The 57384-nt window shown below is 61.1% G+C and carries 48 protein-coding genes and 1 pseudogene (2 of these 49 running past the window's edge); 16 read left to right on the top strand and 33 right to left on the bottom strand.

Annotated elements, in window-relative coordinates; all coding sequences use genetic code 11:
• Window positions 1-706, bottom strand: partial view of a class I SAM-dependent methyltransferase gene (locus tag EU803_RS00610; RefSeq protein WP_165352740.1) — the 5' portion only. The gene continues 14 nt to the left of window position 1, outside the view; 706 of the gene's 720 nt are visible here — the first part of the coding sequence; its start codon is at window positions 704-706; its stop codon lies beyond the left edge, outside the window.
• Between the two features lie 878 nt (window positions 707-1584).
• Here EU803_RS00610 and EU803_RS00615 point away from each other — a divergent pair.
• Window positions 1585-1986, top strand: a complete 402-nt coding sequence (locus EU803_RS00615) for a hypothetical protein (RefSeq protein WP_129678917.1) — start codon at window positions 1585-1587, stop codon at window positions 1984-1986.
• A gap of 60 nt (window positions 1987-2046) precedes the next feature.
• On the opposite strand, the gene EU803_RS00620 is transcribed toward EU803_RS00615, so the two are convergent.
• Window positions 2047-3438, bottom strand: coding sequence for a hypothetical protein (locus EU803_RS00620; RefSeq protein ID WP_129678918.1), 1392 nt, complete (start codon window positions 3436-3438; stop codon window positions 2047-2049).
• A 223-nt stretch (window positions 3439-3661) separates the two neighbouring features.
• Here EU803_RS00620 and EU803_RS00625 point away from each other — a divergent pair, with 223 nt between their 5' ends.
• Together EU803_RS00625 and EU803_RS00630 are read left to right on the top strand one after the other, a co-directional pair.
• Window positions 3662-6217, top strand: a complete 2556-nt coding sequence (locus EU803_RS00625) for a hypothetical protein (protein WP_129678919.1) — start codon at window positions 3662-3664, stop codon at window positions 6215-6217.
• A 770-nt stretch (window positions 6218-6987) separates the two neighbouring features.
• Window positions 6988-8451: a M10 family metallopeptidase C-terminal domain-containing protein gene (locus EU803_RS00630; RefSeq protein WP_129678920.1), complete on the top strand. Its 1464-nt coding sequence runs from the start codon at window positions 6988-6990 to the stop codon at window positions 8449-8451.
• Window positions 8452-8525: 74 nt separating this feature from the next.
• On the opposite strand, the gene EU803_RS00635 is transcribed toward EU803_RS00630, so the two are convergent.
• Window positions 8526-9554 carry a calcium-binding protein gene (locus EU803_RS00635; RefSeq protein ID WP_129678921.1) on the bottom strand — a complete coding sequence of 343 codons (1029 nt, stop codon included), beginning with the start codon at window positions 9552-9554 and terminating at the stop codon, window positions 8526-8528.
• Between the two features lie 138 nt (window positions 9555-9692).
• Here EU803_RS00635 and EU803_RS00640 point away from each other — a divergent pair.
• Window positions 9693-9908 (top strand): annotated as a pseudogene (locus tag EU803_RS00640) (IS3 family transposase); the annotation flags it as partial.
• Window positions 9908-10306: a hypothetical protein gene (locus tag EU803_RS00645; RefSeq protein WP_129678923.1), complete on the top strand. Its 399-nt coding sequence runs from the start codon at window positions 9908-9910 to the stop codon at window positions 10304-10306. The pseudogene EU803_RS00640 and the gene EU803_RS00645, both read left to right, overlap by 1 nt.
• Before the next feature lie 89 nt (window positions 10307-10395).
• On the opposite strand, the gene EU803_RS00650 is transcribed toward EU803_RS00645, so the two are convergent.
• Window positions 10396-13053 (bottom strand): sialate O-acetylesterase, encoded by a 2658-nt coding sequence (locus EU803_RS00650; RefSeq protein WP_129678924.1) that lies wholly within the window; start codon window positions 13051-13053, stop codon window positions 10396-10398.
• Window positions 13054-13504: 451 nt separating this feature from the next.
• Here EU803_RS00650 and EU803_RS00655 point away from each other — a divergent pair, with 451 nt between their 5' ends.
• Window positions 13505-16540 (top strand): hypothetical protein, encoded by a 3036-nt coding sequence (locus EU803_RS00655; protein WP_129678925.1) that lies wholly within the window; start codon window positions 13505-13507, stop codon window positions 16538-16540.
• A gap of 76 nt (window positions 16541-16616) precedes the next feature.
• Here EU803_RS00655 and EU803_RS00660 read toward each other — a convergent pair whose 3' ends face one another.
• The 6 genes from EU803_RS00660 to EU803_RS00685 form a co-directional block, all read right to left on the bottom strand.
• Window positions 16617-17417, bottom strand: coding sequence for an EAL domain-containing protein (locus EU803_RS00660; protein ID WP_129678926.1), 801 nt, complete (start codon window positions 17415-17417; stop codon window positions 16617-16619).
• 388 nt (window positions 17418-17805) lie between these two features.
• On the bottom strand, window positions 17806-18063 hold the full coding sequence (locus EU803_RS00665) for a hypothetical protein (protein WP_129678927.1): 258 nt from the start codon (window positions 18061-18063) through the stop codon (window positions 17806-17808).
• Window positions 18050-18232, bottom strand: a complete 183-nt coding sequence (locus EU803_RS00670) for a hypothetical protein (protein ID WP_129678928.1) — start codon at window positions 18230-18232, stop codon at window positions 18050-18052. Before EU803_RS00670 ends, EU803_RS00665 begins: the two co-directional genes overlap by 14 nt.
• A 466-nt stretch (window positions 18233-18698) precedes the next feature.
• Window positions 18699-19292, bottom strand: coding sequence for a recombination mediator RecR (gene recR / locus EU803_RS00675; protein ID WP_129678929.1), 594 nt, complete (start codon window positions 19290-19292; stop codon window positions 18699-18701).
• Window positions 19293-19383: 91 nt separating this feature from the next.
• Window positions 19384-19728, bottom strand: a complete 345-nt coding sequence (locus tag EU803_RS00680) for a YbaB/EbfC family nucleoid-associated protein (protein ID WP_129678930.1) — start codon at window positions 19726-19728, stop codon at window positions 19384-19386.
• A gap of 63 nt (window positions 19729-19791) precedes the next feature.
• Window positions 19792-21573 (bottom strand): DNA polymerase III subunit gamma/tau, encoded by a 1782-nt coding sequence (locus EU803_RS00685; protein WP_129678931.1) that lies wholly within the window; start codon window positions 21571-21573, stop codon window positions 19792-19794.
• Window positions 21574-21691: 118 nt separating this feature from the next.
• Between EU803_RS00685 and EU803_RS00690 the strand changes: the two genes are divergently transcribed.
• On the top strand, window positions 21692-22177 hold the full coding sequence (locus tag EU803_RS00690) for a dual specificity protein phosphatase family protein (RefSeq protein ID WP_129678932.1): 486 nt from the start codon (window positions 21692-21694) through the stop codon (window positions 22175-22177).
• 56 nt (window positions 22178-22233) lie between these two features.
• On the opposite strand, the gene EU803_RS00695 is transcribed toward EU803_RS00690, so the two are convergent.
• The 4 genes from EU803_RS00695 to puuE all read right to left on the bottom strand — a co-directional run bounded on the left by EU803_RS00695 (window position 22234) and on the right by puuE (window position 26367).
• Window positions 22234-23592 carry a nucleobase:cation symporter-2 family protein gene (locus EU803_RS00695; RefSeq protein ID WP_129678933.1) on the bottom strand — a complete coding sequence of 453 codons (1359 nt, stop codon included), beginning with the start codon at window positions 23590-23592 and terminating at the stop codon, window positions 22234-22236.
• Between the two features lie 62 nt (window positions 23593-23654).
• Complete coding sequence (locus EU803_RS00700; protein ID WP_129678934.1) at window positions 23655-24140, bottom strand: ureidoglycolate lyase; 486 nt, start codon at window positions 24138-24140, stop codon at window positions 23655-23657.
• Window positions 24137-24958, bottom strand: coding sequence for a bifunctional allantoicase/(S)-ureidoglycine aminohydrolase (locus EU803_RS00705; RefSeq protein ID WP_129678935.1), 822 nt, complete (start codon window positions 24956-24958; stop codon window positions 24137-24139). The genes EU803_RS00700 and EU803_RS00705 overlap by 4 nt, the downstream gene beginning before the upstream one ends.
• Window positions 24955-26367, bottom strand: a complete 1413-nt coding sequence (puuE, locus tag EU803_RS00710; RefSeq protein ID WP_129678936.1) for an allantoinase PuuE — start codon at window positions 26365-26367, stop codon at window positions 24955-24957. The genes EU803_RS00705 and puuE overlap by 4 nt, the downstream gene beginning before the upstream one ends.
• A gap of 156 nt (window positions 26368-26523) precedes the next feature.
• Between puuE and uraH the strand changes: the two genes are divergently transcribed.
• The gene (uraH, locus tag EU803_RS00715) at window positions 26524-26883 is read left to right on the top strand and encodes a hydroxyisourate hydrolase (RefSeq protein ID WP_129678937.1); all 360 of its coding nucleotides are present in this window, start codon (window positions 26524-26526) and stop codon (window positions 26881-26883) included.
• Here the strand turns inward: uraH and EU803_RS00720 are convergent.
• Window positions 26880-27806: a LysR family transcriptional regulator gene (locus EU803_RS00720; RefSeq protein ID WP_129678938.1), complete on the bottom strand. Its 927-nt coding sequence runs from the start codon at window positions 27804-27806 to the stop codon at window positions 26880-26882. The genes uraH and EU803_RS00720 overlap by 4 nt on opposite strands.
• 99 nt (window positions 27807-27905) lie before the next feature.
• Here EU803_RS00720 and EU803_RS00725 point away from each other — a divergent pair, with 99 nt between their 5' ends.
• Window positions 27906-29126 (top strand): urate hydroxylase PuuD, encoded by a 1221-nt coding sequence (locus EU803_RS00725; protein ID WP_129678939.1) that lies wholly within the window; start codon window positions 27906-27908, stop codon window positions 29124-29126.
• Between the two features lie 125 nt (window positions 29127-29251).
• On the opposite strand, the gene EU803_RS00730 is transcribed toward EU803_RS00725, so the two are convergent.
• The 8 genes from EU803_RS00730 to EU803_RS00765 form a co-directional block, all read right to left on the bottom strand.
• Complete coding sequence (locus tag EU803_RS00730) at window positions 29252-30217, bottom strand: aldose epimerase family protein (protein WP_129678940.1); 966 nt, start codon at window positions 30215-30217, stop codon at window positions 29252-29254.
• Window positions 30214-32121, bottom strand: a complete 1908-nt coding sequence (locus tag EU803_RS00735) for a beta-galactosidase (RefSeq protein WP_129678941.1) — start codon at window positions 32119-32121, stop codon at window positions 30214-30216. The genes EU803_RS00730 and EU803_RS00735 overlap by 4 nt, the downstream gene beginning before the upstream one ends.
• Window positions 32122-32135: 14 nt before the next feature.
• A complete protein-coding gene (locus EU803_RS00740; protein ID WP_129678942.1) occupies window positions 32136-32960 on the bottom strand; it encodes an SMP-30/gluconolactonase/LRE family protein in 825 nt (274 codons plus the stop codon).
• Window positions 32957-33562, bottom strand: coding sequence for a 2-dehydro-3-deoxy-6-phosphogalactonate aldolase (locus EU803_RS00745; protein ID WP_129678943.1), 606 nt, complete (start codon window positions 33560-33562; stop codon window positions 32957-32959). Before EU803_RS00745 ends, EU803_RS00740 begins: the two co-directional genes overlap by 4 nt.
• Window positions 33559-34461, bottom strand: a complete 903-nt coding sequence (locus tag EU803_RS00750) for a 2-dehydro-3-deoxygalactonokinase (protein WP_129678944.1) — start codon at window positions 34459-34461, stop codon at window positions 33559-33561. Before EU803_RS00750 ends, EU803_RS00745 begins: the two co-directional genes overlap by 4 nt.
• Window positions 34462-34525: 64 nt before the next feature.
• A complete protein-coding gene (locus EU803_RS00755; protein ID WP_129678945.1) occupies window positions 34526-35371 on the bottom strand; it encodes a carbohydrate ABC transporter permease in 846 nt (281 codons plus the stop codon).
• The gene (locus tag EU803_RS00760; RefSeq protein ID WP_129678946.1) at window positions 35371-36294 is read right to left on the bottom strand and encodes a sugar ABC transporter permease; all 924 of its coding nucleotides are present in this window, start codon (window positions 36292-36294) and stop codon (window positions 35371-35373) included. Before EU803_RS00760 ends, EU803_RS00755 begins: the two co-directional genes overlap by 1 nt.
• Before the next feature lie 116 nt (window positions 36295-36410).
• Window positions 36411-37646: an ABC transporter substrate-binding protein gene (locus EU803_RS00765; protein ID WP_129678947.1), complete on the bottom strand. Its 1236-nt coding sequence runs from the start codon at window positions 37644-37646 to the stop codon at window positions 36411-36413.
• A gap of 152 nt (window positions 37647-37798) precedes the next feature.
• On the opposite strand from EU803_RS00765, the gene EU803_RS00770 reads away from it, so the two are divergent.
• Window positions 37799-38584, top strand: a complete 786-nt coding sequence (locus EU803_RS00770; RefSeq protein WP_129678948.1) for an IclR family transcriptional regulator — start codon at window positions 37799-37801, stop codon at window positions 38582-38584.
• A gap of 11 nt (window positions 38585-38595) precedes the next feature.
• Entirely contained in the window at window positions 38596-39654 is a 1059-nt protein-coding gene (ugpC, locus tag EU803_RS00775) for a sn-glycerol-3-phosphate ABC transporter ATP-binding protein UgpC (RefSeq protein WP_129678949.1), read from the top strand.
• A gap of 51 nt (window positions 39655-39705) precedes the next feature.
• On the opposite strand, the gene EU803_RS00780 is transcribed toward ugpC, so the two are convergent.
• The 3 genes from EU803_RS00780 to EU803_RS00790 are packed head-to-tail and all read right to left on the bottom strand — an operon-like array spanning window position 39706 to window position 44164.
• Window positions 39706-40578, bottom strand: coding sequence for a DmsC/YnfH family molybdoenzyme membrane anchor subunit (locus tag EU803_RS00780; protein WP_129678950.1), 873 nt, complete (start codon window positions 40576-40578; stop codon window positions 39706-39708).
• Window positions 40578-41339, bottom strand: coding sequence for a 4Fe-4S dicluster domain-containing protein (locus EU803_RS00785; RefSeq protein ID WP_129678951.1), 762 nt, complete (start codon window positions 41337-41339; stop codon window positions 40578-40580). The genes EU803_RS00780 and EU803_RS00785 overlap by 1 nt, the downstream gene beginning before the upstream one ends.
• Window positions 41336-44164, bottom strand: a complete 2829-nt coding sequence (locus EU803_RS00790) for a molybdopterin oxidoreductase family protein (RefSeq protein ID WP_129678952.1) — start codon at window positions 44162-44164, stop codon at window positions 41336-41338. The genes EU803_RS00785 and EU803_RS00790 overlap by 4 nt, the downstream gene beginning before the upstream one ends.
• A 144-nt stretch (window positions 44165-44308) precedes the next feature.
• Between EU803_RS00790 and EU803_RS00795 the strand changes: the two genes are divergently transcribed.
• Window positions 44309-45160: a phosphate acyltransferase gene (locus EU803_RS00795; protein WP_129678953.1), complete on the top strand. Its 852-nt coding sequence runs from the start codon at window positions 44309-44311 to the stop codon at window positions 45158-45160.
• A gap of 1 nt (window position 45161) precedes the next feature.
• Here EU803_RS00795 and EU803_RS00800 read toward each other — a convergent pair whose 3' ends face one another.
• The 6 genes from EU803_RS00800 to EU803_RS00825 all read right to left on the bottom strand — a co-directional run bounded on the left by EU803_RS00800 (window position 45162) and on the right by EU803_RS00825 (window position 52616).
• Window positions 45162-46229 carry an acetate kinase gene (locus EU803_RS00800; RefSeq protein WP_129678954.1) on the bottom strand — a complete coding sequence of 356 codons (1068 nt, stop codon included), beginning with the start codon at window positions 46227-46229 and terminating at the stop codon, window positions 45162-45164.
• Window positions 46226-46966: a sulfite exporter TauE/SafE family protein gene (locus EU803_RS00805; RefSeq protein ID WP_207209146.1), complete on the bottom strand. Its 741-nt coding sequence runs from the start codon at window positions 46964-46966 to the stop codon at window positions 46226-46228. The genes EU803_RS00800 and EU803_RS00805 overlap by 4 nt, the downstream gene beginning before the upstream one ends.
• Before the next feature lie 90 nt (window positions 46967-47056).
• On the bottom strand, window positions 47057-48832 hold the full coding sequence (gene xsc / locus EU803_RS00810) for a sulfoacetaldehyde acetyltransferase (RefSeq protein WP_129678956.1): 1776 nt from the start codon (window positions 48830-48832) through the stop codon (window positions 47057-47059).
• A 126-nt stretch (window positions 48833-48958) separates the two neighbouring features.
• The gene (locus EU803_RS00815) at window positions 48959-50422 is read right to left on the bottom strand and encodes a PLP-dependent aminotransferase family protein (RefSeq protein WP_129678957.1); all 1464 of its coding nucleotides are present in this window, start codon (window positions 50420-50422) and stop codon (window positions 48959-48961) included.
• Window positions 50423-50464: 42 nt separating this feature from the next.
• Entirely contained in the window at window positions 50465-51166 is a 702-nt protein-coding gene (locus EU803_RS00820; protein WP_129678958.1) for a GNAT family protein, read from the bottom strand.
• 67 nt (window positions 51167-51233) lie between these two features.
• Window positions 51234-52616: an aminotransferase class III-fold pyridoxal phosphate-dependent enzyme gene (locus EU803_RS00825; RefSeq protein WP_207209147.1), complete on the bottom strand. Its 1383-nt coding sequence runs from the start codon at window positions 52614-52616 to the stop codon at window positions 51234-51236.
• Window positions 52617-52838: 222 nt separating this feature from the next.
• Between EU803_RS00825 and EU803_RS00830 the strand changes: the two genes are divergently transcribed.
• Genes EU803_RS00830 through EU803_RS00840 form a run of 3 tightly spaced genes read left to right on the top strand, consistent with a single transcriptional unit; the run spans window position 52839 to window position 56077 of the window.
• A complete protein-coding gene (locus EU803_RS00830) occupies window positions 52839-55304 on the top strand; it encodes a heavy metal translocating P-type ATPase (protein WP_129678959.1) in 2466 nt (821 codons plus the stop codon).
• Complete coding sequence (cueR, locus tag EU803_RS00835; protein ID WP_129678960.1) at window positions 55301-55696, top strand: Cu(I)-responsive transcriptional regulator; 396 nt, start codon at window positions 55301-55303, stop codon at window positions 55694-55696. Before EU803_RS00830 ends, cueR begins: the two co-directional genes overlap by 4 nt.
• 60 nt (window positions 55697-55756) lie before the next feature.
• Window positions 55757-56077: a TraR/DksA C4-type zinc finger protein gene (locus EU803_RS00840; RefSeq protein ID WP_129678961.1), complete on the top strand. Its 321-nt coding sequence runs from the start codon at window positions 55757-55759 to the stop codon at window positions 56075-56077.
• Window position 56078: 1 nt separating this feature from the next.
• Here the strand turns inward: EU803_RS00840 and argE are convergent, their stop codons facing one another.
• Window positions 56079-57239, bottom strand: a complete 1161-nt coding sequence (gene argE, locus EU803_RS00845; protein ID WP_129678962.1) for an acetylornithine deacetylase — start codon at window positions 57237-57239, stop codon at window positions 56079-56081.
• Between the two features lie 94 nt (window positions 57240-57333).
• On the opposite strand from argE, the gene EU803_RS00850 reads away from it, so the two are divergent.
• Window positions 57334-57384, top strand: the beginning of a protein-coding gene (locus EU803_RS00850; protein WP_129680111.1) for an Lrp/AsnC family transcriptional regulator. It continues 426 nt past the right edge of the window; the window shows 51 of its 477 coding nt (coding positions 1-51); the start codon lies at window positions 57334-57336; the stop codon falls past the right edge of the window.

Consider the following 57384-nt stretch of genomic DNA (forward strand, 5'->3'; position numbering starts at 1 on the left):
CAGAAGGCTGCAAGAAACATGTTCGCCGTCGCTTCTTTTCGGTGCGAAAGTAGTCATCAAGGTACTGTCGGTCTCCAATAGGAAGTAGGTCCCAGTCGGCCCAGGTGCAGGCATAACCAACAACCGCGGCCATGGCCTCCGTTGCGGCGGGTGAGGGAATGCCGACCATCGCAACTTCCTGCCCTGGAACTTGCTCGACAGTATTGAGCTCGTTGTCCGTCCGCTCGCGTGTCAGGATGATTACAGAATAGTCTCTCAGAGCAAACTCACCGTCGATGACGATCAGTTTTGGTTTGAGTTGGCTCGCAAGATTGAGCAGGCGCTGGTGCTCCATTGTGTGATAGAAGATTCCAAGCAAGCTCACGATGTCGAATGTTTCACCTTCCTGCACCATCTCTTCCATCGTCGTGAGCATTTCCCCGACACGAAGGTCGATCGTAGACGTGTATGGTTCCTGCGGAAACTCCTGAAATCGCTGAACCAACTCAGGCCGCGCTTCAATACCTATGACCTCACGGGCACCTGCCGCGGCGTAGGCTGTGCACCAACGGCCATCATGTGCAGCGATATCAAGTATTCGGGAACCAGCGATCTCAGTCTTGATTGGTTCTATGATCATGCGATGACGCTTGTTAAGGCGTTGAATATCGCCCTTCCTGAAGTGGTAGGAAGGGGCGTTTCTCAAGAAGCGAAAGAAGCCTGCCATTGTCGTGTCCTGATCCCACGCGAACGGCGCGGTGCATTGGTATTGAGCGCTGTCGAAGATGAGGGAAACCAAAACAAACCCGGTGCCACGCCCCCGGGAACACACCAACCAACTTTTGTGTGCCAAGTCCGTATACTCAAACATACTGCGGCATGCAACGCGCGGTTGTTTTACTTCTCATTAACCTAGCCTAAGTAGCGTAGCCCTGATCAAGAAGGAGCCAGAGAAAATGGACCACAGTTGGATCCGAGAGGTCTTGGCAGATCTCGCCGCGTTTGCGGAGCAAGCCGGACTTCCGCGAACTGCGGCTGAGCTAAAGAGTACAGAGCTGATGTACCACTTGGAGTCCGTGCAACGGCTCCCCGATGTCGTCGCGGTCGTGGAACTTCCTTCGAGAGATGACGGCAAGATTGTTGGTTTTCCCTACCACCGTTGAGCCGGACGGGGAGCCTTGACATCAAAGGGTGGGGGCCATTTCTAATACTTTGCACATGTCAGAAAAGCTGGTGCTATCGAGCGACGTGTGTGCTCAAGTCAAGCTCGAAGTTGGTCTCGCGATGAAGCCTTGTGCAAAGCTAGAACCAATGGGATTCACATTCTCTTCCGAGAGGGTCTATGAAGCCAAGTATCATTTGCAACATTAGGAGGTTGGGTTGAGGATTGACAGGTTTATCCCGCATTGGAGCATCTACGTGCTGCCAGCTGTTTTCACGTCCCTAACCGGTTGCGGTGGGAGTTCCACAGGCAGCACGCCAGTCGAGAGCCTCTATGATAGCCGGGTAAGCGAGCTGGCTTCGGATCGGTTGAGTGCATTGGCTCTGGGCCGAGAGTCGACGGACGCGCTGCCCGTTACGGGAAGCGCGACCTTCGAGGGAGACATGAAACTTGATGTATCTCCTGTTGTTGGAACAGACAGAGCGCTGATTGGGGAATTCTATATTGATGTTTCATTCGGCTCCGGCGACGGAAGTTCCTTTGAGGGCGCCGCTTCGAACTTCATCGATAGCAATGATCAGGACTATACTGGAACCTTGATCATATCCGGAGGGCGGATCTTCCGCCTGGTCAATCCGGCCGAAGGGGATACCCTGGATAGCTTCATCGATGGCAATCTGACCAGTCCAACTGGAGAAGTTATTTCGATCGATGGCCTGACCATTGGCGATTTCTACGGTCTCGGGTACACATTCGTTCTCGGAGATATTCTTGGTGATGCGACGGTTGACGGCGTGGCGGCCGATCTCACCGGCGAGTTTCTGGGGGCTCAGGCGGCGCCCTAGATCGTCATGCGATTCAATCTCAGCGTGGCGGGGTTCTGATGAGAGCCTTCTGCCCCGTGGTCAGAAGGTGGACCGAATTCCGATCTGAAGGCTGGTTTCCGCGGTGTCAAAGCGGCTGACGTTGCTGCGGGTGATCTGCCGCGTCAGGGTCAGCACCGGCGCAAACCCGGCGTAGGACCAGTCTGCCGGGGTCACCTCGACCGAGGCGAAGCCCATCGTATCCTGCCGCCCGCCGGGAACCACAAACACCACCGCGTAATCGGGATAATCCGACATGGCCCCGCCAAGGGTGAACCGCATGCTGGCCGGGCCAATGGCCTGCGCCGGGGCAAAGGACAGCTGCGCGGTTGCCACATCCGACCGGTCGTTTGGGGTCGGACTTTCGGTGTGTCGCAGGCTGAGGCTGGCCGCGTATTGACCCGGCATCGCCCCGTCCGCGACCCATGTCAGCCCGCCGCCAATGGTCCCGATCCGCGCATCCCGTGCCCCGTCGCCATCCCAACGCATTTCCATGCTGGAAAAGACCTGAGCGGCGGCGCGGTCAGACAGGGTATAGGTGCCGTCAGCCGAGAGCTTTGCAAAGCTGTAGCTGACCTCTGCCTCAGCCCCGCCCCAGACCCGGCCGAAATTGACACCCCAGCCATAGCCAAGCGCGTCGGTGACCCGACGGTCCCCATATCCCAGATCGGCGACAAGATAGGCAAAGTCGCCGTTTTCAGCCTCGGGCGCGGTTTCGCGGGCAGCGTCCGACAACCGGACTGCCCGCCCGATCACCCGCGCCGTCAGGTTCTGTTGCCGGGTTTCACTGCTGCTCAGCCGGTGGCGCAGCGAGATGTCCCCCCGCGCCTCGATCCCGGACAGGGCCTGTGCGTCGCCGCTAAGGACCCCGATAAAGGGCAGTCCGTCGATGATGTTGTAGGCGCTTTCGCTGCCCCCGTTAAGGTTGGACGAGGGCGTGGCGGCGAAGGCAAGGTCAATCCGCAACGGGTTCCGGTCCGCAACCAGCCGATAGTCCCGCGCGGTCTGCCGGGCCTGCGCATCGTTCGGCGCGTGGATCGCGGCGCGGCGCAGCCAAATCTGCGACTGGGTGAACCGTTCGGCCCGCATCGCGGCCAGCGCGGTCAGCCGCGAGGCTTCGTACTTCTCGGTCTCGGTGGTCGAGAGCGCGAAGGCGCGTGCCCCGGCCTTTTGCCCGCCCGCGGCGTCGCCCAGTTGCGGCAGTGCCGCGGCCAAAAGAACCCATGCGGCCCGGTCATCGGGATTGGCCTGCAACAGCCCAAGCGCCAGTTCCCGTGTCAGTTCCGGGTTGCCCGACAACAGCGCCTCTTGCGCAAGTCGCCGCCCACTGTCGAGGTTCAGCGCGATCCGGTCCTGCGCCGCAGCGGAAAAGGCCAGCCCCGCGAAAACCACAAGGCTGGCCAGAGTGCTCGGGAGAATTGATTTCGAGTTCATGTGGCGGTTTGCCTCTCAAGAGAAGCTCTGATCAGCCGTTAGGTCGAGAAAGAGGTTCTGCGTCATGATAAGTTTGAAGAACTTGCACCGAAGTTGGTTCGAGGTTCAATGCATCTGTTCTTGAAGCTTTGTTCGTTCCTTGGAATCCATCGAGACCGGTTCTGTTGGATTGGTAGATTTTAGCCTTTCTCTTGCTCCGATGCACGACTTGCAAGTGAAGCGCATGAAATCCGCGGGGGTCGGAGTGCTTCTTCGGGGAACTTGTCTGGGATCGCTGATCGCCATGGGGCTGGTCGGAACTCAGGCTGCTGTTGCGGCCGATCTTATCTGGGATCCGGGAAATACGGATGCCAGTGCGGATATCAATCCGGGCGATGACAACTGGGACATTGGGACCACCGCCGTCTGGAACGACGGATCGACCGGTGGGCTGACATTCTCGAGCGGGGACAACGTCACCTTCGAAGAAGAGGCCATGCCCAACCCCGACATTGCCACCGTTACCATCACCGAGGACGTCGATCCCGGGCAGATCACCTTTCTCGCGGATACGACTGCTCCGTTTCACACGGTTGATTTTATCATCGCGGGCGGCGGCGGTGAGATTCTGTCGACCTCCGGAACTTTTGCGCCTGGCGTGCTAGAGATCATCATGGGGGATGCCGCTGAAGTCAGTGCAGGCCTGAACGGCGATTTCCTGATCACCGGCAGCGAACAGCTGACCCTGAGCGGTGCCAGCCCGAACCTGAACCAGCTTACCGTGAACGCCGATGCGAACGTCTTTGTGTCCACGACGGGCGATCTGGCCGGGGCCATCAGCAGCGACGGAACCTTTGCGAGCGAAGGTAACATTGGAACCCTAGATGTCTGGAACGGCTCCGCTACGCTTGAAGGCACGGCGACCTATGTAAACATCCACACCGGCGCCACGGTCGACATTTCGGCCAACAACTCTGCCGGGCTGGACGTCGGCACGTTTATCCTTGGCAGCACGGTCGACCTTACGCTGAGCGACACGACTGGCACGCTGACCGCCGATACCTTCACCAACAATGGCGCCGTGACAATCGAGGACGGCGGCACACTGACCATGGACGGGGGCAACCCGTTCAACAACCTGAACGGAACACTTGACGTTCAGGCCGGTGGTGTCCTTGACGGGGATGTTGAACACAATAGCACCAGCATGACAGTCCACGGGACCGTCACCGGGGATGTTGTGGCCAACTCGAACGGTCTGGTCATCGAAGGTGACGACCCGGGGGAGGACAATGCCGGTGTCATTCAGGGAACCCTGACCGTGGCAAACGGGGCGACTGCCGAAGCGGAAGACGGTGTCGAAATCGGAAGCATTTCCATCGAAACCGGGGGGAATCTTAGTCTCACGGAGTCGGGTACGGTCACGGTCACGCATGCCGGTGTTACATCCGTGACCATCGCCAATGGTGGGACGTTGGAACATGATGCCAATGGCTCAGGAACACTTGCCCTGGCGCCTGACGCCACAATGGACGTAGCGGGGACGATCCTCGACGATGATCTTGGCTTTGGCCCCAACGACACCTTCACCATCGAAGCGGGCACCGTAAATCTGCTGTCCACGGCCGTTCTTGACGGCGACATTCGGCTGAATGCCGATGTGAACAGCAACATTGCAATAACCGCCTCTGGCTATGGGTTCGACCTTGATGGGAACTGGACCAATCTCGCCGGGGGGTCGTTCCTGGTAGACCAGGCGCTGGACACCAATGGCAATGCGCTGATCAACAATGCGGACGATGCGTTGATTACGGTCAATGCGACCCTCACCGGCAATGTGAACAACACCAACGGCACGGTGAACATTTCTGCGACGGGCGAGGTTACGGGCGAGGTCAACAACAGCGACGCGCTCAACATCACCACGGCCACCGTGGGGTCGATCGTGAACACCGCGACCGGCACCGTGGAAGTCACCAGCGGCGGGTGGGTCGATACCACCATCGACAACGCCGGTATCTTCAACGTCAACTCGGGCACGCTGACGGTTGATGGGCTGACGACAAACCAGAACGGCGGGACACTGACCATTGATTCCGGTGCTTTCTTTGCGGGTGATGTCACCAACGAAGCGGGCGGCACGCTGGATGTGGATGGCCAGATCAATGGAGCGGCTCAACCGTTCACCGTGAACAACTCCGGCACCATGACACTTGCCGGAACAATCGTCGGCGCCTTGACCAACAGCGACACCGTCGATGGCACCTATGGCCTGACGGTTGACGGCGCCGCCAACATCACCGGGACCCTCACCAACTCGGGCGAGGCGCTGGTTTCCAGCACCCTGCAAGTGACCGGTGGCGTCACCAACGAAAGCGGCGGCGTCCTGACGCTGAACAGCACGCTGACCGGCAACGTGACCAACGAGTCCGGCGGCGAGGTCAACACCGATGGCACAGGCCAGATCACCGGTTCGCTGGAATCCGCTGGCGTGGTCGAGGTCGAGGCCGGTGAACAGCTGACCGTTACGGTCAATCCGCTGACCATCCAGAATGGCGGCGAATTGCTGCTGGGCGGCACGATTGGTAACCCCATCGGCCTTATCAACACGAACGTAGACATCGAAGAAGGCGGGGTGCTGAACACCACCAGCAACTCTGCCTTGATCTATGGAACACTCGCTCTGGATGGAACTGCCACCATCGAGGACACCGAGCGACTGGACGTGACTGGACTGACCACCATTGAAGATGGCGGCGTTTTGGATGTCGGCGGCACTTTTTTGAGACCTGACTATTGAACTTGGAGAATGCTACATTCCAACGGGAGTTCCGCCCGGCACCGAAAGGGAAACTCATTCACCGGAACCTTGATTGTTCTCCTACCAAGGACACAAAAGGAAACGCACCCGCCGGTGGGTGAGCTTGGGTGTGAACGATATTCGCCTGGATTAGGAGAATCTTAACTCGCTTTGTGGACCTTCGGGTTCAGCCATTAGCATTGTCTATGGAAGGGGGCGGAAACGCGAGGAGTTTGTGGACGATGGTCGAGACGAAGCGTCAAGAAGAAGTGTCAAGAAAGCCCTCGCTAAGGTCCGGTGGGCCGTTGAATGGAGCGACCGACAGTGATGATCTCTATGATGGATCAATGCACATTGGAATATGGTTTTCTTTGAGGGCGCTGCAGATCCGTGAATCGGCTAGAACCGCCCCTAAGGCTGCAAACCTGGCTGTGCTGCGCGGCGAGAACAGTCTTCTTTGTCAGGAAGCCCGGGACTAGAAGATCCCGGTCGTCTTGAAGGTGCCCAGGGTAGCGAAATGGGGTGTCAAAGGTTTATTGAACTGTGGGCCAACAATCGATTTTGGGCGTCCGCCCAACTTTCCAGAGACGATTCAAGTCTCTCCATTTCCTACCTGGTCAATGAGCATTCTTTGAACACATCTTGAGTATTGACCAGGTCGACATAAGGGCTCGGACTTTGTATCAGAGCTTAGCCCCCTCACGTTCTGTTTGATAGAGGGTAAGCTTCATTCAGATAGGCAAGCTGAAACGGCAATAAGGAGCGGGCGGATGGCGTCTACGATATCGTCGGATGGAACCCCGACCAACGGCGCAGATCCGTGGATCGACAGCCTCGTCTGGGGAGGCCAGTGGACCGACGCGGGCGGCATTGTCACGATCACCTATTCCATTGAAACCGGCACCGCACCGGCCGCGGTCTTCTCGGGATCGGGTGCGGACTGGCACTCCTATGAGATTGTCGCCCTCGAAGCCGCATATGCGGCTTGGGAAGCGGTCGCTAATATCGAATTCGTCGAAGTGCTCAACAATGCGAATATCGAGAACTGGCTCGGTTCGGACGCCCAAGTCGGGGCGCTCGGCTGGCACAATATTCCGATCAACAATGCGATCATGCCGCTCTACGGCGTCTTCTCTTATCAGGGGACCGGCTGGACCTCCACTGGGTTGCTGGAAGGCGGATATGGGTTTGTGACGCTGATCCACGAAATCGGCCACGGGCTCGGCCTTGCGCACCCTCATGACGGTGGGAGCGCAGGCGACGCGACGAATTTCCCCGGCGTGACCTCGGCCTTTGGTGACTACGGCGACTACAACCTGAACCAGGGCATCTGGACAACAATGTCCTATAATGACGGCTGGCCGGCGGAAATTACGTCCGGCGACTATACCTACGGCTGGCAGGCGACCCCGATGGCGCTCGATATCGCGGCGATTCAAGCGATCTATGGCGCCAACACGACCTATGCGTCGGGCAGCGATACCTATGTCCTGCCGGATGCCAACGGATCGGGGACCTTCTGGTCCTGTATCTGGGACACCGCCGGGATCGACACGATCAGCCATGCAGGCGGCACCAATGCCGCCGTCATCAACCTCAACGACGCCCCGCTTGCGGCCGATCCGGCGAATGCGGGGGGCTTTGTGTCCTACGCGGACGGTATCGTCGGCGGTTTCACGATTGCCAACGGCGTGATGATCGAGAACGCGATTGGCGGCAACGGCAACGACCATATCACCGGCAACGAAGGAGACAACTCGATCTCTGGTGGTATGGGCGATGATCGGGCGCTTGGCGGTTTTGGCGATGATGCCGTTCTTGGTGAAGTCGGGAATGATCGTCTCTCTGGCGGAAGTGGAGATGATCTAATCTATGCTGGTGATGGAAATGACCACATTAGCGGCGGGAGCGGCAATGACGTCCTCGACGGTGGGAGCGGCGATGACTGGATATTGGGGGGGGACGGAGACGACGCCTTGTATGGTGGGTCTGGAAGCGATGTCTTCGTCTTTCTTGATATGACGGCCTCCACACAAGACGTGATCCACGATTTTGAGGATGGCGTCGATCTCATTCAGATGTCGCTGAATGCGTATCTCGGTCAATCGGCAGAAGCAGGAGACATCCTCATACAACAAGACGGGACCGACACTGTGGTCACCTGCGGAAATTCGACGATCATCCTGCTGAACATTGCCTCGTCGGTCATTGACGGAGATGATTTCCTGATTTGAAGGTCAGCTATCCCTTCGGTCCGCTTTTCACTGACGACGGTTAGGATCTCGTAGAGCTTTCTCTGGGCGACCCGTCATACAAAGATTGCGGCCTTGCAGCTAACAACAATACTTGAAACCAGGTCTTCGAGACTCTTGCTATCATCAAATCCCTCTATGATCGCAACTACTTGGCCCAATGCCTCGACCCTGACGGTCTGGTTCAATTTCACGAGCGTAACATTTGCCTGAACACCGTCGGCGTCCCAAGGGTTGGCTTCTGGAAAGAAGGCTAGAAAAGTTGGCTCAGCCATCCAAAGCTGAATCTCGATCAACTCGGATGTCTCCGCTCCCAGCATTTCCCAATCTTTAATCGTTGTCGGCGCGGCAATGCCATAGTGTTGTTCGATCTTGAAGGAATCAACGCCAGTCCCGCCGACCAGTGTGTCCCAGAAATCGCCGATTAGAGTATCATTCCCGGCGTCGCCCAATAGCTCATCTGCCTTGAACGGGTCGCTGATCGATGCTGATAGCGTCGCGTATGGCCCTTCAGACGAGTCACTGGATGTGTCTTCCCACACATCACTGTCGAGGCCTGACAGGATGTCATTGCCGTCTCCTCCATAGGCGGTGTTGCGCCCGCCAAAATCGATGAAGCGGTCATCGCCATCGCCTCCGTAGAATTGGTCATCGCCCCCCCTTGGATTCGAAATGTCTGATGGAACAAACGTATCGGTGACCACATCATTCCCGCTGCCGCCAAATATCGTATCATTTCCATCATCCTCAACTTCATTCGGGGATTGGTCTAGGAAGCGATCATCGCCATCATCGCCAAAAATTACGTCATGGCCCGCGCCGCCTAGAACAACATCATCACCCTGAAGTGCTCGCAATGTTTCGTCGTCATCTGTGCCCAGTAGAATGTCTGAGCTAGCACTTCCGACCAGATGTATCACATCCGGATTGTCCGTTGAGGATGTGGCGCCCAGCATGTCTGTACTGTGCTCATCCATCGAGACATCGTCGTCACCTTCGGGTTCGTCGTTTTCGTCGTTCCCCATCGAGCCGTATGCTGCTGCGAGACCGATAGTGCCTATGAGCACTAGGAGAATTACTTCCATGAAACGCTCCTGATTTTTAGAAACAATCGTCGAGGACAGGTTTCATATTGGTGAAGTCACTGAGCCAAGATTTGCCAGTTTGATTTAGATGTTATGCGAATTTTCTTTTCTTGCTCGCTACTTGGGCTTGGCGTGTTCGAGCGTTGCGCCTGCCGCGCACTGGGTCGGCACCGATCCACGCAACGCAAAGTCCAACAAGGTCGAGCCGACGGAGAGCAGCTGACGGCTGAGATCATTGATTTGGTCGACCAATATGGGCGCCACGGCCACCGCATGATCACCGCTCTGGTGAATGACGCGAGCTGGCATCTGAACCGCAAACGGGTCGAGCGTATCTGGCGACAGGAGGGGCTATGCGACAGATGAAGGGCAAGGGCCGGATCACCTGGATTCAATTTGCCTGCGCGCGGCACGAGGTGCTCATCGCCAATGGCTGCCTGCAGGGATCGCTCCTGCTTGGGCCGATAGCCGCGAACGCACCGTCATCCGCGGAGTGTCAGGCCGTGACCAATATTTTCGGGGCTGTCTCAACACCCGGCGAGGAGTTTAACGGCCTGCACTCGCGCTTATGCCTGACGGTGGGCGCGGTCAAACGGCGGCTTGCCAAGCACCCCAAGGACAAGGGCCTGAACTTGGACAGGGAAATCCGGAAATGGGATCGCGACCCTGCGACGGAGAAATACGAAACTGAGCACTTCAGTGAAGCGGAACCAATGGCCAAACCCCAAGAGAAGGCCCGCCGGGTCGCGTAGGCACGTTTTGGCTCGACAGTGCGGACAGACCCAACGGTCACGCAGCAAGGCGGAAGGTGTCAAGTCAGGCGGTCAATGCACAACATTTCTCAAGCAAAGACAAAGAAGTCGGACGAAAGTTCGTCGACGGTCAGACCGTTGATCATCAACCGATCGTCGCCGATGTCCAAAATAACCCCATCCGAGTAGAGTCGGATTGTTGTCAAAGTGAGCATGTCTTCATAGCTCGTGATGCCTTCGAAACCTGTTAGACGTATGACATCCATTTCGAATACACCGTCAAAATCTCGGATGGAAAGAAACTCGTCACCTGCCTCGAACACGAAGGTGTCTGCCCCCGCTCCACCGTACGCAACGTCACGTCCGTCTTGCCCATCAATCAAGTCGTTGCCATCATCGCCGTACAATTTGTCATTTCCCGATCCGCCAAAAATCAGATCCTGACCGTCGCCGCCATAGATGCGGTCATCCCCCTCCTCTCCGAGAAGCCGATTGCTGCCCTGATTGCCTGCAATATAGTCACCCAAACCAGCGCCGGTGACATTAAAGTTTGCTTCGCCTTCGAGGTAGATTCGGTAAACGTCAGGGGCAAATTCGAAATCACCCGAAACGCTTTCCCCTCCTTCAATCCAAAGCGAATTCACGGTAATAACTGTCGGAGCATCTTGTTCGAGTGCAGATCCGTCGAGGATCGTGACAGCCCGATTTTCGCTCGCGACTTGCTGCAATATTGTGAAGTCTTTGAAGTATCCAAGGGAGCGCGACCAGGAGTTATTCGCAAACATCTCAAGACCGGGCTCAACCTCCTGAACGCTCAAAGCAATCGAGACAGTTTCTCCGTCCAAAGCGAAGTCACTGGCATAGATGTTCAGCAAATAGTCTCCGGCGGCATCGAAGTCTGGCCGCAACCATACTCCTCCGATTTCCGGATCGGACCTGACCCACCATTCGCTGCGATCATCCAGGTAGCCGTAGGAGTAGAGGAGATCGCCTTCGAGGTCAGTGAACCAACCAGCGGTGTCAAGCCAGACCCACTCTCCTTCTCCAATTGTTATCGACTCTGGAATGCTAGCGAGGGGATTCACAAAAGGTGCGGAGTTGAGCTGTTGTGGAGCTGCCAACTCCTCCTGGCTAATCAACTGCTGATAGACCTCGAAGAACCGGATTCCAAATTCTACAAGTGAAGCGCCGTCGAAATGGACGCCAGATGCATCAAAGGCCTGAAGTCCAACAGACGAAACAAAGCCGATATTTGGGTCTTCGTTCAACAGCTCAAGGGTTTGAAGCGCCGCATTCTGAACGAAGTTGACTCCGTCTCGCGACAGTTCCCCGATCAAGATGTTCATATCGGGCGTGGCCCAGGCGGCATCACGCATTTGATCGATCAGTTCTAGGACCATCGCTGCATAGGTGTCTGTCGGAATCGAATGGTTCGACTCACCCTGATGCCACAAGACGATATCGACACTGCTCTGGCCCACCATTTCCAAAGCAGCATCGATTTCTGAGGTAAGCGCTCCCCAGTTTTCGCCGCTACCGCTATCAAGCCAGGTTTGTATCTGGGAGCCCGATACAGGATGTGCAATTACAAGCACCGGCTGTCCAGAATTCGTCGCGAGCTCATTTGCAAATGGGAAGAAGAGATTGTTTCGGAGGGCTTCGCCAGTCCTTACGCCATCTCCGCCTGCGGGGGCACTTCCGTAGTCGGCTGCTACGATGGCTCCATTCACCCAGTCGTAAGCCATTACGTTGGGGTCGATGGTCATGTCCCCCCCAGCGCCGGCTCCTAGCATATTGGACTGACCTGCAGCAACCACCACCAAGTAGTCAGGTGACCACCAATCACCGTCGCCATCCTGAAACTTGAAATCCAAGTGTGGCGGTTCGCTTGCCCGACGATGGTAGATGACCCCACCGATTGCGATCTCATTGACGTCCTGCCACAAGTTGCTCGCAATGTACTCTTCCACAGTTTCGTATTCAGGAAGATAGGGAGCCGCATCGAATTCAACCGAGGATTCAGTCAGCTCCGAGATATCGGTGTCGATCAATATTATTTCGGACCCATTGTCTCTGACTACAACATTCTGCCCTGATTGCACAATGTCTACGTTTCCGAGAAAGCTAGCGAAGTCGTCGAACCTACCCATCCCATCGATGACAAGCACATCGCCCTCGTTCGGATCAAAATCCCTGATGATGTGTGCTGTTTCAGGTGTTGAGTAGAGCACAAAAGTATCGGCGCCCTCACCACCATAGAGCTGATTTCGGCCAGACGAAGCCACCAAAACATCTTGTCCGTCGCCACCATAGACGCGGTCCGAGCCGTACCCAGATGAAACAAAGTCATCGCCATCATCTCCAAAGAGGACGTCGTTTCCTGACCCGCCCAAGAGCGTGTCGTCGCCACCGTTGGCATGAACAATGTCTCTGGCAGTACCCCCATGGACGATGTCATGACCATCTCCGAGGTTTATCCTAGACTCCTGATCGGATGTCCAAAGCTCCGTATCGGCTGTGCCCTCTACCGAGAAAAGCGTTGCATCACCTACTAGCTGAATCGTCAGGTATCCGCCGTCTGTGTAGAGTTGATTTGCGTAGGTCGAAATAGTGATGGGTTCGTGATTGACGTGTCCGGTTGGTAGCTGGATGCTATACCTATCGCGTAGCTCTGAAACTGTTGTTTCAAAAGTCTCGAATTCTCCGATCAATGCGCCAGTTCCTGGCGACTTGAAAAGCTTGTACATCTTGTCTTCCGGCGCCCCTTAAAAAGAGAAGTGAAAATTTTTCGCTACTTGAATAAACTCTGTGACATGATTTGCTCTCGCATCGTGCGAGTCAAGAACCGCGTCCCTTCGCCATATTGATGAAGGCAAAACAGTAAACGGTCGCCGGATCGAAGAAAAGATATGTGGGCGAAGGGCCAGACCGAGCGAGAGTTTTACTTCCAATCAGAACTATTAGGTAAAGGACTCCAAGTGCGGAAGTCCAGATTCAATGGTGAATATATGAAATAAAACCAATGGCCTACCTCGCCATGAGTCGTGATCCCCTCAGATAGACCTTAACTGACCGGACGCGCCCGAAGTGATGGTAGCCCCGTTTGTTAGGCTTCTCCTTACCATCGCTGAGCGTTTCAGTGGAGTGATGAGGCTCGGCCCTGCTACGATCAATCTGTGGTGAGAATGGTGGGTCGAAATGAAATACATTCGCTTCTCGGAGTTCGGATTCGGTCGAACTGTCAAACAGCAATCAGTGTTCGGTTCGAGCGCAGATCGGATCGGAAATCTTGGCTCCCCGGATGAGAGCGATAAGGTTGGATCTGCTCCATACGGTTCAATCGGAAGTTCGTGGAATTCGAAGAGTCCGTTTGAAGTCAGTCAAGATGTCGAACAGGTGGATCGAGGCTCGGTCGGCGGCTCGATTACGGACTTGATCGAGACTCTTCAGTCGCTGAAGAGCACGTTCCTTCAGGTCAACGATCCAGACTTGGAAGCGCCGGAGATCGATCCACGTCTGAGCGACAATGAAAGACGCAACGATGTGTTGGCCGAGTCAAATGACGCTGAAAGTATCTCATTTGAGAACGAAATCACGTCAAGCTCACAGTCTCCTATGTTGCCGGTGCAAGACGTTCAACAGGTGGTCAACTCGGAACAATCGAAAGAAGCTGAGCTTCCCGTAAACGGTCGAATCGTGGGGTCATCGATCTCCGAAACCCTCACAGCAAGGAGTTCGGGAGCCCTAACCTTCGCCGGAAGTGGGGATGATACAATTTTTGGAAGTGGAGGAGCCGATCGGATCTCCGGTGGGTTTGGCAACGACGATATTTTTGGAGGAGATGGCGATGACCTGCTGAGGGGTGGCCATGGAGATGATCTGCTCATAGCGGGGGCGGGGCAAGACACGGTCTGGGGAGGGGAGGGGAATGATGTGATTCACGCCGGCTCCATCGCCGGAGGCGACGTGCTCTACGGGGGAGGTGGTGAGGATCTGTTTCGAGTCTGGGTGCCGCAAGTGTTGGCCGAGCCGGGTCGCCTCGACATCAGAGATTTTGAACTGGGCGTTGATCGAATTCAGATTGATGGCTGGCAAGGGTCGTTACGGGAGCTAGATTTCAACTACGATCAAGCGTCAGGAGCCGCCGTTATCAGCGCTACGGGCGGAGAGTTCTTGATCAACCTACTTGGACTTAGTGAAGCCGATGTCGCAGACCTAAGCGTGGCGCGAATGTTGGTTGGTCTCCCGGACGGCAGAGTCGATGTATCTGCCAACCAGATTGATGCGGATCATGATTCAACAGGGTTGTTCGGGGTGGATTTGTTGGGAGCTCGGGCTCAATGGAAAGATGACTACCTTTGGGACGCAATTGGCAGCCCGACATCCGCGTCTGACACCTTCTTGCCTTCATCTGCGGTGCGATGGCCTGGTCAGTATATCGTCGACGGCGTTGGCTACCTCGAAGACGATGACTATGATCTCAACAATCCATATCTGATCGACACCGAAAAGTTCAACAAGGATGGGTTGGACGCGATCCTAGAGCAGTCAGTTCAGGCAGGCCAAGACCTGATAATTGTTCTACCGACGACCAAGTATATTACCCAGAGTGACGATGGAGACACTTTTACGGCTGATCTAGAAACCGCTTCGTCTGATCTGCATGACTTTGTAACTTCCCTGGCTAGCGGGGCACGCTTCGGAGAGGATGTGAGTTACACTCTTCCTGAAAAGATCATTCTCCAAATCGGTCAAGAATATTATTGGATTGGTCAGCAAAAATTCGAGTTTCAGTTCTCCGATCCTGCAAGCAATGAGGCCGTTTGGACAAGCTATATAGAAGCCACCGGTCAGCTCTATAATGCAATGGCCAAGGCCATAGGTGCAGCTCTTAATGAAATTGACGCGGATCCAGGCGCTTACCAACACAGTGAAATGAATCTGGAGGTCGCTATGCATTTGGGGCGATTTGAACGCCCTCCGGCCTATGATGACCCAGCGAGAGCCTTCAACGGTTCTGTCAACGACCTCGAAGTGTTGCAGGATCAGTTTGATGCCGACGGGATCGGCGCCATAGATAGCCTTCTCTTCCAAAGATACATTCCGAGGTTCGCGGGTATTGACGATCTTTACAGCGAAGGTCGCGGTGACCCAGATAACACATTGGAGAGCGCTATCCAAACATGGGAACTGCGTTCGGTGGAACTTACGGGTTCAGAGCAGGGGTTTCAGCTCATTGCCGGGACGAGCATCGCAAACCATACCCGGACTGAAATCTACAATGAGTGGGCGGCTGAGAACGGAGCTCTGGGCATTGAAGAACTGAACTCACGATCGAACGCGGAGTTTGAGAAGTACTACCAAGACAGCTTGGCCGATGGGCCATATGGTCAGGAGCTACCGGCTGCAATTGTAGAGTTGGTTTCGGAGCTTTCAGGGGCAGGAGTGGATCAAGCTCTAGTCTACACCGCTGATATTATTCAGGATGCAGGCCTGAAGGACAACAATCTGGCAGGAATGCTTACTGCCGAAAACCAAGACACCGGACAACTGGATCTATTGGCTGGCGGTCAGATGTATATGGAAATGGCAAACAGCATTTCCGGGAAGAGCCTTGTTAGCGGTCAAGGCCTAACTGACGCAAATGACAGTACCAATATGAATGTTTTCGCTGGGGCAGGTGAAGTTGTGATCTATTTGAGCGCAACGGACATAACTTCTGCAGACGGCATCATGAACTATGAGCTCGATCTCTCTGGAATTGAGGGGGTGTTCAGCGATGTTGAAATCAAGAGAATGACACCCGACGAGATTGAAGGGTGGAGGGACATCTACGGAGTCGCGACGGACCTGCCAATTCTTGACGAGGATCTATACGGGGAAAGTGAACTCTTTCTTGAGCTCGATGTCGAGTCGTGGACTGAGACGCTTTCTTCACCAACCCTGAATCTGACATTCGACGCCGATTGGCAAATCTTTGAAATTACTGTGGGGTTGGCGGAAACTTCTGGCAAAGATGTTTCGGGAAAAATGAATGAAGTTCCCATAAAAGAGGTTATGGACCAGCACTTGATTGTTCTAGATGACATTCAAGAAACACGAGAACCCGCAGTGAAGGTGCTGGATACAAACAACTCCGACGGGCGAGAGATGCCTATTGCATCAATAGAGGACGATTGGCATGACCAACATAATGAAGATGAATCTGAGGAACATCTTCTTACAGAAATCTAGAGTGGTATCGAATCTCGACGCGCGCGACCGCCGCCCAGGCGGGTTCTAGTGACATAGGCGATCACTGCGATTGTTGTCAGATATGGCGTTCGCGAATTACACTGGCATAGACTGGTGGACCAATGAGCATGCCCTGCATCAATCTTACCCCCAATGCCTTTAGGGCTCGGGCTTCGTCTCCAGTTTCCACCTTTTCGGCGACACAGATGACGTCGAGTTCTTGTGACATGTTGACGATGACTCGCATCAGGACTGCCTTGTCCGCATTCTGATGAATGTCACGGATGAAATATTCGTCAATCTTGAGAAGGTCGAAGTGAAAGTTCGCAATGTTTCTCAGTGAGGAGTGCTCTTTGCCAAAGTTGTCGAGAGCGAAACGAACGCCTCTTGCTTGGAACTCTTTCATGAAGTCGGCAACAAGGTCAGGCATCACTAGTGTTGACTGCTCATCAATCTCTACGACGAGACGACCATCCAGTCTAGGAACACTTGCAACTGCTGCCTCGAAAGCGTCATACCAAGCACGGTGGGCGATAGAGTTCACGGGCACATTTACCGATATTCTCAACGTTGGGTTCTCCGTCAGATCCAACCGCCAACGTTGAAGAATTGCCAAGTCGACAAATCGTCCAAGAGACGTATTCCTTATCTTCTCAACGAAAGCACCTGCTGGAACCACTCGACCATCCGGAAGGACAAGGCGCCCCAAACCTTCGTAGAATGGGATGGATTGCGATTGGATATCCACAATCGGCTGGTAGGCGACGAGGTAGCTTCCGCTCCGAAGATCGGTCTCACTTATTGTGCTGGGAACGGCGCTCTTAGATGGTCGCGCAACGTCTAGAAATGTTGGAAACTCCGAGCTCTCCAGCCCCATCGTGTAGCCTCCCGCAGTCGTGGTTGCGGCAAGGCTACGCGGATTTTCTTAAGGTTGAGCAAATCCGATACTTACACTGTGAGTTCGCTGAACCGTTCGCTCGCAAGGGCTTGTAGCGGTGGACTTCCCGCTTGAAACTGATGGTCCCCGGTTGGCTCGGCTTGGATGAATTACTAGAACAATATGAGGCCGGCTTAGTAACTTCGACGCCCGACTTGGGCGCCCAAACGATCATTTGGTCAACTTTTGGAAACTATGGCATAGCTATTCATTTAGTCTAGGCGCGGAGTTTCAACCGTAGCAGCACCAAGCAACCGGCGTATCAGGAAGCATCGTCCATGTGCTAAACGTTCCATCTGATTGGGGGGGTACAGTTTGGTGCGGCGGCTCAACCTAGCCGAAGTTTGATCGGTTCGAGGCGCGTAGTATGGATCCTTTCTTCCGCCCTGCGAAACCGCTTGTCGACTTCTGCCGCGGCATTGAACACGGAGATTGAAAGGTCGCTACAGCCCGTTCGGGCGATTTCATATGCTGCGTACTCAAAGATCTGTGTCAGGTTTTCTCTGACGGTCGGAAGGTCGCCCGCAGCGGCTGCTATCATGAATTCGTCGCACAATTCAGCGACGAGTTGGTCAATCTTCGTCATGGATTCCTCCGTTGGATCGAAACCTGGAGAACTCGGCAAATGATGAATCGCTGACGTCAAAAAGTGACGCTGATTTGACCGACTTGAGGTCCTTTCTAGTGTTGAAACTGGGGTCGCCAACAGAATTGGCTCCATCAGGAATTGCGAACATTGCCTCGTCATCGATCATTTCCGCGCCTTGCGGATGACGTCGACGAGGTTGCGTGCTGTTGCCGCGCCTCAAGAAAGGGGGCTCCAATGTCCGGCGCTTAGGCTCGCTAGGTGGCAATTTGCGCCAAGTCAACGTTGAAGTGTTTTGTGGAGAAGTGCATTGGGCGGCGAGGTCAGCGACTATCGAATTCTTGGCGCTGCGGTGGGGTTACTTTCGTGACCGCCAGAACTCCTTGGGCGTCAAGCAACATGGTTCTCGATTTGCAACCCATTTTGCGACCCATTTTCCAAAATTGAGAGGCATAAAATTGTTAAAAAACAATAGCATAGCATTTGCTATGGCGGATCCCCAGTCCGCCACTAAATCCCGCAAATCATTGTCGAAGAATGATTTCCCGCGGCGTTCTGCAATGACCTCACAACTGTCATCACAGCGCTTTCGTTGGCCAAGATAGTCTCTTGAGCCGCCGTTGCGGCCTGTTTCCCTAGAAGGCCTTGCGGGCCTTGAGGGCGGCGCTGATCGTCCCGTCGTCGAGATAGTCGAGCTCTCCACCCACCGGCACGCCCTGCGCGAGGGAGGTTACCGTCACACCACCCAGATTGTCGGCGATGTAATGGGCGGTGGTCTGGCCGTCGATCGTGGCCGAGAGCGCAAGGATCACTTCGGTCACGCCTTCGCTGGCGACCCGGTCGATCAGTTTGGGAATGCGCAATTCGTCCGGTCCCACGGCGTCAAGCGCGGACAGGGTGCCGCCCAGCACATGGTAGCGACCCTTGAACACGCCCGCCCGTTCCATCGCCCATAGGTCGGCCACATCCTCGACCACGCAGATCTCGCCGGTGGCGCGTTTTTCGCTTTGGCAGATATCGCAGATGTCCGAGGTGCCGATGTTGCCGCAGTTCAGGCATTCGCGCGCGGTCTGACCGACCTTGGTCAGCGCCTCTGCCAGCGGCAACAGGTGCAGGGACCGTTTCTTGATCAGGTGCAGGACAGCGCGGCGCGCGGACCGTGGGCCAAGCCCCGGAAGCTTGGCCAGAAGGTCGATCAGATGGTCCAGATCACGGGTGCCGTCGGTCAAAGGTCTCTCCGGGGGGCTTTGGTGTGCGGCCCGCAAAAGGCTGTGCCCTTCGCTATGCCACACCGGTTCGAAGTGCCAAAGTCAACGCGACCTAGAACGGCAGGTTCATGCCCGGCGGCAGGCCAAGATCCTGCGCCATTTTCTGCATTTCCTCGGCCGCCTTGTCGCTGGCCTTTTGCTGGGCGTCCTTGATCGCGGCAAGGATCAGGTCTTCGACCATTTCCTTGTCGTCGGCGGAAAATATCGACGGGTCGATGTCCAGCGCCGTCAATTCACCCTTGGCGGTTGCCGTGGCCTTGACCAGCCCTGCGCCGCTTTCGCCGGTGACCGTGACATTGGCCAGATCGTCCTGCATCTGGGCCATCTTGCCCTGCATTTCCTTGGCCGCTTTCATCATCTTGGCCATATCGCCAAGACCGCCCATTCCTTTGAACATTCTCACGTCTCCCTAGACTACGTTGCCCATCAGATACGGGCCGGGTGCGGGCGCGACAAGGGGTCAGCCCTCTTCAAACGGGTCCCATTCATCCTCGACCTCGGGCAGGGCCTCTTCTGCGGCTTCCTGCGCCTTCTCGGCCTCGGTCCGGATTTCGGTGATCTTGGCCTTGGGAAAGGCGCGCAGCACGGCCTGCACCAGCGGATGGCTTTCAGCCTCGGCCCGCAGGGCGGTTTCGGCGGCGTCGCGCACCTCGGCGATGGTGGGCTGTCCACCGGAATTCACGACGGTGATGGCCCAGCGGTTGCCGGTCCAGGCCTGAAGCCGCGCGCCAAGTTTCTGGGCAAGGGTGCTGTCGGTGCCCGGCGCCGGTTCAAATTCGATCCGGCCGGGGCTGTATTTCACAAGCCGAATGCCGGTTTCCACCTCGACCAGCAGTTTCACGTCTCGATGGGCGCGGATCAGTTCCACGACGGTTTCGAACGTCGGGTAGCGGGCCAGCGCGTGCTCGGCGGCCAGCGCGCGCACTGCGTTACCAGCCTGGGCCGACGGGCCGGAGGGGCCGGTATGGGTCGGGGCCGGGGTGCCCATCGCCTCGGTCCGGGTGCTGCCCGACGTGTGCACACCACCGCCGCCACCGGGGCCGGAGGGGGGCGGGGTCGCGTCCCGCAGTTTCTTGACCAATTCGTCCGGGGTCGGCAGGTCTGCCACATGGGTCAGGCGGATGACGGCCATTTCGGCGGCCATCATGGCGTTGGGGGCCATCGCGACCTCTTCCAACGCCTTGAGCAGCATCTGCCACATCCGGGTCAGCACGCGCATCGGCAGATCGGCCGCCATGGCCTGACCACGGGCGCGTTCATCTGGCGATACGGTCGGGTCTTCTGCGGCGTCAGGGGTGATCTTGATCACACTGACCCAATGGGTGATCTCGGCCAGATCGCGCAGGATCGCCATCGGGTCGGCCCCGTCGGCATATTGCGACGACAGCTCGGTTAGCGCCTCGGTCGCCCGCCCGCGCAGGATCATGTCGAACAGGTCCAGCACGCGGCCCCGGTCGGCAAGGCCCAGCATTGCGCGGACCTGATCGGCCGAGGTTTCACCGGCGCCGTGGGAAATCGCCTGATCCAGCAGCGACTGCGCATCGCGGGCGGACCCTTCGGCGGCGCGGGTGATCAGGGCCAGCGCGTCATCGGTAATCTCGGCGCCTTCGGCGGTGGCGATCCGGCGCAGCATGGCGATCATGTCTTCGGGTTCGATCCGGCGCAGGTCAAACCGCTGGCAGCGCGACAGGACCGTGACGGGAACCTTGCGGATTTCCGTCGTGGCGAAAATGAACTTCACATGGGCGGGCGGTTCTTCCAACGTCTTGAGCAGCGCGTTGAACGCGCTGGTCGACAGCATGTGCACCTCGTCGATGATGTAGATCTTGTAGCGGGCGCTGGCGGCCCGGTAATGCACACTGTCGATGATTTCGCGGATGTCGTTGACGCCGGTCCGGCTCGCGGCGTCCATTTCCATCACGTCCACATGGCGGCCTTCCATGATCGCCACGCAATGTTCGCAGGTCCCGCAGGGATCGGTTGTCGGGCCGCCGGTTCCGTCCGGCCCGACACAGTTCATCCCCTTGGCGATGATCCGCGCCGTGGTGGTTTTCCCCACCCCACGAATGCCGGTCATGATGAAGGCCTGGGCGATCCGGTCCGCCTCGAAGGCGTTCTTCAGGGTCCGCACCATCGCATTCTGCCCGACCAGATCGGCAAAGGTTTCCGGCCGGTATTTCCGGGCCAGCACCTGATAGGCGGGCTTTTTCGCGTCGTCGTCGGAAAGGGGGATGTCGGTCATCGGGGCCTGTCGGATTCGGGGTCCGGGTCAGCATAGGTGGCGCGTGGGCGGAGGTCCACCTGATCCGGGCCTGCGGTGCCCGCTTGACGGTCTGTCGCCCGCGCCCGAATGTGCGCCCATGGCAGAGTTCGGGATATATGCGGTGAAGGTTGGGGGCGGAGAGATTGCCCTATGCCCGATCCCGGGAGGCGAGGGCGACTATGCGTCCGACCTTGCGGCCATCTTGCGCTGGTCGCCCGCCTTGCTGATCACCATGACGACAGAGGGTGAACTGGCGGCGGCGGGCGCAGGTACACTTGCCAACGATCTTGACCACGCGGGGATCGCGTGGCGGCATGTGCCGGTGGCGGATTTCGGAACGCCGGAGCCGGATGTTGCGCAGTATTGGCCCGAGGTTTCAGAGGCAGCCCGCGCGATCCTGGCCCGCGGCGAACGTGTGTTGGTTCATTGCAAGGGCGGCTGCGGCCGATCCGGCATGGCAGTCCTGCGGATCATGGTCGACGCAGGCGAAGCCCCGGGGGTGGCCTTGGCCCGCCTGCGGCAGGTCCGGCCCTGCGCGGTCGAGACCGAGGCGCAAATGGACTGGGCGGTTCGGGTCGAATGAAAAAACCCCCGCCGAACGGTCGGCGGGGGCTGTTTCCGTGACGTTCTGATCAGGACTTAGTCGCCCAGATCTTCCGGCAGGATCAGGTTCAGCACGATCGCGATGAACGCGGCGGGCAGAAGGCCAGAGGTCAACAGGATCTGAAGGGTCTTGCCGACATGCTGCAGGGCTGAGGGTTCAAGCTGAAGCCCGAAGGACACCGACAGCGCGGTCGCGAAGATGACCATGTTGCGACGGTTCCATTTCACATCCGAGAGCATGTTGACACCCGAGGCGCAGACCATGCCGAACATGACGATCACACCGCCGCCAAGCACGTTGATCGGAACTGTGTTGATGATCGCACCGATCTTCGGGATGAAGCCGCAGATGATCAGGAAGATCGCACCGATGGTCACGACGTGGCGAGACATCAGGCCGGTCATGGCGACAAGGCCGACGTTCTGGCTGAACGAGGTGTTCGGCAGGCCGCCGAAGACACCGGCGATAGCGGTCCCAAGGCCATCGGCAAAGGTCGCGCCCGAGATTTCCTTGTCGGTTGCTTCGCGCCCGGCGCCACCCTTGGTGATCCCGGAAACGTCACCCACAGTTTCGATGGCCGAAACGATGGCCATGAAGCACATCCCGATGACGATGGCCCAGTTAAGCTCGAACCCCCAGCGGAACGGGTTGGGCATTGCGAAAACGGCCGCGCGCCCGACGTTGCCAAAGCTGACCTGCCCCATCATCAGCGCGACGATATAGCCAGCGATGATCCCGATCAGCACAGCGGCAACGGCCATAAAGCCACGGGTGAAGAATTTCACCGCAAGGGTGACGATCACCACCACAAGGGCCGGGGTCCACATGGCAAGGCTGCCGAATTTCTCGGTGCCCATGGCGGGGACACCACCGGCGGCATACTGGATGCCGACCCGAACCAGCGCCAGACCGATCATCAGCACGATCAGACCGGTCACCAGCGGCGGCAGGGCATATCGGATGCGACCGACGATGAAGCCTAGGCAGAAGTGGAACAAGCCGCCCAGCATGACACCGGTCATCAGCCCGGCAAGGCCCGCCGTACCAAGACCCGCGACCGCGGGGATCATGATCGGAACGAAGGCAAAGGAAGTGCCCTGCACGATCGGAAGCCGTGCGCCAACCATGCCGACACCGACGGTTTGGAACAGCGTCGCGATGCCCGCAAACAGCATCGACATCTGGATCATGTAGGTCATGTCCGGGAAGCCGAGCGCGCCCTGGTCAGAGCCAAAGCCGATCCCGGCCGCCCCTGCAACGATGATCGCGGGTGTTACGTTCGACACGAACATGGCCAGCACGTGCTGGATCCCCAACGGCACTGCGCGTGCCAGTGCGGGGGTATAGTCGGGATCGCGGAGCTGCTCCGCCGTCCCCAAGGAAGTATCTGTCATTTCACCAGTCCCTTTGTGTGTTGATTTGATTATTCTTGCCCTATCTTTGTTGTGGGCTTCGCCTAATTGACTACCACATATTGTGGGTCCAGCCAATATTCTTGCAAGTTCGGTGTGTCTCCGATCCTGTCAACGACCGCAAACAGCCCCGGCGCGTGCAACGGTGTCAGCACCCCGTGCCAAGTGTTGCGCAGAAAATTGATGCCCTGCCCCTCGGTGGACAGGAAGGCCCGGAAGTTGACCGGCGTGCCGCTGTCATCCTCGGCCACGATGATCAGGAAGGGATCAAGGCTCATCGGGATGAAGGCCTGGCTTCCGTCCGGGTGCCGTTCGACAAGGTCGAGCGTATAGGGCAACGCCCGCGGGATTGCCTTGAAAATGCTGATCCCGGCCCGGCCATCAGGACCGAAATCCAGCCGCGCCCGGTCATGAAACCGGCCACACATGCCCTGATTGATCAGCTTGTCCGGATCGCCCACAGCCTCGAGCACATCGCCGAAGGGGGCGAAGGCGGCAGCGGTCAGCGGTTCGATCCGAAGCGCGTTCATGGCAGGACCAGCTCTGGATGCCGGTTCACGTCTTTGTAGAGGAGATAGCGGAACGGTTCGTCCCCGGTGGCGATGCAGGCCTGCGGGCAATAGGCGCGCAGCCACATGAAATCGCCCGGCCCCACATCGACCCAATCGCGGTTCAGCAGGTATTTCGCGGTTCCCTGAAGCACATACAGCCCATGTTCCATGATATGGGTCTCGGCAAAGGGAATGCGCCCGCCCGGCTGGAACGTCACGATGTTAACATGCATGTCGTGGCGGATGTCGGAAGGGTCCACGAAACGGGTGGTGGCCCATTTGTCTGTTTCGGGCATCTTTGCCGGTGCAACGGCCGCGTCCGAGGTGAAGACAGGGTCGGGCAGGGCAAGCTCATCTGCCGGGATGAACCGTTTGCGCACCCAGTGGAATTTCAGCAGGTCCGCGCCCTTGTTGCGCAGGGTCCATGTCCGGCCCGGCGGGATATAGGCGTAGTGCCCCGCCGACAGCGTTCGCGCCGTTCCGTCCAGCGTCAGAACCATCTGCCCATCGGCCACGAAGATCCCGGCCTCGGCCCCTGCATCGGGTTCGGGGCGGTCACTGCCGCCGCCGGGGGCAACCTCGACGGCGTATTGGGCAAAGGTTTCGGCGAAACCGGTCAAAGGGCGCGCGATGATCCACGCGCGGGTCCCGTCCCAGCCCGGCAGCAGGCTGGTGACGATGTCCCGCATCGTGTCGGCGGGAATGAAGGCATAGGCCTCGGTGAAGATGGCCCCGGCAGCGGCCGGATCCTTTGACTGATCGGGCAGGCCGCCCGGAGGAAAGGCATAGGTCGTCACGGCAAGAGATCCTTCAGACGAAATTCGGCAATCCGTTCAACCTGGCGGCAGGCCTCGGCGAATTCGGTGTCCCGGTCATTGCCGATGCGCCGTTCAAAGGCTTCGAGGATCGAAGCCTTGTTGTGGTCGCGGACGGCGATGATGAAAGGGAACCCGTGCTTGGCCACATAGGCCGTGTTCATCGCGGTAAAGGTTGCCCGTTCTTCGTCGGTCAGGGCGTCCAATCCGGCGCTGGCCTGTTCATGCGTGGATTCCGCGGTCAGCCGCTTTGCCTGCGCCAGTTTCCCGGCAAGGTCCGGGTGGGCCGTCAGCACGCCAAGCCGTTCTTCGTCCGTGGCGCTGCGGAACATCCGGCAGAGCGCGTTGTGCAGACCTGCGGCGCGGTCGTGGGCCGGCCCAAGTTCAAGGTCGAAGGCGCGGTCGGCGATCCATGGGCTGTGTTCGAAAATGCCACCGTAGGTCGCGACGAACGTATCACGGTCCATCTGGCTGGGCCGGGCATAGCGTTTGTGCGGGTGGGTTTCGGCCCAATGCCGGGCAATGTCGATCCGCCGGGGGAACCAGACACCATCGTGGCCCCGCGCGTAGTCAAGGAAGCGGCGCAGGCCCGCGATCTTGCCCGGGCGGCCGATCAGGCGGCAATGCAGGCCGACAGACATCATCTTGGCCCGGCCTTCATTGCCTTCGCGGTACAACTCGTCAAAGGCGTCCTTCAGATATTGGAAGAACTGTTCGCCTTCGATGTAGCCCGGCGCGGTGGCGAACCGCATGTCGTTGGCTTCCAGCGTGTAGGGAATGACCAGTTGGTCCCGGTCGCCCACTTCCAGCCAGTAGGGCAGATCGTCGTCATAGGTGTCGCTGATCCAGTCAAACCCCGCCTCGGCGGTCAGCCGCACGGTGTTTTCCGAACAGCGGCCCGTGTACCAGCCGGTGGGGCGGCTGCCTGTCACCTCGGTGTGCAGGCGGATCGCTTCGGCGATCTGGGCGCGCTCCTCGGCCTCGGGCATGTCCTTGTGTTCGACCCATTTCAGGCCGTGGCTGGCAATCTCCCAACCGGCGGACTTCATCGCGGCCACCTGTTCGGGGCTGCGGGCCAGTGCGGTTGCGACGCCATAGATGGTGACGGGCACATCCATCGACGTGAACAGGCGATGCAGGCGCCAGAACCCGGCGCGGGCGCCGTATTCGTAGATCGATTCCATGTTCCAGTGCCGCTTGCCCGGCCATTGGGCCGCGCCCGGAATATCGGACAGGAACGCTTCGGATGCCGCATCGCCATGCAGGACGCAGTTTTCGCCACCCTCTTCGTAGTTCAGGACAAGGCTGACCGCGATCTTTGCCCCACCCGGCCAGGCCGCATCGGGTGCATCCGGGCCATGGCCGATCATGTTGCGGGGGTAGCGTTGCATGCCTGTATCCTGATTGGTCGCGCGATTGTCCGTTTGTGATACCGCAGATCATCGGAAGAATTTTCAAGAAATGCAGGAAGGTGCTATATCGCTCAGACTATGGGCGCTGGCGGCAGGCCTGGGTCATAAGTGCCACTGAAACCAGCGGAGTGTAAAATGGCTGACGGATATCTGACGACCCATGTCCTGGACACGGCCCTTGGCCTTCCTGCCAAAGGGATGAAGATTGATCTGTACCGGATCGAGGACGGCAATTGGGTCCATCTGGTGACCAAACACACCAATGAGGACGGGCGGACCGACGGGCCGATCCTGCCGGTGGATGACTTCAAGACCGGCCGCTACGAGTTGCTGTTCTATGTCGGGGACTATCTGCGCAAGACCGGGATGCCGGGGGACGAGCCGCGCTTTCTGGACGAGGTGCCGATCCGGTTCGGCATTTCCGACGCCTCGTCGCATTACCATGTGCCGCTTCTGGTCTCGCCCTATAGTTTCTCGACCTATCGGGGCAGCTAAAGCGACAGGCCGTCGACAGCGGCGGCCATTTCCGCGCGCATCCGCGCCGTGATGAAATCGGTGAACAGGCGGATCTTCGGGTCGCGCAGGCGACGGTGTTGGGTCAGGCACACCAGCTGGGTGGCGGTGGGCGGTGTCGCCGTTGCCACCGGCACAAGCCGCCCGTCGCGCAGGTAATCAGCGACTTCGAAGATCGGTTTCATGACGATCCCGCGCCCGTCCAGCGCCCAGCCGGTCAGAACATCGCCATCGTCCGATTCAAACGGGCCGGTGATATTGAAACGCTCGGGGCCGGTCGGGGTCTGAAGCATCCAGCGAAACTCGGTCGCGCCCGGAAAGCGCAGGTTCAGGCAATCGTGCCTGTCCTTGACGATCGCCTCGCCATCGACCGGATTGCCGCGCCGGTCAATGTAGGAGGGCGCGGCGCAGAGGATGCGGGGGCAATCCGCCACAAGCCGGACCTTGAGGGTCGAATCCTCGAGCCGGCCGATGTGGAACGCCATATCCAGCCCTTCAGCGACCACGTCGATCTTGCGATCCGACAGGCGCAGGCGCAGGTCGATCTGCGGGTATTCATCCTTGAAGGCGGGAATATGTGGCGCGATGAACCGGCGCCCGACCCCCAGCGGCGCGGCGACAAAGACGGTGCCACGCGGGTTTTCGGCGGTTTGGGCCACGGCCGATTCCGCCTCTTCGATCGCCTCCAGCACCTTGCGGGCGCCATCGTAGAAGATGCGCCCGTTCTCGGTGGGTTGCAGGCTGCGTGTGGTGCGGTTGAACAGGCGCAGGCCCAGATGCTTTTCCAGTTCTGCGATCCGGGCCGAGGCCACGGCGGGCGATGTGCGCTGGTCGCGCGCGGCCGCGCTCATGCTGCCAAGTTCATAGACCCGGACGAACATGCGGATATTGCTGACATAGGCCATTCTTCGGTTCGCCTTGAAAGTGTTCCCCGATTACGCGGATTAACAAACAAATGACGACTGCTATAGCCTCTGTCAAAGGAATTGAGGGGAGGGACACCCATGTATGATGCCGTGTTGTTGATGGAATGGGCCGAGTTCGCGGTGCGCTGGTTGCATGTCATCACCGCGATCGCCTGGATCGGGTCGTCATTCTACTTTATCGCGCTCGATCTTGGCCTGCACCGGGACCGGAACCTTGAAAGCGGGGCGGACGGGGAAGAATGGCAGGTGCATGGCGGCGGCTTCTACCACATCCAGAAATATCTGGTTGCGCCCGCGAACATGCCCGACGGCCTCGTCTGGTTCAAATGGGAGAGCTATTCGACATGGCTGTCCGGCTTTGCCCTGTTGTTCCTGGTCTATTACCTGGGTGGAGAATTGTTCCTGATCGACCCCGAGGTGCTGGATATTCCCGTCTGGCAAGGGGCGGCGATTTCGGTGGCCTCGCTGGCCTTCGGCTGGATCGTCTATAACCAGCTGTGCAAGACCTTCGTGAACGCCAACCAGACGGTCCTGATGGTGGCCCTGTTCGTGGTGCTGGTGGGGATGGCGCTGTTCTATACCAATGTCTTCTCGGGCCGCGCCGCGCTGTTGCACCTTGGGGCCTTCACCGCGACGATCATGTCCGCGAATGTGTTTTTCATCATCATGCCGAACCAGCGGGTCGTCGTGGCCGACCTTCAGGCGGGCCGCAAGCCCGACCCGAAATACGGCAAGATCGCCAAGCAACGGTCGACCCATAACAACTATCTGACGCTGCCGGTTATCTTCCTGATGCTGTCGAACCACTATCCGCTGGCCTTCGCGACGGAATGGAACTGGCTGATCGCAAGCCTCGTCTTCCTGATGGGCGTCACCATCCGCCACTACTTCAACACCATGCACGCCCGCGCAGGGAACCCGCACTGGACCTGGGGTGCGACCGTGATCCTGTTCATCGTGATCGCCTGGCTGTCGTCGCAACCCGCCTACCACTACGAGGAAGAGGCAGCGATGACCCGGGCGGGCGAGCGTCATGCCGCGGCCGAGGGGTTCGAGGAGGTCACGGGGATCGTCATGGGCCGCTGTTCCATGTGCCACGCGGCAGAGCCGGTGTTCGGGTCGCTGATGTGGCCGCCCAAGGGTGTGATGCTGGAGACCGAGGTGCAGATCGCCGAACAGGCCCGCGAGATTTATCTGCAATCCGGCGTCACCCACGCCATGCCCCCGGCGAACCTGTCCTATATGGAACCCGCCGAACGGGCCGCCATCGTGGCCTGGTTCAAGGCTGCGGAAAGCTGATCCAAAGGCGCGGCTGCCGCCGCACGTCTTTTCAGAAATCGGCGCCGCAACGCGCCGTCCGGGTCTTGGCCCTGAATGGTCCCGTCGGATGCCTCCGGCGGGAGTATTTTTTGCAAAATAAGAGATCAGGCCGAAAAATGGAACTGGCTGGTCTGACGGTAGGTTTGCCCCGGGTTCAGGGTGATCTTCGGGAACTGCCGGTTGTTCGGTGCATCCGGCCAATGCTGCGGTTCGATTGCCAGCCCGGCGTAGGCAGCGAACCCCTGATCGTCGGTGTTGCGCCCATCGAAAATCTGGATGCCAGGCGCGGTGGTGGACAGTGTCATTTGCCGCCCGCTTGGCCCCGTCAGCCAGAGCACGTCGCGGATCGGCTGGTCTGTGTCCGCGGTGCAGAAGTTATGGTCGATCGCCGGGGCGCCGCGTTGCAACACGGGTCCATCCCGCAGGTCAAAGCCGGTGCCGGTGACATCGATCACGTCACCGGTCGGCAAGGTCAGATCATCGATCGGCAGGTAATGATCCGCCGCGATCCGAAGCCGGTGCCCGTCCCAGCTGTCGGTGCCGTCGAGGTTCCAGTATCCGTGGTGCGCCACGTTCATAAGTCCCGGCTCGTCGGTTGTGGCGGTGACGTCAAGCGTCAGCGCGCCTTTGGTGTCGAGGTCATAGCGGACGGTCAGGATCTGGTTTCCGGGGAACCCGCCATCCCCGTCTGGCAGGAGCACCCGCAGGGTCACGTGGGAGGCGCTTTGGTCGACGATGTCCCAGACCTTCCGGTGGCTGCCCGATGCGCCGGAATGCAGCGTTGTCTGGCCGTTTTCGTTCGCTTCGAACCGGTGTTCCATCCCGCCGATCCGCGCCTTTGCGCCGCCGATCCGGTTGCCCACCGGGGCGATGACCGCGCCGTAGTAGTCCATGATCGTTTCATAGTCGCGCAGGCGGTCGGACCCGAGCGTGACGGAATGGCCGAACCCCGCAGGCCGCAGGTCGCGCAGGATTGCCCCCAGGGTCAGGATGCGGGCCTGCATTCCGTGCGCGTCGAGCGTGATTTCGTGCACGGCCCGCCCGTCCGAGAGATGTCCGAAGACGGTCATGTCAGCGGCTCCCAATACACTCCGGCGGGGGGGATTGTGGTGTCGGTCCAGCGGCGGGGTTCGGCGGAATAGTTGAACAGGAACCGGTGGGTCGAGGTGGTGCGCATCCGCAGCCCTTCAGGCAGGTCAGTGGTTTCAATTCCGGCGTTGGCGCAGAGATCGGCCGCGATCCGTTTGAATGCGGCATGATCGGGCCAGCCCGCAAGGTAATGCAAGGCGCCGGACCGGACCAAGGCGGGGCGGCCGTCGGTCGTTGTGCCGATGACATCCGCCGAGGTGTCGAGGTGTTCGAACCAGCGGATGAAATTGCCCCCATCGGCAAGTGGCACGGGGGCAGAGGGCGGCAGGCTTTCGGCAAGGGTCACGGTTGCCTCCAGCCCGGGAAGGGCAGGGGGCAGGGGCACCGGGATCGAAAGTTCATCTGACTTGGAATTGCTGCGCGGCCCGATCAGGGCCTGCCCGTCGAACCGTGCCAGCGCCGATTTCAACGGGTCGGACAGATGCGCAAGGCCTGGGATCAGGACCATCGCATAGGCCGACAGGTCGGCGGCATGGGGCGGCAGGATGTCGACATTCACCCCAAGGGACCGAACCGCCCGATAGGCGGAAAGCACCAGTTCGAAATAGTCGAAGTCGCGCCCTTGGGGCTGCACCTTCCACGCCCAGTCGCTTTCGTAGTCGAAGACGATCGCGACCGGGCTGTGCCCGGCTTCTGCCGCCTCTGGCATCGCCGCCAGTTCCCTGGCCACCTGCGCGGCTTCGGCATGGGCCGGGGCAGGGGCGCTGTCGGGCCGCAACAGCCCTGCGTGCATCTGTTCCTGTGCAAACGGCGCTTGCCGCCACCGGAAATAGCTGACGCATTCTGCACCATGGGCAAAGGCCTCCCACGTCCAGAGCCGGACCATGCCGGGCAGGGGCGCGGGGTTCCACGGGGCCCAGTTCACCGGGCCGGGCTGCTGTTCCATGACCCACCAGCGACCCCGCCCGACGGCGCGGTAGAGGTCATGATGGAAGGCCTGATTGTCCGGGTCCCCCTGCCGCAGATAGGCCCGCCGGTGGTCGTCGTTCACGTCCAGCCGATCCGACAGGAACCCGATCGGGTAGCTGTCCCAACTTGCGATATCCAGATCCGCCCCCACCTTCCAATGGTCAAAGGTCGTGACCTTGCCCATGTAATTATGGGCGATGGGCGCGTTGGAATGCTTGCGGATCTCTTCGACCTGGATCCGGTTGTATTCGGCGACCATGTCGGACGAGTAGCGCCGAAAGGCCAGCTGGTGCGGATGATTCGGTTCGGTCACGGTCAGGTTGGGCAGGTCGATCTGGTCGAAGTCATCGTATTCCATCGACCAGAACACGTTGCCCCAGGCCCGGTTCAGCGCATCAGGCGACTGATAGCGCTGGGCCAGCCAGTCGCGGAACCCGTGCAGGGCCGCATCAGAGTAGGACAGGGTTGTGTCGTGGCAATCGTATTCGTTATCGGTCTGCCATGCGGCGACATGGGGGTTGCGGCCATAGCGTTCCGCCAGAAGGCGCACGATCCGGCGGCTTTCGTCGCGGTATCCCTGATGGCTGAAACAGTAGTGGCGGCGCGATCCGAATTTTCGCGGCCGTCCGTTCGCGTCGACGGCCAGCATGTCGGGGTGTTTGTCGATCATCCAGCGGGGCGGGGTGGCGGTGGGTGTGCCCAGAACCACCTTCAGGCCCGCCGCGCCAAGGGTAGCGATGGCCCGGTCCAGCCAGTCAAAATGCAGATCGCCGGGCTTCGGTTCCAGCCGAGACCACGCGAATTCGCCGATCCGGACCCATGTGATCCCGACATCGGCCATGCGGGCGGCGTCTTCGGCCCAGATGTCTTCGGGCCAATGTTCGGGGTAGTAGCAGACGCCCAACGTGCGCTTCATTTGTGCGGGTCCGTTCAAAGGGTGACTTTGTGTTCGGCCTGTCCGGGGCCATGCCCCGTTGCGGCATAGGTGCGGCCCTCGGCATCGCCGTTCAGCCCCTCGGCGGCGGTGGTGCAGAACAGCGTGGTCAGGTCGTCACCGCCAAAGGCCGGGCAAGAGGTTTGCAACCCGTCAAAGCCGACGGCCTTTTGGAACCTCCCCGTGGGGTCGTAGCAGGCCACCCGCGATGCCCCCCATTGGGCGTTCCACAGGTTGCCCGCCGCGTCCACGACCGCGCCGTCGGGGTTCAGGCGCTCGCGGGTCAGGTCGATATGCACTTCGGGCGTGCCTTTGGGCCAGCCGTCGGCGTCCAGTGCAACCCGCATGATCTGCCGCGTGGGCGTGTCGGTGAAATAGGCGGTGGCGCCATCGGGCGCGAAACAGATCGCGTTCGAAATGGTGATATCGGGGAAAAGCCGGCGCAATTCGCCCCGGTAGTAACGCCAGATCGCCCCGGCGCCCCGTTCGGCCTTGATCCCCATAGTCCCGATCCAGAACCCGCCCTGCGGGTCGGCCCGCCCGTCGTTTGACCGGGTCACCGGGTTGTCGGCCTCCAGCGGGCACAGGCTGCGTTCGGTCTCGCCGGTTTCGACGTTGAACAGGAACAGGTCCCGCGCCGAGGCGACCATCAACCGGTCCCGGTCCACCCATCCGGCGGCAGAGACATAGGTGTCGAACTGCCAGTGCTGACCCTTGCGATGCAGGCGCTTGCCAAGGATATCGAACCAGAACAGTTCCTTCCGTTCGGGATGCCAAAGCGGGCCTTCGCCGAGCGTGCAGTTTGTGGCGTCGTAGATCATCCCCGGGCCTCGTCATAGGCGGCGACGATATCGCGGGCGCGGGCGGCGATATCGGCTGTGGACATGCCGGGTTTGTAAAGTGCCGATCCGATGCCAAAGCCGTCTGCGCTAGCCGCGAACCACTGGGCAAAGTTGTCCGGGCCCGCCCCGCCAACGGCATAGACAGGCACGCCCGCAGGCAGGACCGCCCGGATCGCCCGTAGTCCATCCGGCCCCAGCAGGTTGCCGGGAAACAGCTTCAGCCCGTCCGCCCCGGCCTTCAGCGCGGCAAAGCATTCCGTCGGGGTCATGACCCCCGGCCAGCTTTCCATGCCGGCGGTCTTGGTGGCGACGATGACCCGCTGGTCGCAGTTGGGCGACACGATCAACCGGCCCCCGGCCTGCGCCACGCGGCCTACATCATCGGTAGACAGGACCGTCCCGGCCCCGATCAGCGCGTCCTGCCCGTGGGTCGCGGCCATGGCGCGGATGCTGTCGAAAGGGTCGGGTGAATTCAGCGGCACCTCGATCTTGGTGATGCCTGCATCAGTCAGGCAGGCGGCGGCATCGGCAGCCTCGGACGGGGTAATGCCGCGCAGGATCGCGATCAGGTTTCGGGTCATGCGGCGGATCCTTTCAACGTGCGGTACATCCGGATCAAGCCGGCAAGGGTAACGTTTTCGACGCTGGTCTGGCTGGCCGAGACACCCTGACGCGACAGCGCGTTTTGATAAAGCGCGCCGAGCTGTCCGTCGCCGACAATCGCAACATTCTGGCCGAGCCAATAGGGTCGTGCGGCAATCAGCTCGGCCCCGATCAAGAGCCCGGACAGATGCGCGCGCGCGGCGGCGGCGGGCAAGCCGGTCAACAGCCCCTCGGCCCGAAGCGAGAACAGGCGCGCGGCGATCCGTTCGGGCCGCTCCATCCCGGCCGTCAGACCGGCGTCGAAGGCGGCGCTGTCCCAGTCATCCGACTGCACGGAATGGCGCAACACCGTGTGGCCGCCGATCGCGGAAAACAGATCGCCGGTCATGAAGGTCTGAAAGCTGACCAGTTCGCCCGCGCTGACATGGGCCCATTTGGTATGGGTGCCGGGCAGGCAGATGACTCCATCGAAGTCGGGGTTCAGGGCAAGATATCCCGCGATCTGGGTTTCCTCGCCGCGCATGACATCGGCGGGGGTGGTCTGGCTGATCCCCGGAATGACATGGACGGTCAGACCGTCGGTCGTCATCGGCGCAATCACCGGGGTCGCCTGACCCGGCGTGCAAGGCACGGACACATAGGGCGCTTCGACCCAGCCTTGCCGGGACCCCACCATGCCGCAGGCCACCGCAAGATCCGCGCTTTCGGTCCAATCGCCCGCGAGACGCAACAGCGCCGGTTCAAACTGGTCCCGCGCCAGCGTTCCCATCCCGTCTGTCGACTCGCGCCGGTCCAGCACGGTATCGCCCGACATGGCCCATATCCGAAGGTTGGTGGTTCCCCAGTCGATGGCGATCCAGTCGGGACGGGCGGTCATGGTCGTTTCCTTTGGGTCTTGGCCGACATGCATGCCGGGTCTTGGGCAATTTCTGTTACAGGGCCTATTTCACCGCGCCAAGGGTCAGGCCAGCAATGAAATGTTTCTGCATCAGGAAGAACATCAAAACAGGCGGTAGCGCCGCGATGATCGACCCGGCAGAGACAAGGTGCCATTGCGCGATCCACTGACCGTTGAGCGAAGACAGCCCGGCCGTCACAGGTTGGGTCGAGGCCGAGGTCGTCAGTACCGTGGCCCAGAAGAAATCGTTCCAGATGAAGGTGAAGACCAGCACAGCCAGCGCCGCAATCGCGGGCCGCATCAGCGGCAGCACGATGTACCAGAAGATCTTCCATTCGGCGACGCCCTCAACCCGCGCAGCCTCGATCAACTCGCGCGGCAGGGCGGCGATGAAGTTGCGCATGAACAGGGTGCAGAACCCGGTCTGGAACGCGATATGGAAGAGGGCCAGCCCGCCCGTCGTGTTGTAAAGCCCAAGGCCATAGGTCAGGTCGCGTACCGGCACCATGAGGATCTGGAAGGGCACGAAATTGCCAGCGACGAACATGAAGAACACCAAAAGGTTTGCCCGGAACCTGTAAATCCCCAGCGCAAAACCCGTCATCGTCGACAGGATCAGCGTCCCGATCACCGTGGGGATCGTCACCTTGAAGGAATTGAAGATGTACTGGCCGATGGGCGAATTGGTGAAGATCTCAAGATAGTTGCCCCATGCGATGTCCGAGGGCATCCCGAAATAGTTTCCCATTGCCAGGTCAGACGCCGGGCGCAGCGATGTCACCGCCACCCCGAGAAGCGGGAACAGCCAGAGGAACAGCGCGATGGGAAGCGCGGTCTTGTAGAGCGCGCGGGCAGGGGCCGAGGCCTGCTGGATCGGACGCGGAAACATCAGTTGCCCTCCCGTTCGTCGCGGACCATCTTCCAGATGAAGCCCGAGATGAAGACCATCATTATCGCGAACAGAACCACGGCGATGGCCGCGCCATATCCCATCCGATAGCCGTATTCGGACAGCGCCTGTTCATACATGTAATAGGACAGCACGCGGGTGGACCCGAACGGCCCGCCGTTGGTCATGATCGACACGAGGTCGAAGCTGCGCAATGCGCCGATTACGGTCACGACCACGGCAATGAAGGTCGCGGGCCGCAGCTGCGGCAGAACCACATACCACAGCATCTTCAACCCTTTGGCGCCGTCCAGCCGGGCGGCCTCGATCTGGTCCGGGGCGACGTTGTTCAGCCCGGTCAAATACAGGATCATGCAATAGGCGATCTGCGGCCAAAGCCCTGCGGCGATGATCCCGTAGGTCGCAAGGTGCGGGTCGGCCAGAACGGCGATGCCCTTGCCGGTGAAAAACTCGATCACCTTGTAGAAAAGCCCGAAATTCGGCGCGTAGAACCAGGCAAACATCAGGCCGACCACGACCTGGCTGATCACGAAGGGAAAGAAGAACAGGGATTTGTAGATCCGAATGCCCATCACGGTCTGGTTCAGGAAGATCGCGATGAACAGCCCGGCGGGCACGGCCAGCATATACATCAGCAGCCAGATGACATTGTTGCGCAGCGAGGTCTTGAATGCCCGGTCGCTGAACAGCTCTTGATAGTTGGCCAGACCAAGCCAGACTTTTTCGCCCAGCCCGTCATATTCGAAGAACGACAGCCGGAAGCTCGAGAAGATCGGCCAGATCACATAGATGATGAACATCAGCAGACCGGGGGCAAGGAACAGCCACGGCGTGATCCGCTGCTGGTTCTGACGCCACCACGATCGGGTCTGGGTTTCCTGCTGGGTCGAGGTCATGGACATCGCGCCCTCCTGTCATGCCGAGCTGCCGGAAGTCTGTCATAAGGGACAGGCCCGCGATACCGCGGGCGGGGTGGGCAGGACCGGGTTGGTCCTGCCCGCTGTCGAATGTCAGGCGATCAGTTGTAGATGCGCTGACGGGCCTGTTCGAGGCGTTCAAGGATATCGTCAAGGTTCTCGGGGAGAACCATGAATTCCTGGAAGCCTTCCATGCCGATCTTGGCCATTTCCGCCGGGGCGTCGCGGTCGAAGAACTGCGCGATCCCGCCTTCGGTGGACGACAACAGCTCGAACCCGGCCTGAATGAACGGGTCGTCACCCACGGTCGATCCCGAGTTGATCGGCAGCTGGCCGATTGCGGCGTTCAGCTTGGTCTGCGCGTCGGCCGAGGCGATGAAGGCCAGGAAGGTCTTGGCGTCTTCAACGTTGGTGGCACCAGCCGGGATATGGATGGTGTCGGTCGGCGCTTCCTCGGCGCGGGCCACATCGGGGTTGATCGTCGGGAAGGGCATGAAACCAAGGTTGTCGTTGGTCATCCCGCCTTCCTTGAACACGCCCACGGCAAAGTTGCCCATGACGTAGTTCGCGGCCTTGCCCTGCACCAGAAGCGCCGCGGCATCCTGCCAATCCAGCGCCGCGTGGTTTTCGGTGATGTAGGGCTGGATCTGCGCCCAGTTGGCAAAGGTGTCGCGCACCCCTTGATCGGTCCACGCCACTTCGCCCGAGGTCAGGGCCATGTGGTATTCATAGCCGTTGGTCCGCAGGTTCATGTAGTCGAAGATGCCGGCCCCCGGCCACAGGGCGGATGTCCCGGTGGTCAGGCAGTCGATGCCGGCGGCATCGAAGGCTTCGCAGTTGGCGACGAATTCTTCCCAGGTCGACGGCACGTCCACACCAGCAGCGGCATAGGCGTCTTTGTTATAGTAGATGCCCCACTGATAGTAGGTATAGGGGATGCCCCACTGCTTGCCGTCGATGGTCATCGACGCCGCAGCGGACCCGAGCGAATCGTACAGGCCATTCTCGGCCCAGACATCCGACACATCCATGAACTGACCGGAGTTGACGAAGGGGGCCATCCGGTTCCCGGCATACCAGTTGGCCAGATCCGGCGCGTCGGTGGTCAGGAAGTTGCGGATCGCGGTCTTGTATCCTTCGTGGTCGAAGTTCTGCAGAACCACATCGATATCCGGGTTTGCCGCTTCAAATTCCGCGATGAGCTCTTCCATCGCGGCAAGCGGGATCGGGTCATAGTCGGCGTAATAGGTCAGCGTGCGCTGCTGAGCCATGGCACTGGTGCTGGCCAACAGGCCAACGGCAAGCGCGGCCATCGCGCTTTTCTTCAGGTGCAACATTGGTGTCCTCCCTTAGTCGCAGTCAAAACTTTTTGTTCCACATATTGAAACTTGGTTTTGAATATTGAAATCATAACCGCGACTCGCCTATGCTTGTCAACAGGCCAGTCCTGCGGAAATAAGGAATCCGTTGACTGGCAGGGAGGAAGACGATGGCTGCATCCGCAGACGGAACAGTGGGCAAGGCACTGGATGTGCTTGATCAGGTTGCCGAATATGGCCGCCCGGTCCGCTTTGGCGAATTGCTCGAGGCGTCAGAATTCCCCAAGGCGACGCTGTACCGGCTTCTTCAGACGCTCGTGAATCAGCGGATGCTGCGCTATGATTCCGACCGGCAAACCTATGCGCCGGGGGTGCGGCTGGTCCGTCTGGCTCATGCCGCGTGGTCGCAATACTCCATCGCGCCACTGGCCCGCCCCTACATCGACAGGCTAAGCGCGCAACTGGGCGAGACGGTGCACCTTGCACAACTCGACGGGGGGCAGGTCCTGTATGTGGACAAACGGAACGCCCGCCAGCCGGTCGAGATGTTCAGTCAGGCGGGGAAGATCGGGCCAGCCTATTGCACCGGGGTGGGCAAGGCGATGCTGGCCTTCCTCGATCCGCAGGAACTGGATCGCGTCATCACCCAGCAGGCGTTCCACCGCTATACGGATACAACGATTACCTCGGCGGAAGATCTGCGCGGCGAACTCGCCGCGATCCGCCGCCAAGGCTACAGCCTTGACCGGGAAGAACATGAACGGGGGATCATCTGCGTCGCCCTTCCCATCCTCTCGGGGTCCGGTCGGGTGATCGGTGGCCTGTCCGTCACCGGCCCGACCAGCAGAAAGACCATCGACGATCTTGTCGGGTTGGTGCCGCTGATCCGCGACACCGCCCAAAGCATTGCCGGGGAGGCGCAGGATTGGCGCTTTCCCGAACAAGCAGCACAGTGAAAGGAAAGCCCATGTCCGGCGTCCAGCTTGGAAACGTGATCAAGAAATACGGCGAAACCCAGGTGATCCACGGGATCGACCTTGATATCGCGGATGGCGAGTTCTGCGTTTTCGTCGGGCCGTCGGGTTGCGGGAAATCCACCCTCCTGCGGATGGTCGCGGGGTTGGAGGAAACGACCTCTGGCCAGATCCAGATCGGTGCGCGCGACGTGACCCGCCTTGATCCGTCCGAGCGCGGCGTGGCGATGGTGTTTCAGACCTACGCGCTATACCCGCATATGACGGTCGAAGAGAACATGGGCTTTGGGCTGAAGATGAACGGCCACCCCAAGGCGGAGATCAAGGAAAAGGTGACCGAGGCGAGCCGCATCCTGCGCCTTGACGAGTATCTGAAGCGCAAGCCTGCCGCCTTGTCCGGCGGTCAGCGGCAGCGGGTGTCGATCGGGCGGGCTATCGTGCGCGGGCCCGAGGTCTTCCTGTTCGATGAACCCCTGTCGAACCTCGATGCTGAACTCCGCGTCGAAATGCGGGTCGAGATTGCGCGGCTGCACAAGGAAATTGGCGCGACGATGATCTACGTCACCCACGATCAGGTGGAAGCGATGACGCTGGCCGACAAGATCGTGGTGTTGCGCCTTGGCCGGATCGAACAGGTCGGCAAACCGATGGATCTGTATCGTGACCCCGACAATAAATTCGTTGCGGGCTTCATCGGCAGCCCGGCGATGAACTTCCTGTCCGGCACCGTGAAGGCGGGCGTGGTCGAGGTTCCGGGCGCGGGCGGCTCTATCGATTGCGTGGCAAAGGATGCAGCGGAGGGGCAGGCCGTGGCCTTCGGCATCCGCCCCGAACACCTGTCCATCGACCACGGCGGCATAACCCATACCGTCGATCTGACCGAACGGCTGGGCGGCGTATCCTATGCCTATCTGGTGGCGGAAACCGGCGAACGCCTGATCGTTGAAATGCGCGGCGAGGAAGAGGTCGAGGAAGGCGCCAAGGTCGGACTGACCATCGACCCGGCCAAGACTTATCTGTTCGACGCGAAGACCGAGGCGCGCATTCGCTAGGCCTGCCCCGAAAATGAAGAACGGCGGCCCCTTGGGCCGCCGTTTTCGATTCTATTGTCGTCCGTAGTAAAGGCCGACCACATGTTCGGCCTCTGCAAAGAACAGCCAGCGCGAGGCCAGGATGCCCGCCACATGGGCGACCACGGCAAGCCCCGCGTAGATATGTGAGAAGGGCAGCATCAACAGCAGGATCGGCAGACCGTATCCCAGTAGCAGCGACAGAAGCCGCAGCTTCATGCTGTGCCGCCGGCCGACCACATGGACGAATTCGCGCAGCAGGTAGTTGGTGCCGGTATGGGGCGGCTCGAACGCCTTGACCCGTCCCAGCGTGCCGAGCCCCGTCGCCGTGCCGATATCGGTGCCACGCCCCCGGAACCGCCCGTCGCCCGTCATCCATGCGATGATCTGGACGGTGGCGGCCACGGACAGAAGCGGCAGGGCAAACCGCACCTGTCCCGCCAGGAGTGCCCCGCCACCAAGTGACAGCGACAGGAACAGCGCAGGCGTGGACCAATGGTTCCAGCGTGGCACGGTCTTCAGCTGGGTATAGATCATCGAGGTGGTGGCCACGGTCAGCAGGCTGAGCGCCGCGCCGATGAGGCCAAGCGGCACGGTGGCCTGCCCCCAGAACACCAGCCCCGCGCCATAGACGACCATGACAAGCAGCGCCGCGACACTGACCCATGCCTCGCGGCTGAGCCAACTGGTTTTCCATTGGCTGAAGGCCTTGATCGCGCGTTCCGGGTGGCCAAGGTGGAAGGTCGAGGCAAGAAGCCCGCCCACCGCCATCAGGTAGGCAATGGCGAAGAATGTGAAAGCGACCCAGCCGGTCGGGCCGGGCATACCGATCCCAAGCCAGAACAGCAGGCCAAAGCCGAGCCCCGAAAAGGTTGTGAAGAGGATGACAGAGGGTGCGGGATGCATCAGTTCGATCCTCCAGGAATTGCCGACAGCGCCTTGTCGAGCCAGGCGACAAAGCCTTTGGATTCCTCGGCCACGGGGGCAAGGTAGGGGGCAAGGATGTCAATGTCCTGCGCCGCGTCGCGCGGGCGGGGCGGCAGGTATTTGTTGACGGGCTTGGTGCCCAGTTCCGGCATCAGGTCCATCCCGCCGCGGTCGGCGGTCAGGCGTGACACTTTGCTGTCGGGGTCGGCGAAATCCCCGAAATGGCGGGCACCAGCCGGGCAGGTGCGCACACAGGCGGGTTCGCGGTCAATCTCGGGCAGGTTCTCGTTATAGATCCGGTCGACACACAGGGTGCATTTCTTCATCACCCCTTCGGCGGCGTCCAGTTCGCGCGCGCCATAGGGGCAGGCCCAGGCACAGAGGCCGCAACCGATGCAGTCCTGTTCATTGACCAGAACGATCCCATCCTCGGTCCGCTTGTAGCTGGCCCCGGTGGGGCAGACGGTGACGCAGGGCGCGTCTTCGCAATGCAGACAGGACTTGGGGAAATGGATCAGCTTGGCCGTGCCCTCGGCGGGTTGCACCTCGTAGCTGTGCACCCGGTTGAGGAAGGTGCCAGACGGTGCCTCGCCATAGGCGTCCTGATCGGACAGGGGTGCGCCGTAGTTTTCCGTGTTCCAGCCCTTGCAGGACACGACGCAGGCATGACAGCCGACGCAGGTATCAAGGTCGATGACAAGGCCCAGCTTGCGGGCGGTGGTCTTGGGAAGTTCGGTCATTCGCCCACCTTCCATGTCAGGTTGGCCGGGGCGGCGGGCACAGGGCTGCCGATTTCTGGGTGGTGCGGCTGGGTCGCGCCGGGTTTCGCGGCCTTTTCGATCTTAACCCGAAGGTCGAACCATGCCGCCTGCCCGGTGATCGGGTCTGAATTGGCCCAACGCATCCCGTCTTCCTTGGCCGGCAGAAGTTCGTGGATCAGATGGTTCAGCAGGAAGCCCTTGGTCGCCTCGGGCGTGTTGCCTTTCAGCGCCCAGGCCCCCTTGCGCTTGCCAATCGCGTTCCAGGTCCAGACGGTGTTGTCGTTCAGCGCGGCCATTTCCACGACCGGCACCACGATCTCGCCGTGGGTCGAGGAGACGCGGGCCCAATCGCCCGGCTTGAACCCGGTCTCGCGCCAGATCTTGGTGGGCACATAAAGCGGGTTCATCCCGTGGATCTGCCGCAGCCATGCGTTCTGGCTGCCCCAGCTGTGATACATGGCCATGGGCCGTTGGGTCAGAGCGTGGACCGGGAATTCGCCGGTGTCGATGTGGCTGTCCTCGATCGGGGCATACCAGATTGGCAGCGGGTCCATCGTGGCGATGATCCGGTCCCGCAGGTGGTCGGGCGGCTGGATGCGGCCCTCGCCCTCGGCGGCCAATTGGAACCGGCGCAGCGGTTCGGCGTAAAGCTGGAAAATGTAGGGCTGAGGGCTGTCGTAAAAGCCCATCTGCACCGCCCAGTTCTGATAGGCGCGGTTGAAGGGTTTGTAATAGGCCGCCCCCTCGGGGACATGTTCAACCCAGAACCCGCCATTGGCGATATAGCTGTCGATCTGGGCGGCGTTCGGGTCGCCGCGCCCGTGTTGGGTGCCCTTGTCGCCCATGCGCCAACCGGCCAGCGGCCCGATGCCGGGGCGGCGGATGTGGTTGGTGATGTAATCGGCGTAGTCGGCGTATTTCTGGCTGCCATCCTCGTTCACGAACCCGGGCAGGCCCAGCCGCGCGCCCAGATCGCATAGCGCCGACTGGAACCCCTTCACGTTGCGGTCCGGTTCGATCACCGGCCAGCGGATCGCGTCGGCCACCGCGTCCGCCTCGCAGATCGGGCGGTCCAGCAGGCTGATGCAATCGTGCCGTTCCAGATAGGTCGTGTCCGGCAGGATCAGGTCGGCATAGGCCACCATTTCGGACGAATAGGCATCGGAATAGATGATATGCGGGATCAAATAGTCGCCGTTGTCGTCCACGTCGGTCAGCATCTTCATGGTGCCCGAGGTGTTCATCGACGAATTCCACGACATGTTCGCCATATACATGAACAGCGTGTCGATCCTGTAAGGGTCGCCCGCATGCGCGTTCGAGATGACCATATGCATCAGCCCATGCGCCGACATCGGGTTTTCCCAGGAAAACGCCTTGTCGATGCGGGCGGGGGTGCCATCGTCCTTCAAGCACAGGTCTTCGGGGCCGTGCACGAACCCAAGGTGCGGACCGTTCAGCGGCGCGCCGGGGGTCACCTTGCAATGAGGTTTGGGATGGGCGGTTGCCGGTTTGGGGTAGGGCGGTTTGAACCGCATTCCGCCGGGGGTTTCTACCGCCCCGATCAGGATTTGCAGGGTATGCAGCGCCCGGCAGGTCTGGAACCCGTTGGAATGGGCGGAAATCCCACGCATGGCGTGGAACGACACCGGGCGGCCGACCATGGACTTGTGGGTCTTGCCGCGGAAATCGGTCCATTCCCGGTCCAGCACGACGGGGGCGTCAAAGGCGGTCTTCGCGATTTCGGCCGCCAGTTGCCGGATGCGGGCGGCGGGAATGCCGGTTGCCTCGGCTACCGCCTCTGGCGCGTAGTCGTCGGACAGGTAGCGGTCGGCCATATGGTGCAGGACCGGGCGGTGGGTCACACCCTTCTGGCGCAGGGTGGCGGTCAGGTCCGGCTCGACCCCGTCGCCATCCCAGCGGGCGGGTTTGCCGCTGCGCCGGTCGATGACCATAGGGTTGCCCTCCTCGTCGCGCAGAAGCAGCCCCTGTTGCGGGCTGGCCGGGTCTTCGTTCACAAGGCAGGGGGCGTTGGTGAACTGCGCAAGATAGTCGAGGTCGATCTTCCCCGCTTTCATCAGACAATGGATCAGCGACAGGATCAGCAACCCGTCGGTGCCCGGCGTGATCCCGTACCAATCGTCGGCGACGGCATTATAGCCGGTGCGGATCGGGTTGACGCCGATCACCTTGTCGCCACGGCCCTTGACCTTGCCGATGCCCATCTTGATGGGGTTGCTGTCATGGTCCTCAGCCACGCCGAACAGGATGAACAGCTTGGTATGGTCCCAGTCGGGTTGGCCAAACTCCCAGAAGGCGCCGCCCATCGTGTAGATGCCTGCCGTGGCCATGTTGACGGAACAGAACCCGCCGTGGGCCGCGTAATTCGGCGTGCCAAAGGACTGCGCCCAGAGGCTGGTGAAGCTTTGCGACTGGTCACGGCCGGTGAAGAACGCCAGCTTCTCCGGCGCGGTTTCGCGGATCGGGCGCAGCCAGCTTTCGGCGATGTCATAGGCCTCGTCCCAGCTGATCTCCTCAAACTGGCCGGACCCGCGCGGGCCGACCCGCTTCAACGGGGCCCGCAGGCGCGACGGCGCGTTGACCTGCATGATCCCCGCGCTGCCCTTGGCGCACAGCACGCCCTTGTTCACCGGATGGTCGCGGTTGCCTTCGATATAGGCGACCTTGCCCGCTTTCATGTGCACGTTGATCCCGCAACGGCAGGCGCACATGTAGCAGGTCGTCTTGCGCACCTCGTCCGAAACCTTGGGCGAGGTATCAAGATGGGGTTGCCGGTGGGTCATGTCATTGGCCTTCTTGCGGTGTGCATCATTCGTGTATCAATCCCGGTTCGATCCGACCAGACATTTGGCCGATTTTCGGGTTGCTCTTTGCCGGTGGGGTGCGTTCCATGCGGGGAACCGTGACGCAGGACCGGGAGGAGCGGGATGGATATTCTGGAGCGGCTGGAGGCAGAGGCGCAGGCGCGCCCGCGCAGGATCGTCTTTCCTGAAACCGATGATCCGCGAATCCGCGAGACCATGGCCGAACTGGAACGGCGCGGTTTGTGCCAGCCGGTCCCTCTTGCCCCGCAGTCCGACGCGCAGCGTGCCGCCCTGATCGACGGGCGCGGGGTCAAACCCGCATTGGCCGATCGGATGCTGTCCAAGCCGCTGATCCGCGCGGCGGCTATGGTCGCGGCGGGCGAGGCGGATGCGATGATCGCCGGGGTGACCAACCCAACCCGCCGGGTGATCGAGGCGGCGGGATTGGGCATCGGACTGGCGGAGGGGATCGCGCAGCCATCGTCCTTTTTCCTGATGCGGTTTCCCGGTGGGCGAGACATGATCTGGTCCGATTGCGCGGTCACGGTTGACCCGGACGCAGCGGCGCTGACCGGGATCGCGCAGGCCTCTGCCCGGTCGGCCCGGGCGCTTTTGGGCGACGCGCGGGTGGCGCTTTTGTCGTTTTCCACCGGCACCAGCGGAACCGGCGACAGCGTGGACAAGGTCCGCGCAGCGGCAGAGGCGACGGGGTTCAACGGGCCGGTGCAGGCCGATGCGGCACTGAACGCCGGGATCGCGGCCAAGAAGGGAGTGCCCTTCGACGACCCGAATGTGCTGATCTTCCCATCGCTCGATGCCGCCAATATTTCATACAAGCTGGCGCAGGAACTGGCGGGCGCACAGGCACTTGGCCCATTTCTGCAAGGGTTCCGGCGGCCCGTCTGTGACTTGTCCCGTGGGGCAAGCGTGGATGACATCGTCAAATCGACGGTCGTCATTTCGGCGCTGGCATAGGTCACGGTTTAGGCCCAAGGGCTTCGATCGCGATGCGTGCAATCGTGCGTTCCTCGTCCGCCCGGACGATATGCACCGGCAGATCGCCAAGCCACGAAAGGCAATCAAGGATGCCGGTGCGCACCCGATCCGAATTTTCGCCGATCCCGCCGGTAAAGGCTAAGGCATCGACCCCGCCCATGGCCGGAATCAGCCCCGCCGCCTGCCGGGCGATCCACTGGCAGAAATGGTTGATCGCGAACTCCGCCTCGGGGGTGCCTGCTGCCTCGATCCGCTGCATGTCGGGGCCGATGCCGGACAGGGCCGAAAGACCGCTTTCGCGCCACAAGACCTGTTCGGCGCCCTCCACCCCAAGGTCACGGGCCAGCCGCAGGACAAGGGCCGGGTCGATGTCGCCGGACCTTGTGCCCATCGGTGTCCCGGACAGCGGTGAATAGCCCATCGTCGTGGCCGCCGATTGTCCGTCGCGGATGGCGCAGGCGCTGACCCCCGCCCCGATGTGGAACGCCAGCAGCCGGGGCGGAAGGTCCGGGCCAAGGCTGCGCACCAGCCCGGCATAGCTGATCCCGTGAAACCCGTAGCGGCGCAGCCCGGCATCGCGCAGGTTGGCAGGCAGCGGGTAGGTGGTGTCGACCGGCGCCTGCGTCGCGTGAAAGGCCGTGTCGAAGACTGCGACCTGTGGCAGGTCCGGCCAACGCGCCGCGGCGGCGTCCATCCCGGCAAGGGCCGGAGGGTTGTGCAGCGGCGCGAGGTCTGAAAGCTCCGCGATCCGGTCCCGAACGGCCGGAGAGAGGGTCTGCGCCGTGGTCAGATCGGCCCCGCCATGAACGACCCGGTGCGCGACAATGCGAAGTGCCGACAGGTCCGCCCCGGTGGCCGTCAGCGCCGCCAGCCAAGACTCCAGCGCGCCGGCGTGGGATTGGCAGGCGCAGGGCGCGGCGCGGCCGTTGAGCGAGAGCTTTCCGGCGCCTCCGATTTCGGACACGCCGCCCTGCGCAAGGATGGCCAGCCCGTCGTCGAACACCGCCGCCTTGAGCGAGGATGAGCCCATGTTCAGGACGAGGATCATGTCAGCGCCTTCCACAGTCCCAGCCCCGACAGAAGCAGAAGAAGGACCACAACCGCCCGCCGGAACGCGGTTGGCGAGGCATGGCCGAACCGCCTGCTGCCCAGCCAGATGCCGGCCCCGAGGATGGGAAAGGCCATTCCCGCGGCGATGAAGGTGTCCCGGCTGACCAGCCCGTTCAGCCCCATGACCGGCAGGGTCATCAGGTCTAGAAAGAACAGGTAGACAACCATGACCGCCCGGAACACCTGCGGCGATAGCGGTTGGGCCGTCATGAAACCCGCAACCGGAAGCCCGCCGACGCCCGCCGCATTGGCCATCCCGGAGACCGCGCCAATCCCAAGGTAGCCCGGTCCGCCGACCCGCCGTTCCAGCCGCCAACCTGACAGGAGGACCAGCCCCAAAGCGAAGATCAGCGCCGAAACCGCCAGCCGCGCGGTGTCTTCCTCTAGCCGGGCCATGACCCAGACGGCGGGCAGGATCGCGATGGCCGCCCCGAGCGTCAGCAAGCCGACAAGTCGCCAGTCGATTGCGCCGCGAATGCTGGGCAGAAGGAACAGAGTCATCACGATTTCGCAGGCAAAGATCGCAGGGATCAGCGGGACCGGGTTGGTCAGAAGCGCGGCGAAGGCGATGAAGATCGCCGAAAAGCCAAAGCCCGAATACCCCCGCACAAAGGCCGCGCCCAGAAGGGCCGCGGCAAGCCATATGGCGTGATCGGGGGCTAGTCCGAAGGGCATCAGGGGCAAGCGGGGGGCAAGGCCCCCCGTCCATTGGGGCGGCGGGCCCCCGGTATCGGGTTACTCCGGTTCCGGGGGATCGCCATTCCGTCAGACCTGGGTCTGCGCCATGTCGGCGGGGTCGATCCCGGCAACTTCGACGGGCTTCTTCATCGCGTCACGGCGGAAGGGCTCGCCCAGTTCCTGGTTGATCATCGCCTCGATCAGCGTGGTCTTGCCGTGGTTCATCTGGTCGTCGATGGCCTTGCGCAGGGCCTCGCTCAACTCGTCCATCGTGCGGGCCACGACGCCTTTAAGGCCACAGGCCTTGGCGATACCGGCATAGGACACCTGTTCGTCCAGTTCGGTCCCGACAAAGTTGTCGTCATACCACAGGGTCGAGTTCCGCTTTTCCGCGCCCCACTGGTAGTTGCGGAATACGATCTGAGTCACGGCGGGCCATTCTTCGCGGCCGATGGCGGTCAATTCGGTGACCGCGATGCCAAAGGCGCCGTCGCCCGAGAAGCCGACCACGGGGGTGTCAGGGCAGCCGATCTTCGCGCCAACCACCGAAGGCAAGCCATAGCCGCAGGGGCCGAACAGGCCGGGGGCAAGGTATTTCCGCCCCGCTTCGAAGCTGGGATAGGCGTTGCCGATCGCACAGTTGTTGCCGATGTCGGACGAGATGATCGCCTCTTTGGGAAGCGCCGCCTGAATCGCGCGCCATGCCATGCGCGGGCTCATCCATTCCGGCTTGGCGCTGCGGGCGCGTTCGTTCCAGGTGGTGCCCGGATCGTCGTCTTCGTGGTCCATGCTGGACAGCTGCTGCGCCCATGCCGACTTGCGCTTGGCGATCTCGGCCTTGCGGGCGTCGCGGCCTTCGTCGCCCGCGGTACCCGACAGGCGGTCAAGGATGCCGTTGGCCACTTTCACCGCGTCGCCGACGATCCCTACCGAGACGGGCTTGGTCAGGCCGATCCGGTCGGGGTTGATGTCGACCTGAATGATCTTGGCCTCCTTGGGCCAATAATCCATACCGTAGCCGGGCAGGGTCGAGAAGGGGTTCAGGCGGGTGCCGAGCGCCAGCACCACATCGGCCTGCGCGATCAGTTCCATCGCGGCCTTGGATCCGTTGTAGCCCAGCGGCCCGGCGAACAGCGGGTGCGAACCGGGGAAGGCATCGTTGTGCTGATAGCCGCAGCAGACCGGGGCATCCAGGCGTTCGGCAAGCGCCATGGAGGCCGGGATCGCGCCACCAATGACAACGCCCGCACCGTTCAGGATTACCGGGAACCGGGCCTCGGACAGAAGCTTGGCCGCCTGATCCAGTGCCTCGGCCCCGCCATCGGGGCGTTCAAAGGCGACGATCCGGGGCATTTCGACGTCGATGACTTGGGTGAAATAATCGCGCGGGACGTTGATCTGCGCCGGGGCCGAGTTGCGCTTGGCCTGCATGATGACGCGGTTCAGCACCTCGGCCATGCGGGACGGGTCGCGCACTTCTTCCTGATAGCAGACGCAGTCGGCGAACATGCGCATCTGTTCGATTTCCTGAAACCCGCCCTGACCCATGGTCTTGTTCGCGGCCTGCGGCGTGACCAGAAGCAGCGGCGTGTGGTTCCAGTAGGCGGTTTTCACGGCGGTGACAAAGTTGGCGATGCCCGGGCCGTTCTGGGCGATCATCATCGACATCTTGCCGGTGGCGCGGGTGTAGCCATCGGCCATCATCCCGCCAGAGCCTTCGTGGGCGCAGTCCCAGAAGGTGATCCCGGCCTTCGGGAAGATGTCGGAGATTGGCATGAAGGCCGATCCGATGATGCCAAAGGCATGCTGGATGCCATGCATCTGGAGCGTTTTCACAAAGGCTTCTTCGGTGGTCATCTTCATTGTGGGAACCTTTCGCGCAAAGACGTTGGGCGGCGCCCCGGGCGCCTGCCGTTTCAGCGGTGACACTAGTCTGGCCGGGGCATCGGGGTTAGGGCCAGTTGAATTTGCGGCTTAGCGCCAGATCTGTCAGCTGGAGTGCCGGATGGCCTCGGCGATAAGGCGAATCCCCTCGCGGATACGGCCCGCCGGGATCGAGGAATAGGCCAGCCGGTAAAAGCAGGTGGGCTTGTCCGAGCCCGCGAAGAAATTCGCCCCCGGTTCGATCAGCACCGATTGCAGGCGCAGCCGTTCCGCCAGAAAGCTGGTATTTACCCCCGGAGGCGCCTGCATCCAGACCGACGACCCGCCAAAGGTGGCCCGTCCCGCCACGGTCAGACCGAATTCGTCGATCGCCGCATCCATCACCTGCCGCCGCTCCATATAGGCCCGGCTCATCCGGCGGATCAGCGCGTCGTAATGGCCAAGTGACAGGAAATAACTGACGGTGCGCTGGATGTGCCCCGGCGGGTGGCGCAACACGCTCGCCCGCAGGTTCCGCGCCTCGCGGATAAATGGGGCGGGACCGACGAGGTATCCCAGCCGCAGCCCCGGAAACAGCGATTTCGAGAAGGACCCGACATAGATCACCCGCCCGTTCCGATCCAGTGATTTCAGCGCGGGCGAGGGGGCCTTGAGGAAGGACATCTCGAATTCATAGTCATCTTCGACGATCAGGAAATTCTCGGCCTCTGCCTTCTCCAGCAGCGCCTTGCGCCGGGCCAGCGGCATGGTCGATGTGGTCGGGCAGTGGTGCGAGGGGGTGGTGAACACCACATCCACATCGGGCGGCAGGTCATCCGGGTTCAACCCGTCGCCATCGGTTGGCACGCTGGCCAATTGGCACCGCGACTGGGTCAGGATCGACCGCAGGGCCGGATAGCAAGGGTCTTCCATCGCCGCCACCCGGCGCTGGGTCAGCAGAACCTGCGCCGCAAGCCACAGCGCGTTTTGCGCGCCCAGCGTGACAAGGATTTCATCAGGCCCCGCCAGAATGCCCCGGCGCGGCAGGGTCTGGCGGGCGATGAATTCCACCAGCTTCGGATCGTCACCGTCGAAATAGTCGGTGGTCAGCGCGGTGAAATCCTTGCGCCCCAGCGCCTGCAGCGCGCACAGCCGCCAGTTCGCGCTGTCGAACAGGGTCGGGTCGGCCTGCCCATAGATGAAGGGATAGCGGTAGCTGGCCCAATCGGCGGGCTTGATCAGGCCCAGCGAGGCGGGGATGCGCTGTCCGAGGATGCGACCCCAGTCCACCGTCCCGCTGCCCGATTGCTGCGCCGGGAAAGACGGGGGTTCAGGTGCGTTGTCGGACACGAAATAGCCCGACCGCCCGCGCGAGGTGATGTAATCGTCGGCCAGAAGTTCGGTATAGGCCAGCGTCACCGTAATCCGGCTGACCCCAAGGTGATCGGCCAGTTTGCGCGACGACGGCAGCCGCTCACCGGGGCGAAACCGCCCGTCCAGAATACCCTGCGCCACCATCTGGCGAATTTGCGCCTGAAGGGTGCCTTCGGAGCTGGGATCAAGGAAAAAGGATTCGGGGCTGATCGGCATGGGATCAGCCTAGGGTGGTCTTAAGTGGCGCGCAATCTGGACTTAGTTCTGTAGTATGCGAAGAGGGGTCAATTGCCCGCCATTCTTGTCAAAGTTAGCGGGATTCAGCCAGCGTTGGAATTCCGCCTTTGCGCGGGGCCAATCCTTGTCGGTCAGGGCGAACCAGGCGGTGTCCCGGTTCCGACCTTTGTAATGGGTGGCCTGCCGGAATGTGCCTTCATAACGGAACCCAAGACGTTCGGCCGCTGCCCGCGACGGGGCGTTCAGCGCGTCGCATTTCCATTCGTAGCGCCGGTATCCCAGATCGTCGAAGACCCGCGCCATCATCAGGAACATCGCCTCGGTCGACATGGCGGTGCGTTGCAGGTGTGGCGACAGGTGGATGTGCCCCACCTCGATCATCCCGTTGGCCGGGTCGATCCGCAGGTAGCTGGCCAGCCCGACCGCCGCACCGGCCCCGTTCAGGATGGTATGGAACAGCGGGTCGTCGCCGGTGCAGGTCGTTTCCATCCATTGGCGGAACGCGGTTTCGGTGTTGAATGGCCCATAGGGCAGGTAGGTCCAGTTACCCCCGCCCCTGTCCTGCCCGAACGCCTCGAACAGACCGGCGGCATGAGTGGCAACGTCGGTCGGGACGATCGTCACCCGCGTGCCCTGCATCGGGGTCCGGTCCGGCCGTGGCCGGGGCAAGGTGACGTCCAGCGGATCACCGACGGGTTGTCCAAGGGCATTCAGGCGGGGCATGGCGGGGCCTTTCAAGAAAAGGCCCGGCGCAGAGGCCGGGCCAGTGTCTTGGGGCAGGGAAGAGAAGCTACCCCAATACGGTGGTGATCGCGTTGTCGACTGCGGTCGTGATCTCGTCGATGTCGTCCGCTGTGGCGATCAGCGCCGGGGCGAACAGCAGGGTATTGTTGAAGCCCGGAACCGACCGGTTCTGCGCCCCGATGATCACGCCCTGCTTCATGCAGTCGGCGACGATCCCCATGACCTTGGATTCATGCACCGGTTCCTTGGTGTCACGGTCGGCCACCAGCTCGATCCCGGCGAACAGGCCCATGCCGCGCACTTCGCCAACCCAGCGATGCTTGTCCATGATCGCCTGAAGGTTCGATTTCAGCCGCTCGCCCATCTTGACCGAATTCGCGCCGAGGTCTTCCTTTTCGATGATCTTGAGGTTTTCCAGCGCCGCGGTCGGCCCAGCGGTGCAGCCGCCAAAAGTCGAGATATCGCGGAAGTAGCCCATCCGGTCGGTGTCGTCCTTGAACAGGTCGAACACCCGCTCGGTGGTCACGCAGCAGGAAATCGCGGCATAGCCAGAGGCCACGCCCTTGGCCATGGTCACGATGTCGGGCTGGATGCCGAACTGCTGATAGCCGAACCAGGTGCCGGTGCGGCCAAGGCCACAGACAACCTCGTCGATGTGCAGCAACACGTCATACTTGCGGCAGATCTCCTGCACCCGCTCCCAATAGCCTTTCGGCGGAACGATGATGCCGCCGCCTGCTGTGATCGGCTCGAGGCAGAGCGCGCCAACGGTGTCCGGACCTTCGCGCAGGATCACATCCTCGATCGCTTGGGCTGCCTTTTCGCCGTAGGTTTCGCCGGCCCAGCCGTCTTGGGCGCGGTATTCAAGGCAGTGGGGCACCTCGACAAAGCCCGGCGCGAAGGGGCCGTATTGGGCGTTGCGCTCCTGCTGGCCGCCTGCCGACAGGGTTGCGATGGTGGTGCCGTGATAGTCGCGGTCGCGGTAGAGGATCTTGTGCTTCTTGCCGCCGTAATGCTTGTGCGCGATCTGGCGCACCATCTTGAAGGCCTTCTCGTTCGCCTCGGACCCGGAGTTTGCGTAGTAGACGCGCGACAGGCCGGGCATCTTTTCAACAAGGCGCTGGGCGAATTCGGCACCGGGAATGGTGCCCTTGGCCCCGGCGAAATAGCACATCTTCACCAGTTGATCGCGGACCGCATCGGCGATTTCGGTGCGGCCATAGCCGACGTTGACGGTCCAGACCCCGCCGGACACGGCGTCGATATGTTCCTTGCCGGTGATGTCCCAGACGCGCATGCCCTTGCCTTCGACGATGATCTGCGGGTCGATCGCCTCGAACGGCTTGTGTTGGGTCAGGTGGTGCCAGACATGGGCGCGGTCGGCCTCGATCACGGCAGAGGGGTCGTTGGTCAGGGATTGGATATCCATGGCGGGCTCCTGAAGAATCGGTTGTCGGCCGGGGATGGCCGGGGTTTGCCTTTGTCCCACCATGCGCCCGACGCCAAGTCCGGCCTTAGGGCCAGCGTTGTGGCATAGATAAGTCCAGACGCGCGCTGCACGGATAGTTCACAGATTGTTGCCTAAGGCCTTGACCTTCCCGTGACTGGAACCCTTATCTGGTAGGACAAGGCCGCAAAGGAGGGCCAGATCATGGGCGCACAAAATCAGCTTTCGTTTGAAATTGACGGGCTTAGCTGCGCGGCCTGCGTGGGCCGGGCGGAAAAGGCGCTCAAGGCCGTGGGTGGCGTGGACCGGGCCGAGGTGAACCTTGCCACGAAAACCGGCCGTGTGGTTCTGCGGGAAGATGCCGGGGCCGAAGCGACGCGCGCCCTGTCGGGCGCCTTGTCCGCCGCAGGCTATCCCGCCGTGCCGGACCGGTTCCGGTTGGAAGTCACGGGGATGACCTGTGCCTCTTGCCTGAGCAAGGTCGAAGGCGCGCTGTCCTCTGTGCCCGGCGTTCTGTCGGCCAAGGTGAACCTTGCTGACGGGATCGCGTCGGTCTCGGCGCTCGTCCATGACCCGGCGCCGTTGATCGCGGCGGTGCAGGCGGTGGGCTATGACGCCCGCCAGATCGCCTCGGGCGAAGTGCGGACCGACAAGACGGTCGAGGAGGCGGCAGCCCTGCGCCGCAATGTCATCCTTGCTGCCGCCCTGACCCTGCCGGTCTTCGTGATAGAGATGGGCGGGCATGTGTTTCCGGCGATCCATCATTGGATCGGCCAGACCATCGGGATGCAGACATCCTGGGTGATCCAGTTTGTCCTGACCGCGCTGGTCCTTGCCATTCCGGGCCGCCAGTTCTTTGCCAAGGGGGTTCCGGCCCTCTTGCGCCGGGGGCCGGACATGAATTCGCTAGTCGCCCTCGGCACCTCGGCGGCCTTCGGGTTCTCGACCATCGCAACCTTTGCCCCCGGCCTACTGCCCACCGGCACGCGGGCGGTCTATTTCGAGGCGGCGGCGGTGATCGTCACCCTGATCCTGCTGGGCCGCTGGCTGGAGGTCCGGGCAAAGGGCCGGACCGGGGCCGCGATCAAGCGGCTGATCGGGCTGCGCCCGGATACCGCGCGGGTCGAACGCGATGGCGAGGTGGTCGAGGTTCCCATCGAAGAGGTTCAGCGGGGCATGTTCCTGCACATCCGGCCCGGCGAACGGATCGCCGTTGACGGGATCGTGCGCGAAGGTGACAGCTGGGTCGACGAAAGCATGATCACCGGCGAACCGGTGCCGGTGCAAAAGACCAAGGGCGCGACCGTGACCGGCGGAGCCGTGAACGGCAATGGCGCGTTGCGGGTGCGGGCCACGGCGGTTGGGTCCGATACGATGCTGGCCCGGATCATCCAGATGGTCGAGGACGCCCAGGGCGCCCGCCTTCCGGTGCAGGATCTGGTGAACAAGATCACGGCATGGTTTGTGCCCGCCGTGATGGCGGTCGCCGCGCTGACGGTTCTGGTCTGGCTGGTTTTCGGCCCGGCGCCGGTTCTGTCCTTTGCCCTTGTGGCTGGGGTGTCCGTCCTGATCATCGCCTGCCCCTGCGCAATGGGTCTGGCCACGCCGACCTCGATCATGGTTGGCACGGGGCGGGCGGCTGAACTGGGCGTTCTGTTCCGGCAGGGCGACGCGCTTCAGGCGCTGCAATCCGTGCAGGTGGTCGGCTTTGACAAGACCGGCACACTGACCGAAGGCAAGCCGGACCTGACCGATCTGGAACCGGTGGACGGCATTGATGCGGACGGGCTTCTGGCCAAGGTCGCGGCGGTCGAGGCCCTGTCGGAACACCCGCTTGGCACCGCGATTGTCCGGGCGGCCAAGGAAAAGGGTCTGACCCTGCCCACAGTCGAAGGGTTCGCGGCGATCCCCGGATATGGACTGCGCGGGACGGTCGATGGGGTCGAGGTGCTGATCGGCGCCGCCCGCCTGATGAAGAAAGAGGGCATCGTGGCCGAAGCGCAGGAAGCGCGCGCGGTCGAGCTGTCCGCCAAGGGGCGGACGCCGATCCTTGTTGCCATCGGCGGCAAGGCAGCCGGGGTTCTGGCCGTTGCGGACCGGATCAAGCCGACAGCCCGGGCCACGGTCGCGGCGCTGCATGCACAGGGGTTGAAGGTTGCGATGATCACCGGAGATACCGAGCGGACAGCCGGGGCCATCGCAAAGGAACTTGGGATTGATCTGGTCCAGGCCGAGGTCTTGCCCGAGGGCAAGGTCGAGGCGATCCGCGCCCTTCAGGGCGAGGGCCGGGTGGCTTTCGTCGGGGACGGGATCAACGACGCGCCGGCGCTGGCGGCCGCCGATGTCGGCGTGGCCATCGGCACCGGTACCGATGTGGCAGTGGAAAGCGCCCATGTGGTCCTGATGTCGGGCGATCCGTCGGGCGTGGTGAACGCGCTGGAAATCAGCCGCCGCACCATGTCCAACATCCGCCAGAATCTAGGCTGGGCCTTTGGCTATAACATCCTGCTGATCCCCGTCGCCGCCGGTCTCTTGTATCCAGTCTGGGGGGTGATGCTGTCGCCGGCGCTGGCCGCGGGGGCGATGGCGGCCAGTTCCGTGCTGGTCCTGTCAAATGCCTTGCGGCTGCGCTGGGTCCGCCCCGTGGTCGAGAAAGGGGGCGCGGCATGAATATTGGTGAAGTCGCCGAAAAGACCGGGCTGCCCGCCAAGACCATCCGCTATTACGAAGATATCGGGCTGGTCCGGCCGCTGCGCGGGGATAATGGATATCGGCAGTTCCGGGACAGCGACGCGCACAAGCTGAACTTTCTCGGGCGGGCGCGGGCGCTCGGCTTTTCGATCGAGGATTGTCGCGACCTTCTGGCCCTTTGGGAAGATCAGGACCGGGCCAGCGCCGACGTCCGGCAGATCGCCAAAGGCCATCTGGCAGAGATTGAACGCAAGATTACCGATCTGTCAGCCATGCGGGATACGCTGCAGGGGCTTGTGCGGGCCTGTCACGGCGACGACCGGCCCGATTGCCCGATCCTCAATGGGTTGGCCGAGACCGGGCTATCTTGATCCCGGTCAAAGTGAGAACGTCCCAGACCCGCTAGCGTGACGGCAAAACAGGAGACCCAGATGACCACGACAGAAGACCGCAAAGCCCAACTCCTCGCCCGTCGCGCCGAACTTGTCGAACGGTCCGAAGAGGTCGAGGCGGAACTGGACGCGCACCATAACCCCGATTGGGAAGAGCTGGCGACGGAACGCGAAGGCGACGAGGTGCTGGAAGGCATCGGCGTCTCGGCCGCTGCTGAAATCCGGGCGATTGACGCCGCCCTGTCCCGGATCGAAACCGGAGAATATGGCGTCTGCGTGAAATGCGGCGATGACATCAGCGCCGAACGTCTGGACGTGGTTCCGCACGCGCCGCTGTGCAAGGCCTGCGCGCGCGGGTGATCTAGGCGCTGACCTTGTCGCCCAGTTTTTCCAGCATCGACAGGCACTGAACCATCTGGTCAAGCGAGACGAATTCGTCGGGCTTGTGGGCTTGGGCGATTGACCCCGGCCCACAGACGATCACGTCCATCCCCAATTGTTGGAACAGCCCCGCCTCGGTTCCGAAGGGGACAAGATCGGTGGCGTTCGCCCCGGTCAGTTCGACAACCAGATCGCGGATCGCGTTCTGGTCCATCGGTTCAAGCCCGACGACCTCTCCGATCACTTCGGTGTGGATGCTGGCAGAGGGGTCCACGGCCTGCATCGCGGGCAGCAGGTGATGGGTGCAGAAGTGGTGCAGGTCTTCCTTCACGAAATCGGCGTCGGATTTCTGGACCGGGCGCATTTCCCAATCCACCCGCGCCTTGCCGGGGATCACGTTATGGGCCACGCCGCCGATCAGCGCGCCGGTGTTGATCGTGGTCCAGGGCGGTTCGAACTGGCTGTCGGGGGGGCAGCGGTGGCGCAGTTTGTCCTTCAGTTCCAGCAGGCGGCTGACATAGCGGACCGCGTATTCCACGGCGTTCACCCCCAGATCGGGGCCTGATCCGTGACCTTCCAGCCCATGGAAATGGGTGGAGTATTCGAAACAGCCCTTATGACCTTCGATGATCCGCATCTCGGTGGGTTCGCCGATAAGCGCCATCGCCGGGCGATAACCCCGGTTCTGCAGTTCAGTGACAAGCGCCTGCCCGCCAAGGCAACCGGTTTCCTCGTCATGGGTAAAGGCAAAGTGGATCGGGCGGGCCAGATCGCGCGCGGCATAAAGCGGGGCCATCGACACCGCGGCGGCGATGAATCCCTTCATGTCGCAGGCGCCGCGCCCGTAAAGAAGACCGGCCCGTTCATCCATCACGAACGGGTCGCTGGTCCAGTCCTGATCGGCCACCGGCACAACGTCCGAATGACCCGACAGGACGATCCCGCCGTCGGCATCCGGCCCCAATGTCGCCCAAAGGTTGGCCTTGGCCCCGGTGTCATCCTGATAGACCTCGACCCGCGCGCCCGCGCGTTCCAGCCGGTCGGCAAGATATCCGATGCAGGCAAGGTTGCTGTCGGTGGACACTGTGGGAAAGGCGATCAGGTCGCGCAGGATCTCGGTTGTTTCCGAAAGCGTGGTCATCGGCGGGCTCCGTCTGATATGGGCGAAAGATGGCAGAGGCGTCAGCGCTTCGATAGGATGAAAACGACCCGCGACGAAAGAACAGGGACACATGATCAAGCTTGATGACCGCGACATTGCCATTCTGCGGGTGCTGGCCAGCGAG

Origin of the sequence: Loktanella sp. IMCC34160, from assembly GCF_004145845.1 — a bacterium.
In the GTDB taxonomy this organism is placed as follows: domain Bacteria; phylum Pseudomonadota; class Alphaproteobacteria; order Rhodobacterales; family Rhodobacteraceae; genus SELP01.

What these genes read in the sequence shown, in the direction of transcription:
- EU803_RS00615 (WP_129678917.1), top strand. Translation starts at nt 1,585, where the DNA reads ATGAAACTTGATGTATCTCCTGTTGTTGGAACAGACAGAGCGCTGATT.
- EU803_RS00620 (WP_129678918.1), bottom strand. Translation starts at nt 3,438, where the DNA reads ATGAACTCGAAATCAATTCTCCCGAGCACTCTGGCCAGCCTTGTGGTT.
- EU803_RS00625 (WP_129678919.1), top strand. Translation starts at nt 3,662, where the DNA reads ATGAAATCCGCGGGGGTCGGAGTGCTTCTTCGGGGAACTTGTCTGGGA.
- EU803_RS00630 (WP_129678920.1), top strand. Translation starts at nt 6,988, where the DNA reads ATGGCGTCTACGATATCGTCGGATGGAACCCCGACCAACGGCGCAGAT.
- EU803_RS00635 (WP_129678921.1), bottom strand. Translation starts at nt 9,554, where the DNA reads ATGGAAGTAATTCTCCTAGTGCTCATAGGCACTATCGGTCTCGCAGCA.
- EU803_RS00645 (WP_129678923.1), top strand. Translation starts at nt 9,908, where the DNA reads ATGCGACAGATGAAGGGCAAGGGCCGGATCACCTGGATTCAATTTGCC.
- EU803_RS00650 (WP_129678924.1), bottom strand. Translation starts at nt 13,053, where the DNA reads ATGTACAAGCTTTTCAAGTCGCCAGGAACTGGCGCATTGATCGGAGAA.
- EU803_RS00655 (WP_129678925.1), top strand. Translation starts at nt 13,505, where the DNA reads ATGAAATACATTCGCTTCTCGGAGTTCGGATTCGGTCGAACTGTCAAA.
- EU803_RS00660 (WP_129678926.1), bottom strand. Translation starts at nt 17,417, where the DNA reads ATGGGGCTGGAGAGCTCGGAGTTTCCAACATTTCTAGACGTTGCGCGA.
- EU803_RS00665 (WP_129678927.1), bottom strand. Translation starts at nt 18,063, where the DNA reads ATGACGAAGATTGACCAACTCGTCGCTGAATTGTGCGACGAATTCATG.
- EU803_RS00670 (WP_129678928.1), bottom strand. Translation starts at nt 18,232, where the DNA reads ATGATCGATGACGAGGCAATGTTCGCAATTCCTGATGGAGCCAATTCT.
- EU803_RS00680 (WP_129678930.1), bottom strand. Translation starts at nt 19,728, where the DNA reads ATGTTCAAAGGAATGGGCGGTCTTGGCGATATGGCCAAGATGATGAAA.
- EU803_RS00685 (WP_129678931.1), bottom strand. Translation starts at nt 21,573, where the DNA reads ATGACCGACATCCCCCTTTCCGACGACGACGCGAAAAAGCCCGCCTAT.
- EU803_RS00690 (WP_129678932.1), top strand. Translation starts at nt 21,692, where the DNA reads ATGGCAGAGTTCGGGATATATGCGGTGAAGGTTGGGGGCGGAGAGATT.
- EU803_RS00695 (WP_129678933.1), bottom strand. Translation starts at nt 23,592, where the DNA reads ATGACAGATACTTCCTTGGGGACGGCGGAGCAGCTCCGCGATCCCGAC.
- EU803_RS00700 (WP_129678934.1), bottom strand. Translation starts at nt 24,140, where the DNA reads ATGAACGCGCTTCGGATCGAACCGCTGACCGCTGCCGCCTTCGCCCCC.
- puuE (WP_129678936.1), bottom strand. Translation starts at nt 26,367, where the DNA reads ATGCAACGCTACCCCCGCAACATGATCGGCCATGGCCCGGATGCACCC.
- uraH (WP_129678937.1), top strand. Translation starts at nt 26,524, where the DNA reads ATGGCTGACGGATATCTGACGACCCATGTCCTGGACACGGCCCTTGGC.
- EU803_RS00720 (WP_129678938.1), bottom strand. Translation starts at nt 27,806, where the DNA reads ATGGCCTATGTCAGCAATATCCGCATGTTCGTCCGGGTCTATGAACTT.
- EU803_RS00725 (WP_129678939.1), top strand. Translation starts at nt 27,906, where the DNA reads ATGTATGATGCCGTGTTGTTGATGGAATGGGCCGAGTTCGCGGTGCGC.
- EU803_RS00730 (WP_129678940.1), bottom strand. Translation starts at nt 30,217, where the DNA reads ATGACCGTCTTCGGACATCTCTCGGACGGGCGGGCCGTGCACGAAATC.
- EU803_RS00735 (WP_129678941.1), bottom strand. Translation starts at nt 32,121, where the DNA reads ATGAAGCGCACGTTGGGCGTCTGCTACTACCCCGAACATTGGCCCGAA.
- EU803_RS00740 (WP_129678942.1), bottom strand. Translation starts at nt 32,960, where the DNA reads ATGATCTACGACGCCACAAACTGCACGCTCGGCGAAGGCCCGCTTTGG.
- EU803_RS00745 (WP_129678943.1), bottom strand. Translation starts at nt 33,562, where the DNA reads ATGACCCGAAACCTGATCGCGATCCTGCGCGGCATTACCCCGTCCGAG.
- EU803_RS00750 (WP_129678944.1), bottom strand. Translation starts at nt 34,461, where the DNA reads ATGACCGCCCGTCCCGACTGGATCGCCATCGACTGGGGAACCACCAAC.
- EU803_RS00755 (WP_129678945.1), bottom strand. Translation starts at nt 35,371, where the DNA reads ATGTTTCCGCGTCCGATCCAGCAGGCCTCGGCCCCTGCCCGCGCGCTC.
- EU803_RS00760 (WP_129678946.1), bottom strand. Translation starts at nt 36,294, where the DNA reads ATGTCCATGACCTCGACCCAGCAGGAAACCCAGACCCGATCGTGGTGG.
- EU803_RS00765 (WP_129678947.1), bottom strand. Translation starts at nt 37,646, where the DNA reads ATGTTGCACCTGAAGAAAAGCGCGATGGCCGCGCTTGCCGTTGGCCTG.
- EU803_RS00770 (WP_129678948.1), top strand. Translation starts at nt 37,799, where the DNA reads ATGGCTGCATCCGCAGACGGAACAGTGGGCAAGGCACTGGATGTGCTT.
- ugpC (WP_129678949.1), top strand. Translation starts at nt 38,596, where the DNA reads ATGTCCGGCGTCCAGCTTGGAAACGTGATCAAGAAATACGGCGAAACC.
- EU803_RS00780 (WP_129678950.1), bottom strand. Translation starts at nt 40,578, where the DNA reads ATGCATCCCGCACCCTCTGTCATCCTCTTCACAACCTTTTCGGGGCTC.
- EU803_RS00785 (WP_129678951.1), bottom strand. Translation starts at nt 41,339, where the DNA reads ATGACCGAACTTCCCAAGACCACCGCCCGCAAGCTGGGCCTTGTCATC.
- EU803_RS00790 (WP_129678952.1), bottom strand. Translation starts at nt 44,164, where the DNA reads ATGACCCACCGGCAACCCCATCTTGATACCTCGCCCAAGGTTTCGGAC.
- EU803_RS00795 (WP_129678953.1), top strand. Translation starts at nt 44,309, where the DNA reads ATGGATATTCTGGAGCGGCTGGAGGCAGAGGCGCAGGCGCGCCCGCGC.
- EU803_RS00800 (WP_129678954.1), bottom strand. Translation starts at nt 46,229, where the DNA reads ATGATCCTCGTCCTGAACATGGGCTCATCCTCGCTCAAGGCGGCGGTG.
- EU803_RS00805 (WP_207209146.1), bottom strand. Translation starts at nt 46,966, where the DNA reads ATGCCCTTCGGACTAGCCCCCGATCACGCCATATGGCTTGCCGCGGCC.
- xsc (WP_129678956.1), bottom strand. Translation starts at nt 48,832, where the DNA reads ATGAAGATGACCACCGAAGAAGCCTTTGTGAAAACGCTCCAGATGCAT.
- EU803_RS00815 (WP_129678957.1), bottom strand. Translation starts at nt 50,422, where the DNA reads ATGCCGATCAGCCCCGAATCCTTTTTCCTTGATCCCAGCTCCGAAGGC.
- EU803_RS00820 (WP_129678958.1), bottom strand. Translation starts at nt 51,166, where the DNA reads ATGCCCCGCCTGAATGCCCTTGGACAACCCGTCGGTGATCCGCTGGAC.
- EU803_RS00825 (WP_207209147.1), bottom strand. Translation starts at nt 52,616, where the DNA reads ATGGATATCCAATCCCTGACCAACGACCCCTCTGCCGTGATCGAGGCC.
- EU803_RS00830 (WP_129678959.1), top strand. Translation starts at nt 52,839, where the DNA reads ATGGGCGCACAAAATCAGCTTTCGTTTGAAATTGACGGGCTTAGCTGC.
- cueR (WP_129678960.1), top strand. Translation starts at nt 55,301, where the DNA reads ATGAATATTGGTGAAGTCGCCGAAAAGACCGGGCTGCCCGCCAAGACC.
- EU803_RS00840 (WP_129678961.1), top strand. Translation starts at nt 55,757, where the DNA reads ATGACCACGACAGAAGACCGCAAAGCCCAACTCCTCGCCCGTCGCGCC.
- argE (WP_129678962.1), bottom strand. Translation starts at nt 57,239, where the DNA reads ATGACCACGCTTTCGGAAACAACCGAGATCCTGCGCGACCTGATCGCC.